This window comes from Streptomyces sp. NPDC086023 (assembly GCF_044540325.1).
GTDB lineage: Bacteria > Actinomycetota > Actinomycetes > Streptomycetales > Streptomycetaceae > Streptomyces.
The window spans coordinates 280,144-336,474 of record NZ_JBITRX010000004.1; the positions used below are offsets into that span (position 1 = coordinate 280,144).

Genomic DNA, 56,331 nt, shown 5'->3' on the forward strand with positions numbered 1-56,331 from the left:
CGAGCGGATCCGGCACGACGCCGTCGAGGAACTGGTGTCCGCGGGCTGAGCGGTCCCGGGCGGCCCAGGCTCGGGACGCGCCGGCCCGCCGGACCCGGGTCCGCCCGGTGAGGCCGCGTCAGCCCAGGTCGGGCGCGTGCATGGCGCGCACGCCCTCGATGTTGCCGTCGAGGTAGTGCCGCAGGGACAGCGGTACGAGGTGGACGGCGGCGATCCCCACCCGGCTGAAGGGCACGCGCACGATCTCGTACTCGCCCTGCGGCTCGTCGACCTCGGGCCCGTGCCGCTTCGAGACGTCCATGGACTCCAGGCGGCAGACGAAGAAGTGCTGCACCTTGACCCCGGTCACCCCGCCCTCGGCGATGTGCTCCACGGTGTCCACGAAGCAGGGCACGACGTCGGTGATCTTCGCGCCGAGTTCCTCGTGCACCTCCCGGTGCAGGGCGTCGACGACCGTGGCGTCGGTGGGCTCGACTCCCCCGCCGGGGGTGACCCAGTAGGGATCGACCCCGGGCTTGCTGCGCTTGATCAGGATCAGGTCTTCACCGTCGAGCAGGATGGCGCGGGCGGTGCGTTTGACCACGGGACGTTCGGTCATGGGAGAAGAGTGGCCCAGTACACCCCGTCTGAAACTCACCAAGCCCCGGCTTCCGTCAGCAGCCGCTCGTGGGCACGGGCGAGGTGCGGCAGCCCCAGCGTCCCCGCCCGCACGACCAGGAAGTACGTCCGCAGCGGCGGTACGGGCGGCTCGATCAGTGCCACCACCCGCCCCAGCGCCAGCGCCTCCTCGCACAGGTAGCGCGGCAGCACGGCCAGCCCGGCCCCCGCCGTCACGCACGCCAGCACCGCCCGGAGGTCGGGGACCACCACGGCGGCGGGCGCGCCCGGTACGGCGTCGAAGACGGCCGCCCAGTACCGGGTGACCAGCGGCAGAGATTCGTGCACCTCGACGAGCGGCAGCCCGGCCAGGGCCCCGGAGCCCTTCTCGCGCAGGGCGACCGGGTCGGCGTACGCGGCCCAGGCGGGGGCGCCGACCAGCACGTGCTCCTCGTCGCACAGGGCGTGCACCGTGAACAGCGGGCCGCGGGGCCGGGCGGTGGTGACGACCAGGTCGTGGTGCCCGGCAGCCAGTCCCTCCAGGATCTCGTCGGTGTCCGCAAGTAACGAGGTCCGCAGCGTCTGGCCCGCCTCGACCAGCGGCGCAAGTGCGGGGATCACGCGCTGGGAGACGAACTCGGGAGGTCCGGCCAGGTGCAGGGAGCGCAGGCCGGGGCCGGTGGCGTCGGCATCCGTGCCGGTGATCGCCAGCAGCGCGTCCAGATGGGGGCCGGCCCTGTGCGCCAGCTCGTCCCCGACCGCCGTCGGCGTGACGCCGCGGGCCCGGCGCAGGAACAGGGGCCGGCCCAGCTGCCGCTCCAGGGTGCGGATCTGGGAGGTCACCGCGGGCTGGGACAGGCCGAGCAGGGCGGCGGCCCTGGTGAACGACCCGGCGCGGTGAACGGCGACGAAGGTGCGCAGCAGGGAGAGGTCCATGGCTGCCCCTCTCCGGTAGACGTCGCCCCACGGGCTCCCGGCGGACTCCCCACTATAAATATGTCGATAGGTCGCTGTCGTTAACGTGATTGGACTCTGACGCAGAGTCAACTAGCCTTGTCCGCGTGGTTCTTAGCGCCCTGACCGCGCGGGACCCCGGACGCTCCGAGCCATGAGGGGGGAGGCTCGGAGCGTCCTGCTGCGCTCTGCGTCTCCGCAGGTCAGCGGGCGCCGGCCGCGTCCAGGGCCCTGAGTACGTCCGCGACCAGGTCCTCGGTGTCCTCGACGCCCGCCGAGAAGCGGATGAACCCCTCCGGCACGGCGTCCCCGCCCCAGCGGCCGCGCCGCTCGGCGGTGGACCGCACGCCCCCGAAGCTGGTGGCGTCCTCGACCAGCCGCAGGGCCGTCAGGAACCGCTCGGCGGCGGCGCGGTCGGGAAGCGTGAAGGAGACCACGCCGCCGTAGCCCCACATCTGCCGGGCGGCCACCTTGTGCGAGGGGTCGGAGGGCAGCCCGGGATAGCGGAGACCACTCACCCCGTCCCGTCCGTCCAGAGCCTCGGAGACGGCGAGGGCATTGGCCCACTGACGCTGGAGGCGCAGCTGGATCGTGGCGATCGAGCGGTGCGCCAGCCAGGCCTCCATGGGCCCGGGGATCGCGCCGACCACCTTGCGCCAGCGCCGCACCCGCGCCGCCAGCTCCGGGTCGCGGCAGGTGACGTAGCCGAGCAGCAGGTCGCCGTGGCCGGTCAGCCCCTTGGTCCCGCTGGCCACGGAGAAGTCCGCGCCCAGCTCCAGGGGCCGCTGCCCCAAGGGCGTGGCCAGGGTGTTGTCGACCGCGACCAGGCAGCCCCGCTCGTGTGCCGCCTCGGCCAGCCGCCGTACGTCGCAGACGTCGAGTCCCGGGTTCGACGGGGTCTCGATCCACAGCAGTGCCGCGCCGTCCAGGGCGTCGAGCTGCGCTTCCCCGGCGGTGGGGGCGGTGCGCACGCGCACGCCGTACGCCTCCAGCTGTTCGCGCAGCAGTGGCAGGGCCTGGTATCCGTCGGAGGGCAGCACGACGGTGTCGCCGGACCGGGCGCCGGAGAGCAGGACGGCCGAGACGGCCGCCATGCCCGAGGCGAAGACCACGGTGTCGGCGTCGTCGTGGCCGGGGGCCTCCAGTTCGCCGATGGCCCGCTCCAGCAGGGTCCACGTGGGATTGGTGTCGCGGCCGTACGTGTACGGACCCGCCACCTCGCCCGGCAGGTGGAAGTGTGCGGCGAAGGCCGGGCCGGGGAGCACCGGCTCGTTCCTGACCGGCTCGGGGATCCCGGCGCGGACGGCGCGGGTGCCGTCGCCGTACGTGTTCCGGGTGCTCACGCGGCGGTCCTTCCCATGGTGTCGCCGATCAGTCGTTGTCGGGCAGCAGCGTGTTCAGCGCCCACGAGACGACGCTGATGATCAGGCCGCCGACGACGGCGGCCCAGAAGCCCTCGACGTGGAAGTCGAGGTTGAGCTTGTCCGCCAGCCACGAGGTCAGCAGCAGCATCAGGGCGTTCACGACCAGGGTGAACAGGCCCAGGGTGAGGATGAACAGCGGCAGGGAGAGGAGCTTCACCACCGGCTTGACCAGGAGGTTGACCAGTCCGAAGACCAGCGCGACCAGCAGCAGGGACAGCGCCTTCCCGCCCGTGCTGTCGCCGGTCAGCGTGATGTCGGGAACCAACCAGATGGCCACGCCCAGCGCGCCCGCGTTCGCGATCGTCTTGACTAGGAAATTCGTCATGTGTCTGATCGTGGCAGAGATGATCCGTGACGGACATCAGCAGAACAGCGGATCCGGGAAACACTAGGGGCGCAAGGCGATGAAGGCATTCCGGCTGGACGAACTCGAGGCGGAGCGCGCGGCCAACGAGGGCGCGTACCTCCAGTTCCTGAGGGAGCGGAACATGTCGGTCGGGCTGTACGCGCTCGACGCGGGTCAGAACGATCCGCAGCAGCCGCACCGCCAGGACGAGGTGTACTTCGTGGTGAGCGGCCGTGCGTCGATCACGGTGGGGGACGAGACGACGATGGTGGCCCGGGGCAGCGTCGTGTACGTGCCGGCCGGGGTGCCGCACAAGTTCCACCACATCTCCGAGGACCTCAAGGTGCTGGTGGTGTTCTCGCCGCCGGAGGCCTGATCGGGGTTCGGGGCCTCGTCCCCCTAGGGGTTGGATCAGGGGACTCCAAGGGCTCGCGAGCCCCCGTTGCCTTCGCCACGCTCCTAGCATCGAAGCCAGGAACGAACCCGAAGGGAAGAGGTAGAGGAAATGGACGGCATCCGGGAGATATTCGCAGGCATGCCCTGGTGGGTGAAGTGGGTCGCTGTCCCGCTCCTCGCACTGCTGGTCTTCGGCGGGGTCATCACCTCCTTCCTCACCGCGCTCATCGGCATCGTGTTCAAGGTCCTCGTCTTCGTCGCCCTCGTCGGCGGTCTGATCTTCGTGGTTCGCAAGTTCACGGGCACGAAGAGCACGGCCACGCGCGGCGACTGGTAAGCGGCGCCCCGCCGGGACGGGCGTTAGCCCGCCTGAGGGAACGTGACTCCCCAAACCGCCCACAGGCCAGGAATCGGCGGATACAGTGGCAATCTGTGCCGTCCCTTGGCGCCGTGCGGCCGGTTCCCCCGCTGACCAGCGGTTTTGTGTAAAGAGCCACCGAGCACGACCCCCAGGAGTGCGGTCGCTGCGGGGGCGGCCCCCGCAGCGGCGGGCCCCCACAGCCCGCCGCCACGCCTGGGGGTGAGCTTTGTCTTCGGTTCACAACGCCGCTGTTCCGACCCTGATCGGTTCGGTTCAGAGGGCGCTGAGACTGCTCGAAGCCGTGGGGTCCCATGGCGAGGGGGCCCCGGCCAAGCAGCTTGCCCGCGAAGCCGGACTCCCGCTCCCCACCGCGTACCACCTGCTCCGGACCCTCACCCACGAGGGCTATCTCCGCCGCGAGAGCGGCGTGTTCGTGCTGGGCGACGCAGCCGGTCGGCTGGCCGGTGGCGGACTGCAGCAGAAACGTCGCAGCATGATCCTCGACTCCCTCGCGCACTTCCGCGACGTCATCGGCGCACCCATCTACTTCGCGGTCTTCCGCGAGGGCGAGATCGAGGTCGTGGGCGTCTCCGACACCCCCGGCATGCCTGCCGTGGAGGAGTGGGCCGAGTTCCGTGCCACCGGCCACGCGCACGCCATCGGGCAGTGCCTGCTGGGCCAGCTCGACGAGGAGACCCGACGCGAGTACCTCGACCGGCATCCCGTCGAGGCCGTCACCCCGTACACGGTCCGCGACATGCGCGCCCTGGAGCAGCGCATCACCGCCCAGCAGCGGATGCAGCCGGTGATCGAGCGTCAGGAGTACGCCCTGGGCACGGTCTGCGCGGCCATCCCGATCACGGCCGGTGATGCTGCTGCAACCATGGCCATTTCCCTTCCTCTCCACCAGCAAGACCGATTGCTCTATGTGGTTGATCGGCTACGGAGTGAAGTAGGCGCGCTGTTGAGCTCGCTCTCGTTCTCTATCAGTATCTGAAAACTCACTCCTTGTGATCCGATGGCGCTTCCACCACCCTTGTCAAGAGGGCCCTGGGGGATCATTCCTGGCCACTTCCACAACAGCGGGGTAGGCAATGCGCGAGTCGGTACAGGCAGAAGTCATGATGAGCTTCCTCGTTTCCGAGGAGCTCTCGTTCCGGATCCCGGTGGAGCTCCGGTACGACGCTCGTGACCCCTACGCAGTTCGCCTGACCTTCCACCTTCCCGGCGACGCGCCCGTGACCTGGGCGTTCGGCCGGGAGTTGCTTCTCGACGGCATCAACAAGCCGTGCGGTGACGGCGATGTGCACATCGCCCCCACCGATCCGGAGGAGCTGTCCGATGTCCACATCCGGCTCCAGGTCGGCAGCGACAGGGCCCTGTTCCGGGCCAGCGCGGCCCCCCTGGTCGCGTTCCTCGACCGGACCGACCGGCTGGTGCCGCTCGGTCAGGAGCGCAACCTCGGCGACTTCGAGGAGAACCTCGACGACGCCCTCGACAAGATCCTTGCCGACACGCGTACGCAGCAGAACGAGCAGAACGCGGGCTGAACCACGGCCGGCGGGAACCGGCCCGTACGCGTGCGTCCCGAGCGGTACGCGTACGACGAGCGGCTCTCAGCGTGCCGACGCGCTGAGCCGCCCGGTCCCCACCCCGTGATCGTCCCGTCCGTGACGACGGTCACTCAGCGCTTACGGCGGCGACCCCGTCCGCCGGTTCGTCCCGGTCCCCCGGCCGGAGCGGCGGACGGGGATACCGGCCGGTCGGCCGAGACCACCAGGGCAGCCAGCGCCGTCGTCACCGGCACCGACGCCACGAGCCCGATCGAGCCCACCAGGGTCCGTACGATCTCCTCGGCCACCAGCTCGCTGTTGGCCACGGAGCCCACACTGCTCTGTGCGATCGAGAACAGCAGCAGCAGGGGCAGGGCCGCGCCGGCGTAGGCGAGCACCAGCGTGTTGACCACCGAGGCGATGTGGTCGCGGCCGATCCGGATGGCCGCGCGGTACAAGGCCCGCGGCCCCATCGTGGGGTCCGCCGCGTGCAGTTCCCAGACGGCCGACGTCTGCGTGACGGTGACGTCGTCGAGCACACCCAGGGATCCGATGATCACACCTGCCAGCAGCAGGCCGCTCATGTCGATCTCCGGGTAGAGGCCGTGGATCAGACCCGTGTTGTCGTCCGTGTTCCCGCTCAGGAACGCCGATCCGATGAATCCGGACCCGAGCACGCCGATCAGCAGCAGCGAGACCAGGGTCCCGAGCACCGCGACCGAGGTGCGTGCCGTGACGCCGTGGCACATGTAGAGCGCGATCAGCATGATGGCGCTCGCCCCCACCACTGCGACGACCAGCGGGTTCGACCCCTGGAGGATCGCCGGCAGGATGAAGAGCACCAGTACGGCGAAGCTGACGGCGAGCGCGATCAGCGCGAACACCCCGCGCATGCGCCCCACCAGCACCACGGCCAGCGCGAAGATGCCGGCGAGCAGCGCCAGAGGCAGCTCACGGTTGACGTCGACCACCGAGTACTGGAGGTCGCGGGGGGCGTCCGGCGCGTACGCGACCACGACTTCCTGACCCTCGCTCAACTGCCGGGGCGCGCCCGGCTGGACGATCTCCAGGAACGTACGCCCCTTGTCGGGACCGGTGGTGACCTCGATGGTCGCCTTCGCGCACTGCCCGGTCTGCCGCTGCTGCGCCTCGCGCCCCTCGGGCGTGGAGGTGTCCCCCGTGGGCGGCACCTGGGCGACGTTGACCTCCTTGCAGTCCACCCGCTGGAGCGTGGCGACCCGCCCCTCCTGCGTCTGGCGGTCGAAGCCGACGCCGGTGCGCTCGTGCGCGGGGGCGCCACCGGGCCACAGCACGACCAGGCCCACCACCACCGCGGCGGCGAACGGGATCAGCACGGCGGCGATGACCTTGCGCAGGTGCTTCGAGACGGGGGCGGCCGGACCGTGCCCGTGCGAGTGCCCGCCGTGCGAGTGCCCGCCGCCGTCTCCGCCGTGACCGCCGCCGTGCCCGCCGCTCCCTGCGTGCCCGTGCCCGTGCCCGTGCCCGCCGGCGTCGTACGCTCCGTGCCCGAAGTCGTGCTCGCCCGGCCCGCCGTAACCCTCTGCGGGGCCAGGGTGGCCGGTGTGGTCATGGGGGTCGACGGGAGGCTGCGGCGGTGTGGTCACCGGCCGATCATCGCAAGAGTTGAGGGGGCCCACTGTTCAGCGCGCCACAGATGACGCTAGCGTGGGGGCACCTTTGCACAACGCGGGAGCTCGGAGCACCGGGCTGAGAGGGCGCTGATCACCGTACGCGCGTCGAAGACGACGAGTACGGGAGGAGGCTGCGTCGACCGCCGAACCTGTTACCGGGTAATGCCGGCGTAGGGAGATAGGTCTCATGACCATTCAGGATGCACGCACGCCTGCCACCAGCCAGGACGGCCAGAGCGAGCGCCAGCCGGGCTGGCACAAGGGCTACGTCGCGGGCTCCCGCCCCGACATCCGCGTGCCGGTTCGCCAGGTCCACCTCACCAACGGCAAGGACGTGACGCTCTACGACACGTCCGGCCCGTACACCGACCCGCAGATCGAGACCGACGTCCGCCGCGGCCTGCCGCCGCTGCGCGAGAACTGGATCATCGGCCGCGGCGACACCGAGGAGTACGCGGGCCGTCCCGTGCGCCCCGAGGACGACGGCATCAAGCACACCTCGCCCCGCGGCGGCCTCAAGAACCTCGACGCCGTCTTCCCCGGCCGCCCGCGCCTGCCGCGCCGCGGCCGCGACGGCCAGGCCGTCACGCAGCTCGCGTACGCCCGCCGCGGTGAGGTCACCCCGGAGATGGAGTACGTCGCGATCCGCGAGAACGTCTCCCCCGAGGTCGTCCGCGAGGAGATCGCCGCCGGCCGCGCGGTGCTCCCGGCGAACGTCAACCACCCGGAGATCGAGCCGATGATCATCGGCAAGAAGTTCCTGGTGAAGGTCAACGCCAACATCGGCAACTCCGCCGTGACCTCCTCCATCGAGGAGGAGGTGGAGAAGATGACCTGGGCCACCCGCTGGGGCGCCGACACGGTCATGGACCTCTCCACCGGCCGCAACATCCACACCACCCGCGAGTGGGTGCTGCGCAACTCCCCCGTCCCGATCGGCACCGTGCCCCTCTACCAGGCCCTGGAGAAGGTCGACGGCAAGGCCGAGGAGCTGACCTGGGAGATCTACAAGGACACGGTCATCGAGCAGGCCGAGCAGGGCGTCGACTACATGACCGTCCACGCCGGCGTGCTGCTGCCGTACGTGCCGCTCACCGCGCGCCGCAAGACCGGCATCGTCTCGCGCGGCGGCTCGATCATGGCCGCCTGGTGCCTCGCGCACCACAAGGAGAACTTCCTCTACACGAACTTCGAGGAGCTCTGCGAGATCCTGGCGGCGTACGACGTCACGTACTCGCTCGGCGACGGCCTGCGCCCCGGCTCGATCGCGGACGCCAACGACGCCGCGCAGTTCGCCGAGCTGAAGACGCTGGGCGAGCTGAACACGATCGCCAAGCGCCACAACGTACAGACCATGATCGAGGGCCCGGGCCACGTCCCGATGCACAAGATCAAGGAGAACATCGACCTCCAGCAGGAGATCTGCGAGGAGGCGCCGTTCTACACGCTCGGCCCGCTGACCACGGACGTCGCGCCCGCCTACGACCACATCACCTCGGGCATCGGCGCCGCGATGATCGCCTGGTGGGGCACCGCGATGCTCTGCTACGTCACACCCAAGGAGCACCTGGGCCTGCCGAACCGGGACGACGTCAAGACCGGTGTGATCACCTACAAGATCGCCGCGCACGCCGCCGACCTGGCCAAGGGCCACCCGGGTGCCCAGGAGTGGGACGACGCGCTGTCCGACGCGCGCTTCGAGTTCCGCTGGGAGGACCAGTTCAACCTGGCCCTCGACCCGGACACAGCCCGCGAGTTCCACGACGAGACGCTTCCGGCCGAGCCGGCCAAGACCGCGCACTTCTGCTCGATGTGCGGTCCGAAGTTCTGCTCCATGAAGATCTCGCAGGACATCCGGCGTGAGCACGGCGGGGACCTGAAGGCCGAGGAGATCCAGGCCGGCATGGCGGAGAAGTCCGCCGAGTTCGCCGCCGCGGGCAACCGCGTCTACCTGCCGCTGGCCGACTGACCCACCGGCCGCCGCAGCCGCACGGACGGACCCGCGACCCTATGGGGGGAGTCGCGGGCCCGTCCGGCGTCCCGTTTCCGGATGGGACCGGGCGTACGCCGCTCAGGCGACGGTCTGGTACGCCGAGCCGAGCTTCGCGCGGGCGAAGTCGCGGTTCGCGGTGACCCGTTCGCGCTGATCCTCCGGCAGCAGACCCTCACCGAGGAGCCGTTCGCAGCACTCCAGACACTCCTGGTACTCGCCGGTCCAGTAGGCGGCGACGGCCAGCTCGTCGAGCGCGCGCCAGTCGTGCCACGCGAACTCCACGAACAGGATGTCATCCGGCCGTTGGACGGCCACGGCACGGCGGGCGAACATGTGGGCCAGCGGCCAGCGCCCCTCAAGACGGCACAGCCGGGCGAGGTCGCCGATGGCCTCGGCGCGGGTGGGGCGGCTCTCGTACGCGCGCAGGTAGCGGTCCATGACCTCGGCTGCCGGCCGCTCCAGCTCGGTGGCGAGCCGGGCGGCGTACACCTGGGCGAGGTACGTCTCCTCGACCCAGCCGCCCATCGTCACGCGGTGGTCGTAGGCGGCCAGGGACTTCTCCTTCTCGCCGGCGTCGCGCCAGCTCTGGGCCAGGTAGAAGGCGTACCGCGCGTTGTAGGGTTCCTTGGCGAGCCCCTCCTCCAGGATCTTCGCGTCCCGGAGGTACTTCTCCCGCTCGCCGCCCTCCCGCTGCCGGGCGCCACCGCCGACGATGAGCAGGCTGATCCCTTCGAGCACGTCCTTGCTGTGCGGCCCGCCGCAGTCGAGGTACTCGTGGAGCACCCCGACGTAGCGCCAGGGCAGCCGGGTCGCGACGAGCGTGTGCCGCCAGTGGATGACGGGGCCGTGGTGCACCGCCAGCTGGTACGCGTCGTGGGTCAGCTCGGGCATGCGGAAGCCCGGCTCGATGCGCATCTCGTCGTCGGCGTCCATGAACAGCAGGTAGTCGGCCCGGTCCCGGGCGAGCTCGATGGCCTCCGTGCGGCTGCCGTCGAAGCCCCGCCACGGGCGCTCGTGCAGCTGGCCCGGGAGGTCGGCGAAGTACTCGCGGATCACGTCCTGGGTGCCGTCCGTGGAGCCCGTGTCGACGATCACCCAGGTGTCGATCAGGGGGCGCACCGACTCCAGACACTTCCGGATGGTCGGTGCCTCGTTCTTGACGATCATGTTCAGGCAGACTGTGCTCAAGGGTCCCGTCCACGGTGTGCGGGCCGCCGTACGGGCGGCCGGGCCGGCGTCGGACCGTGACCGTAGTGACCCTCGTGACGCCGTTGTCCACGGCTCGCCGATGGTGCTACTGCGTCTGCGGGCGGGAACACACCCTCGGGTGGGCGTCTGATAGCCCGAAGTGTTGACGTACGCATCCGGCCGCTCAAGTGGTAGTGCCCAATGTCCGTTTTCTCCGGAGGAAGCTCGAACCCGCGACCGGGACGTCACCCGTTCCGGCGGCAGATCCTTTCCGAAGGAGCGTTTTTGATGAGTCGTGAGCGCAGGACCACGCAGCTGGGTCCCGTTCCCTGTACCCGGGGCTGGCAGGTGGGCGGTGCCCTGGCCTCCCTGTCGATCGTGCTGGTGGGCCTCGCAACCCCCGCCGTCGCCGCGGCCAACGCGATCACCCCGCAGGTGAGCGCGGTCGCGCCGGCGGGCGGCAGCGGTGACTGCAAGGAGGAGCGTCCGCACGAGCGGCCGCGCCACGGCGCGCCGCTGGCCCGCCACCTGCTGGACAAGTACCTGCACGGGCAGGACCAGGAGGACCACGACGAGTACGTGCGTGGCGGCGGCGACGACAAGTGCAAGGGCGCCACGGGCGCCACCGGTCCCACCGGTGCCACCGGACCGAAGGGCGACACCGGCCCGGCGGGTCCGCCCGGAGCCACGGGTGCGACGGGCGCCACCGGCCCCGGCGGCGGGGCGACCGGCCCGACGGGTCCGGCCGGTCCGCCCGGAGCGACGGGCTCGCAGGGTCCGGCCGGTCCGGCGGGCGCCACGGGTGCGACCGGTGCCACCGGCCCGCAGGGTGCCACGGGCGCCACCGGCCCCGGCGGCGGTGCGACCGGCGCGACGGGTCCGGCCGGTCCGACGGGTGCCACGGGCGCGACGGGTCCTGCGGGTGCCACCGGCGCCACGGGTGCGACCGGCGCCGCGCTGTGCCAGGACATGGACGCCTACAAGCCCAGTAATGCCGCTGAGGTCAAGGCCGTCCTGACCGGCGACCCGGCTCGGGCGTACGCGGGTATCCGCAACCTGCAGCAGCCCATGCAGGCCGGTCCCACGGACTTCATCTGGTACGACCTCACCGACACCGGGGATTCGTTCCCTGACGGTGCGTGCTCCATCTCCATCGCCTCCCAGACCAACGCCAGCGATGGGGTCTCGATCGAGGTGCTGACCGAGGACGGCGCGGTGTACGAGACCACGTGCGAGGTCAACACCCTGGGCCCCAACAACGACGGGCTCCCCGCCAACACCCAGATCCTCGACTGTGACGAGCAGTGGACGCTCCTGACCCCGGGTCACCCGGCCCCGGGTGACACCGGCCCGACCCCGGCTCTGAACCGGGTCCACTCCGATCTGCGGGCCCTCCAGCCCCAGCTCGCCAAGGGCCTCAACAAGGGCAGCGAGAAGCTGTCCAGGTAGCGGTTCTGTCTCTCCGGCCCTCGGCTGGGGAGAACCTCTGCGCCGCGTCCGGTTCGCCGGGCGCGGCACAGCCGTGTTTCACGTGAAACATCCGGACGCTAGTCCGGCCGGCGGTCCGGGCCGCCGAAGTCCGGGCTCGTGAAGTCGGGACTGGTGTAGCTCGGGCGGGGGGTGGGGTCTTCGCCGGCCGGAGAGGTGAAGTCCGGCCGGGTGTAGCCGAGGCTCGGCATCCGGCCCGACGGGCGGTACGAGGACGGTGCCGCCGGATCCCTTGGGTCGGCCAGAGCGTCCCGCAGGAACGGCAGCACACCCCGCTCCAGTAGCGCGTTGAGCCAGGCCTCCCGGGCCCGCGCGAGCTCTTCCGGCACGGCGAGCGTGTCCTCGGCCACGACCTCGGTGGAACTGTTCCGCACCGCCGTCACCAGCAGTCCGATCGCAGCGACCAGGATCGCGACCACGGTCAGCCCGCCGAACAGCCAACCGGCCGTCAGCATCGTCTGAGCGAAGGCCGGTTCAGGGTCCAGGAGCTTCAGGAAGTACCCGACCAGCAGGAATATCAGCATGGCCGTGACGGACAGCACGGGTGCCAGTACCGCCACCACCGCGCTGGCCCCTGCCCCGCCGGTGCCGTCGTCGGTGACCCGCGGTTCCTGGCGCGCCGGGTCGCGCAGGTCTTCCCGTACCTTCACGAAGTGCTCGTACTCGGGAGCCGCCGCGGTGGTCAGGATGCCGGTCGCGTTGAGTGCCATCGTGCGCAGCTGTTCGGCGTTCAGCCGTTCGCCGACGGAGGCCAGGTCGGGCCGCTCGGACGCGGTGCGGAGCACCTCGTCCAGCAGGCGGAGGAACTCGGGCCGGTCCTCGGTCAGCAGGTGCGGAGCGCTGGTCATGTGCATCCCCCGATGCTCCGTCGGCGCCGGTTTGCCCGCGTAGACAGGGGGTCCGGCGGAAACGGAGGAGAGCCTGCTACGGATAGAGCGATGGTAGAGCGCCCACGTGGTGCCGTGACAGGGGCTTTCGGTAAATACCCCGGACGGTGAACGGTCAGTCGCGCAGCGGAAGTTCGACCACCAGCAGCTTTCCGGCCATGGTCACCCCGCCGTCCATCGCGATGGCGAGCCCGTCGGCGTACACGTGCGGCCCTTCGACGGTCGGGCCGTCCGAGTCCTCGCCGTCCTCCGAGCCGACCTCGCCGAGGAGGTACGGGATGGGGCTGTGCCCGTGCACGATGCGCGAGCCGCCGTAGGTGGCGAGCAGCCTGCGCACCTCGCCGGGGCCGGACTCCTCGTCCCGGAAGCTGAAGCGCTTGGTGAACTTGCGGAACAGGTCCCAGCACTCGTTGGCGTCGTTGCGGTTGAGGGCCTGCTTGACGGTGTCGTTGACCGCCTCGACGGAGTCGCCGTAGTCGAGGTACGCGATCGTGTCCGAGTGGAGCAGCAGGTGGTCGTCGACGACCGCGGCCGCGTCGAGCCGGGACATCCACTGGAGGTGGACGTCCTCCAGGCGCTCCATGTCGGTGCGCTGGCCGCCGTTGAGCAGCCAGGCGGCCTGGAAAGTGGCGGTGCCGGCGCCGGAGCTGACCGGGGTGTCGCCGAACCGCTTGGCGCCGATGAGCAGCAGCTCGTGGTTGCCCATGAGGGCCTTGCAGTAGCCGCCGGCCGCGGCGGCCTCGGCCGAGAGGCGCATGACCAGGTCGATCACGCCGATGCCGTCGGGGCCGCGGTCGGTGAAGTCGCCGAGGAACCAGAGCCGGGCGTTGCCCGCGGCCCAGTGGCCGTCGGAGTCGGTCAGGCCCTTGGCGCGGAGTTCGGCGACCAGGTCGTCGAGGTAGCCGTGTACGTCGCCGACCACCCACAGGGGGCCGGGGCCGCCCGAACGCTCCTCGGGGACGTACTGGATCTGCACGGTGTCGCCGGGGCCGCCCGTGGGGCGTGCGCCCTGCCCGATGACCGGGAGGTCGCGCTGGGTCGGGGTGTAGCCGTCCGGGTCCTCGGCGGGGGCCGCCGAGGGGGCCGGGTAGGCGTGGGGCTCGGGCGCCGCGGACCGCTGCACCGGCGCGGCTGCGGGGTGGTGCGCGGCGGGCTGTGCCGGATGGCCGGGGGTGCCGGCGTACGGATGGAACTCGGGGGTGTACTCGGCCGCCGGAACGCGGAAATCCCGGAGCGTCTCCGTCCGCATCGCGGGTCCCTGACCTGCCCCCTGAGCCATCGACCCCTCCACCACCTCGCGCTGCCGTGCACCTGCGGACCCTCCTGGCCGGAGGGTCCGTGATGTCGTGCGCCCATCATAGGAATGCAGCTCGCTCTGTGTGACGCACCAGGGGTGGTGAATCCTGGACGGACACGAACCGGGCTGGTTGTTTCTCCCGATTTGGGTGGTCTGGACGGGTGATCTTGTGGATCCGGGCCGCGTCTTCAGTCCCGTGCCGGGGATCGGGGCGGGCTGACCGTGGTACGGGGAGGCCTGCGCTGGGACGAAGTACGGACGATGAGTTCGGTCGGTATCACCTGCTCGACCGGCCGGCCGCCGTCGACCCCCTCGATCGCGTCGATTAGCAACTGCACGACGGCGGTGCCGATGCGGCGCGGTTTGAGGGAGAGCGTGGTGATGGGCGGTTCGGTGTTCGCGTACACCGTGGACTCGCTGCAGCACACGAGCAGCAGGTCGTCCGGGACGCGCAGCCCGTAGCGGCGGGCGGCGGCGAGCAGGTCGGTGCCGTTGGGGTCGAAGAGGCCGTACACGGCGTCCGGGCGGTCCGGGCGGGCGAGCAGCCGGTCGGCGGCGACCGCGCCCGCGCACGGGTCGTGTGCGGGGTAGGACTCGTACACCGGATCCTGGCCGACCCGGGCGCACCAGTTGAGGTACGCGGTCGTCGAGAGCCGGGTGTACGTGTCCGTGGTCGTCCCGGTGAGCAGCCCGATCCGACGGGCGCCCGCGGCGGCGAGGTGGTCCAGGAGGTCGAGTACGGCGGCCTCGTGGTCGTTGTCCACCCAGGCGGTGACCGGGAGGGAACCCGCCGGACGGCCGTCCGAGACCACCGGCAGGCCCTGGCGGACCAGCTCGGTGACCACGGGGTCGTGGTCGGAGGGGTCGATCACCACGGTCCCGTCCAGCGCCACGTTCGACCAGACGTCGTGGCGGGAGGTCGCCGGGAGGATGACGAGGGCGTACCCGCGGGCGAGTGCTGCGGAGGTGGCGGCTCTCGCCATCTCCGCGAAGTACGCGAATTCCGTGAAGGTGAAAGGTTCATCCCCGTACGTCGTCACGGTCAGGCCGATGAGGCCCGATTTCCCGGTACGGAGGGTTCGGGCCGCGGCGGAGGGGCGGTACCCCAGCCGGTCTGCGACCTCGCGGACGTGGCGGCGGGTGGCGTCCGGCAGCCGGCCCTTGCCATTGAGCGCGTCCGAGACAGTTGTGATCGAGACGCCGGCCGCGGCGGCCACGTCTCTGATGCCTGCCCGTCCTTGCCGGGCGGCCCGCCGGGGGGTCTCCGTCCGGCTCACCTGATGCTTCCCTGCTGCTGTCATGGCGAGCCGATAGTAGGGCTCGGTGGGGTGGGTGGTCCGGGTGCATATGCAGTCGTTGACAGGCACGTTTCTGCATGGTTCGCCACCCCCAATGACCTTGGAAATAGAGGTAGTTGCTGGTTGGAGGTCCGGGCTGGCGCTTGTCGGCGGGTACGGGCATGCCAAAGTGTCGATGTTTCGAAGTGGTCTCAACTCACCTTCACGAGGGATGCGCGCCACGGCGCAAGCCACCGGCGCACGCATATATGCAAGCGCTCCCCTCGTTCCCTCTGCCAGCCATTCTCCGAACGGCGGAATCCTCATAAGGTGAGCAGTATTGAACTTGCACGGGAAGGTCGAGGAGGACCTGCGGTGAGCGAGAAGAGCCCGAAGCTGCGCGCCGAGCTGGACGGCATCCCCACGTACAAGCCGGGGAAGCCCGCCGCTGCCGGGGGCCCGGTCGCGTACAAGCTGTCCTCCAACGAGAACCCGTATCCGCCGCTCCCGGGCGTGCTGGAGAGCGCGGTCGCGGCGGCGAACAGCTTCAACCGGTACCCGGACATGGCCTGCACCGGCCTGATGACCGAGCTCTCCGAGCGCTTCGGCGTGCCGGTCGAGCACATCGCCACCGGCACCGGCTCGGTGGGCGTGGCCCAGTCCCTGATCCAGTCCACGGCGGGCCCGGGCGACGAGGTGATCTACGCCTGGCGCTCCTTTGAGGCTTATCCGATCATCGTGCAGATCTCCGGCGCGAAGTCGGTGCAGGTGCCGCTGACCGAGGGCGACGTGCACGACCTGGACGCGATGGCGGACGCCATCACCGACCGGACGCGGCTGATCTTCGTCTGTAATCCGAACAACCCCACCGGCACGGTGGTGCGCCGGGCCGAACTGGAGCGCTTCCTGGACCGGGTGCCGTCGGACGTCCTGGTCGTGATCGACGAGGCGTACCGCGAGTTCATCCGGGACGCGGAGGTGCCGGACGGCATCGAGCTGTACCGCGACCGGCCGAACGTCGCCGTGCTGCGCACGTTCTCCAAGGCGTACGGCCTGGCCGGCCTGCGCGTCGGCTTCGCCGTGGCCCACGAGCCGGTGGCCGCGGCGCTGCGCAAGACGGCGGTGCCGTTCGGCGTCAGCCAGCTGGCGCAGGACGCCGCGGTGGCCTCGCTGCGGGCCGAGGACGAGCTGCTCGGCCGGGTGGGTTCGCTGGTGTGCGAGCGCAAGCGGGTCTACGAGGCGCTGGTCGACCAGGGCTGGACCGTGCCCGAGACGCAGGCCAACTTCGTGTGGATGCGGCTGGGGGAGCGGACCGCGGCGTTCGCGGCGGCCTGCGAGAAGGCCGGTGTGGTGGTCCGGCCGTTCCCCGGTGAGGGCCTGCGGGTCACGATCGGTGAGACCGAGGCGAACGACCTCTTCCTGCACGCGGCGGAGGCGTTCCGCAAGGAGCTGTAGTTCCCAGGGCCGGGTGCCCGGACGTCATCGTGCCGGGAGCCACGGTCGTTCAGTGGGGTCCGCGGGGGCCGGCGGTCACGCCGGCTCCACGCGGACGGGGTCGCCGTCGCGAACGGTGGCCAGGAGGCGGGGGTCGCCGTCGAACGAGCCGAGCACGTTGCACGGGCTCGCCAGGCGGCTCTCGCCCCCGCGCGAGATGGGCGTGGGGCCGTAGGGGAGTGCGAGCGCGTCGCCCTCGGTCCAGAACGCGACCGTGCCCGGCTCGACGACCTGCCGGGCGTCGTCCTCCAGGGCCACGGACACGCCGGTGTCGAAGTAGACCTCCTCGCCCCAGGTGTTCGCGGAGGCGTGGATGGGGAGGGCCGCGAACAGCGCCTTGCTGGTCGGGGTCTCGTCGAGGGTGGCGGTGAGCTGGCCTGCGGGCCAGGAGATTCGTATCTGCATGGCCGAATTCAACAATATGTTGAATTCCTTGGCCAGAGGTGTACCCCCCGGATGAAAGATCGCGGAACCGGTACGACATAATGCTTGTGAATGTGAACGCGTTCACAAGCGTGTCCTGATTCCTCCCCTATTGGGAGAGATCGGGCAGGCAAACTGCCGATGTGACCACGGCGACCGTAAGGAGAAGACGACGTGGAACTAGCTTTGGCGCCGGAGACGCTGGCGCGCTGGCAGTTCGGCATCACCACCGTCTACCACTTCCTCTTCGTTCCCCTGACGATCTCCCTCGCCGCCCTCACCGCGGGACTGCAGACGGCTTGGGTCCGTACGGAGAACGAGAAGTACCTCAGGGCCACGAAGTTCTGGGGCAAGCTCTTCCTGATCAACATCGCGATGGGTGTCGTCACCGGCATCGTGCAGGAATTCCAGTTCGGCATGAACTGGTCGGACTACTCGCGGTTCGTCGGTGACGTCTTCGGTGCCCCGCTGGCGTTCGAGGCGCTGATCGCCTTCTTCTTCGAGTCCACGTTCATCGGGCTGTGGATCTTCGGCTGGGACAAGCTGCCCAAGAAGATCCATCTCGCCTGCATCTGGATGGTCTCCATCGGCACCATCCTGTCCGCGTACTTCATCCTCGCGGCCAATTCCTGGATGCAGCACCCGGTCGGCTACAGGATCAACAAGGCGAACGGGCGGGCCGAGCTCACCGACTTCTGGGCGGTGCTCAGCCAGAACACCACGCTCACCCAGGTCTTCCACACGCTCTCGGCGGCCTTCCTGACCGGCGGTGCGTTCATGGTCGGCATCGCGGCCTTCCACCTGATGCGCAGGAAGCACATCCCCGTGATGCGCACCTCGTTGCGGCTCGGCCTCGTCACCATCGTGATCGCCGGCATGCTGACCGCGCTCAGCGGCGACCTGCTTGGCAAGGTCATGTTCAAGCAGCAGCCGATGAAGATGGCCGCCGCCGAGGCGCTCTGGGACGGCGAGGCCCCCGCCCCGTTCTCCGTCTTCGCCTACGGCGACGTGGACGAGGGGCACAACAAGGTGGCCATAGAGATCCCCGGCCTGCTGTCCTTCCTCGCCAACGACGACTTCGACTCCTTCGTCCCCGGCATCAACGACGTCAACAAGGCCGAGCAGGAGAAGTACGGGCCCGGCGACTACCGGCCCAACATCCCGGTGGCCTACTGGGGCTTCCGCTGGATGATCGGCTTCGGTATGGCGTCCCTCGCGCTCGGTGCCGTGGGCCTCTGGCTGACCCGCCGGAAGTTCATGCTGCCGGCAGCCCACCGGACCGGCGACGACGAGGTGCCGAACCTGGTGCTCTTCAAGAAGCCGCTGGGTGCCCGCCTGACCAAGTGGTACTGGCTGCTGGCGGTGTGGATGCTCGGCTTCCCGCTGATCGCCAACTCCTGGGGCTGGATCTTCACCGAGATGGGCCGCCAGCCGTGGGTCGTCTACGGCGTCCTGCGGACCCGGGACGCGGTCTCGCCCGGTGTCTCCCAGGGCGAGGTGCTCACTTCGATGATCGTCTTCACCCTGCTCTACGCCGTGCTCGCGGTGATCGAGGTCAAGCTGCTGGTGAAGTACGTCAAGGCCGGACCGCCCGAGCTGACGGAGTCCGATCTCAACCCGCCCACCAAGATCGGCGGCGACGACAAAGACGCCGACCGGCCGATGGCCTTCTCGTACTGAGGCCGAGGGGATCGCGCCATGGAACTCCACGACGTCTGGTTCGTACTCATCGCCGTCCTGTGGACCGGCTACTTCTTCCTGGAGGGCTTCGACTTCGGCGTCGGCGTCCTGACCAAGCTGCTGGCCCGGGACCGGGCCGAGAAGCGGGTCCTGATCAACACGATCGGGCCGGTCTGGGACGGCAACGAGGTCTGGCTGCTCACGGCGGGCGGCGCGACCTTCGCCGCCTTCCCCGAGTGGTACGCCACCCTGTTCTCCGGCTTCTACCTGCCGCTGCTCATCATCCTGGTCTGCCTCATCGTGCGGGGCGTCGCCTTCGAGTACCGGGCCAAGCGGCCCGAGGAGAAGTGGCAGACCAACTGGGAGCACGCGATCTTCTGGACCTCGCTGGTCCCGGCCTTCCTGTGGGGTGTGGCCTTCGGCAACATCGTGCGGGGCGTCAAGATCGATGCCGACATGGAGTACGTCGGCACCTTCTGGGACCTGCTGAACGTCTACTCGATCCTCGGCGGCCTGGTCACGCTCACCCTGTTCACCTTCCACGGCGCGGTCTTCACCTCGCTCAAGACGGTCGGTGACATCCGGGACCGCTCGCGGAAGCTCGCGCTGCGGCTGGGTCTGGTGACGGCGGTGCTCGCGCTGGTCTTCCTGATCTGGACCCAGGTCTCGAAGGGCGACGCCAAGAGCCTGGGCGCGATGATCGTGGCCGTGCTCGCCCTGGTCGGTGCCGTCGGAGCCATCGTCGCGGGCCGGGAGGGCTGGTCGTTCGCGCTGTCGGGCATCACGATCGCGGCCGCCGTCGCGATGCTCTTCCTGACGCTCTTCCCGAACGTCATGCCGTCCTCGCTGAACGACGCGTGGAGCCTCACGGTCACCAACGCCTCGTCCAGCGCCTACACCCTGAAGATCATGACCTGGTGCGCGGCCGTGGCCACGCCGGTGGTCCTGCTCTACCAGGGATGGACGTACTGGGTGTTCCGCAAGCGGATCGGCACCCAGCACATCGCCGACCCGCTCCACTAGGTACCGCCAGGTCCCGCTGGGGCCCGCGCCTGTCCGCCCCGTGCCGGGGGCGTCTCGTCCGACGCCCCCGGCCTCCCGCCGAGGGGGATGTTTCACGTGAAACCGATCGACCCGCGTCTGCTCCGGTACGCCCGGTCCACCCGCCACTTCCTCGTGGCGACGGTGGTGCTCGGCCTGGTGGGGGCGGCGCTGGTCGTCGGCCAGGCGATGCTGATCGCCGAGGTCGTGGTGGGCGCCTTCCAGCACGGACTGGGCGCCGCCGACCTGCGGAACCCGCTGCTGCTGCTCGCGGCCGTGGCCCTCGGCCGCGCCCTGGTGTCCTGGCTGACCGAACTGGCCGCGCACCGGGCCAGCGCCGCGGTGAAGTCGGAGCTGCGGGGCCGGCTGCTGGACCGGGCCGCCGACCTGGGCCCCTCCTGGCTCAGCGGACAGCGCACCGGCTCGCTGGTGGCACTGGCCACCCGGGGCGTGGATGCCCTCGACGACTACTTCGCGCGGTACCTGCCCCAGCTGGGGCTGGCCGTGGTGGTGCCGGTGGCCGTACTGGCCCGGATCGTCACCGAGGACTGGGTGTCCGCCGCGATCATCGTGGTCACCCTGCCCCTGATCCCGGTCTTCATGGTGCTCATCGGCTGGGCCACGCAGGCCCGGATGGACCGTCAGTGGCAGCTGCTCTCCCGGCTGTCGGGCCACTTCCTCGACGTGGTCGCCGGCCTGCCGACGCTGAAGGTGTTCGGGCGGGCCAAGGCACAGGCCGAGTCCATCCGGGCGATCACCGCCGACTACCGGCGGGCGACGCTGCGGACCCTGCGGATCGCCTTCCTGTCCTCCTTCGCGCTGGAGTTGCTGGCCACCCTGTCGGTTGCGCTGGTGGCCGTGACGATCGGCATGCGGCTGGTACACGGCGAGCTGGACCTGTACACGGGCCTGGTCATCCTGATCCTGGCGCCCGAGGCGTACCTGCCCCTGCGTCAGGTGGGCGCGCAGTACCACGCGGCCGCTGAGGGGCTGGCGGCCGCGGAGGAGATCTTCGAGGTGCTGGAGACCCCGGTGCCGGGGGCGGGCGGGACCGTGGCCGTGCCGGCGGATGCCGGCCTGCGGGTCGAGGGCGTGTCCGTGCGGTACCCGGGGCGGGAGGCCGACGCCCTCGCCGCCGTCTCGCTGACCGTGGCCGCGGGGGAGACCGTCGCGCTCACCGGCCCGAGCGGCGTGGGCAAGTCGACGCTGCTGCAGGTGCTGCTGGGGTTCGTGCGGCCCACGACCGGCCGGGTGCTGGTCGGAGGGACGGACCTGGCGGCGCTGGCGCCCGAGGAGTGGCGGGCCCGGATCGCGTGGGTGCCACAGCGGCCGTACCTGTTCGCCGGCACGATCGCCGAGAACGTCAGGCTGGCCCGGCCCGGGGCCTCCGACGCGGAGGTGGAGCGGGCCCTGGACGACGCCGGGGCCCGGGAGTTCGTGGCCGCGCTGCCCCGGGGGGCCGAGACAGTCCTGGGCGAGGGCGGGGTGGGGCTGTCCGCCGGCCAGCGCCAGCGGCTGGCCCTCGCGCGGGCGTTCCTCGCGGACCGGCCGGTGCTGCTGCTGGACGAGCCGACCGCCGCGCTCGACGGGGAGACCGAGGCGGGCGTGGTCGAGGCGGTACGACGGCTCGCCGCCGGGCGCACGGTGCTGCTGGTCGTGCACCGGCCCGCGCTGCTGTCGGTTGCCGACCGGGTGGTGCGGCTGGGGTCCGGCGGGCAGGTGGCGGGGGCCGCGGTGCACGTGCCGGGCGCGGGGGTGCGGACGGGCGCGGCGCGGGGGGCGGAGGACCGTACCGGCGCGAGCGAGGAGCGGGACGCCGGGGAGCGTACGGCGCCGGGCGCGGCGGGTGCGGTGGGCGGCACCGGGGACCGCAAGGCCCCGGGCCCGGCGGTCGACGGGGCGGTACCGGGATCCGGGCTGCCGGTGCTGGCCCGGGTGCGCACCGAGGCGCGCCGCCGGTGGGGCCGCCTCGCGGGCGCCCTCGGACTGGGCAGCCTCGCCACCGCCTCGGCGGTGGGCCTGATGGCGGTCTCCGGCTGGCTGATCTCGCGGGCCTCGGAACAGCCGCCCGTGCTCTACCTGATGATGGCGGTCACCGCGACCCGCGCCTTCGGCATCGGACGGGCCGTCTTCCGGTACGCCGAGCGGCTCGTCTCGCACGACGCCGTGCTGCGCATGCTGGCCGACCTGCGGGTCTCCGTGTACCGCCGGCTCGAACGCATCGCCCCCGCGGGACTGCGACGCACTCGGCGCGGCGATCTGCTCTCGCGGCTGGTCGCCGATGTCGACGCGCTCCAGGACTACTGGCTCCGCTGGCTGCTGCCGCTCGGCACCGCCGTCCTCGTGGGCGCCGCGTCCGTCGGGTTCACCGCCTGGCTGCTGCCGGCCGCCGGCGCGGTGCTCGCCGCCGGGCTGCTGGTCGCCGGGGCCGGCGTACCCCTGCTCAGCGGTGCGGTCGCGCGCCGCGCCGAGCGCCGCCTCGCGCCCGCCCGGGGCGAGCTGGCCACCCAGGTGGCCGATCTGCTCTCCGGTACCGCGGAGCTGACCGTCGCCGGAGCCCTGGCCGGCCGCAAGCAGCAGGTCCGCGCCGCCGACTCCCTCCTCACCCGCATTGCCCGCCGCGGCGCCTCCGCCACCGGCCTGGGCTCCGGGCTCACCGCCCTGGCCTGTGGACTCACGGTGGTGTTCGCGGCGCTGGCCGGGGTCCGCGCGGTGGCCGACGGCCGGCTGTCCGGGGTGGCCCTGGCCGTCGTGGTCCTGACTCCGCTGGCCGCCTTCGAAGCGGTGGCCCCGCTGCCGCTCGCCGTGCAGTACCGCCAGCGGGTCCGGCGCAGCGCGGAGCGGGTGTACGAGGTGCTCGACGCGCCCGCGCCCGTACGGGCCGCCGACCCCGCCGAGCCGCCGGCCTCGCCCTTCCCGCTGCGGCTCCGGGGCCTGCGCGCCCGGTACCCGGGACAGGAGGGCGACGCCCTCGCCGGGATCGACCTCACCGTCGAAGCGGGCCGGCGGATCGCCGTGGTGGGTGCTTCGGGCTCCGGCAAGACCACGCTGGCGCAGGTGCTGCTGCGCTTCCTCGACGCGGAGGAGGGCTCGTACACGCTCGGCGGCACCGATGCCCGGGCCCTCGACGAGGACGCCGTGCGCCGGTTCGTCGGCCTGTGCGCGCAGGACGCCCACATCTTCGACAGCTCGGTACGGGAGAACCTGCGGCTGGCCAGGACCGGTGCCACCGACGCCGAACTGCGCGAGGCGCTGGCCGCGGCCCGGCTCCCCCTGGACCTGGACACGCCGGTAGGTGAACACGGCGAACGGATCTCCGGCGGCCAGCGCCAGCGGCTGGCCCTGGCCCGCGCCCTGCTCGCCGACTTCCCGGTGCTGGTGCTCGACGAGCCCGCGGAACACCTCGACCTGGAGACCGCCGACGCCCTGACGGCTGATCTGCTGACCGCGACCGAGGGCCGCACCACGCTGCTGATCACCCACCGGCTCGCGGGTCTCGACGCGGTGGACGAGGTCGTCGTCCTGGACCGCGGCAGGATCGTCCAGCGCGGCGGGTACGCGGCGCTGGCGGAGGCCGAGGGCCCGCTGCGGCGGATGCTGGAGCGGGAGTGGGCGGCCGACCGGCTCTCCGGCCGGGAGAGCCGGGGCAGCAGGACCGCCATGGCCGACTTTCCCCAGTAAAAGGGACTAACTAGGCTCAAGGTCATGTCAGTGCAGGAGTCGCAGGAATCCCCGGACCCGCTCGATGCCGCCACCCAGGCGACACGGAGCCTCCAGGGACTGTCCACGGAGCTCACCGCCCGCGTCCCCCAGCTGCTGGAGGCGATGCGCTCGGTCGGCACCGGTCTCGAGCTGCACTCCACCCTCGACCGCATCTGCGAGACGGCCGCCGAACTGGCCGATGCGCAGTACGCCGCCATCGGGGTGGTGGACGTCGAGGGCCGCGGGCTCTCGGACTTCGTCACGTACGGCATCGACGAGGAGACGTCCCGGCGCATCGGCCACCGGCCCGACGGCAAGCGGGGCCTGCTGGGCGCGCTGATCAGGGACCCGCAGCCGGTCCGGCTCGCCGACCTGACCAGCGACCCGCGCTCCGCGGGCTTCCCGCCGCACCATCCGCGGATGCGCAGCTTCCTCGGCGTACCGATCCGCGTGCAGGGCGAGATCTTCGGCAACCTCTACCTCGCGGAGAAGCGCGGCGGTGCCGAGTTCAACGACTACGACCTGCACATGGTCCGGGTGCTGGCGACCGAGGCGGGCATCGCGATCGGCAACGCGCGGCTCTACGAGGCGGCCACCCAGCGGGAGCGCTGGATCGACGGCTCCGTCGCCGTCACGACCGCGCTGCTCTCCGGCGGCGACGCGGACGACGCGCTGGCGGTGGTGGCCGAGCAGGCGAGGCACCTGGCGGACTCTGCGGCCGGGATAGTGATGCTGCCGGCGGAGGACGGCGGTATGGAGATCGTCGCGGTCTCCTCCGACAACCCGGCCACCTCGCTGGGCGTGGTCGTCCCCGCCGAGAGCGCGGTGGTCGACAGCCTGATGGCGGGCGACCCGGTCTTCGTGGACGACGTCTCCGCCGATCCGCGCATGATCAGCCGCCTGACCAGCCAGTACGGCCCCTGCATGATGCTGCCGCTGCAGAGCGGGGGCCGGGTGCTGGGCGCCCTGGTGACTCCCAGGGGGCGGGGCAAGCGGCCGTTCACCGAGGCCGAGCGGACCCTGGCCACCCAGTTCGCCTCGCAGGCGGCGCTCGCGCTGATGATGGCCGAGGCGCAGCGGGACCGGGAGCGGCTGGCGGTCTACGAGGACCGCGACCGGATCGCCCGCGACCTGCACGACCTGGTGATCCAGCGGCTCTTCGCCACCGGGATGATGCTCGAAGGCGCGCAGCGCAGGTCGATCGTGCCCGAGGTGCGCGAGGGCGTCGGCAAGGCCGTCGACGAGCTCGACGTGACCATCCAGGAGATCCGTACGGCGATCTTCGCGCTCCAGCAGGGGCCGGCGGAGGCGCCCTCGGGGCTGCGTACCCGGGTGCTGCGGGAGATCAACATGGCCGCGGTGCCGCTGGGCTTCAAGCCGTCCCACCGCTTCCTGGGCGCGGTCGACGCCCTGGTGGGGGAGCTGGTGGGCAAGAACCTGATCGCCGCGCTGCGGGAGGCGCTGTCGAACGCCTTCCGCCATGCCGAGGCCGGCCGGATCGAGGTGCTCGTCGACGCCACCGCCAAGCTGGCGGACGGGCGGCCGGCGGTACGGCTGGAGGTGGCCGACGACGGGGTGGGCATCCCGGAGGGCGGGCGCCGGAGCGGGCTGCGGAACCTGCGGCGCCGTGCCGAATCCCTGGGCGGGGCCAGCTGGTACGGGCCGGGCCTCGGCGAGGACGGGGGCGGGACGCGGCTGGTGTGGGAGGCGCCCCTGTAGGGCGGAGCGGCCGGCGCCGGGCCGGGTACGGCCTGCGGGGCCGGTGCCGCCGTGGTGGGCGGGCCGAGGGTCCCGTCAGCCCTCGCGCTCCGCCAGCATGCGCTCGATGACGACGGCCACGCCGTCCTCGGTGTTGGCGACGGTCCGGCCGGAGGCGGCCGCGATGACGTCCGCGTGGGCGTTGCCCATGGCGTAGGAGGTGCCGGCCCAGGTGAGCATCTCGATGTCGTTCGGCATGTCGCCGAACGCCACCACCTCGTCGGCGGAGATGCCGCGCTCGGCACAGCACATGGCCAGGGTGCTCGCCTTGGAGACCCCGGGCCCGCTGATCTCCAGCAGGGCGGTGGGGCTGGACCGCGTGATCGAGGCGTGCTGACCGGCGGCCTCGCGCGCCAGGTCCAGGAAGGCGTCCGGGGCGAGTTCGGCGTGGTGCGCCAGCAGCTTGAGCACCGGAGCCGTGCTGTGCTCCTCGTGCAGCAGCTTCTCCGCGACGGCGACCGTGGCGCCGGGGTCGAGGAAGAAGGGCGGGTACGCCGGCTCGTAGTTGATGCCCGTGGTCAGCTCGACCGCGAACGACGTGCCGGGCACGGCGGCGCGCAGCGCGCGGACCACGTCCAGGGCGACGGGCCGGTCGAGGGGCCGTACCTCGATGATCTTCCGTCCGGCGTGCAGGTCGACCACGGCGGCGCCGTTGGCGCAGATGGCGAGGCCGTGGCCGTGGACGTGGGCGCTGACCACGTCCATCCAGCGGGCCGGGCGGCCGGTGACGAAGAAGACCTCGATGCCGGCGGCCTCGGCCGCGGCCAGCGCGGCGACCGTGCGGTCGGAGACCGTCTTGTCGTCCCGCAGCAGGGTGCCGTCGAGGTCGGTGGCGATCAGCCGAGGGGCCCGGGGGTGCTTGGGAGCTGCGGTCACCCGTCCATCTTCGCCCATGACGGCGCGTGTCCGTGCGACAGGTCGCACACCTGAGCCCCTCGCGGGACCGCCCGCGCCGTGGTGCCGCCGGGACACCGGTTTTCGGTGGGCCCCGGGGACGGTCGTAGGCTCGTGGGCATGAGCCTGCGTCTGAGCACCGTGATCCTGCCCGTCCACCGCTGGCACGAGGGGGGCCGTGAGCGCTGGCAGCGCGCCGAGGAGCTGGGATTCCACGCCGCGTACACCTACGACCACCTGTCCTGGCGGAGCTTCCGCGACGGGCCCTGGTTCGGGGCGCTGCCCACCCTCACCGCCGCCGCGACCGCCACGGAGCGGCTGCGCCTGGGCACCCTCGTCACCTCGCCGAACTTCCGGCACCCGGTGACCCTCGCCAAGGAACTGATCTCCCTCGACGACGTCTCCGGCGGCCGGGTCACCCTGGGCATCGGCGCGGGCGGCAACGGCTTCGACGCCACCGTGCTGGGCCAGGAGCCCTGGACCCCGCGGGAGCGCGCCGACCGGTTCGGGGAGTTCCTCCCCCTGCTGGACCGGCTGCTGTCCGAGGACGCCGTCAGCCACACCGGCACGCACTACTCCGCCGACGAGGCCCGCAACGTCCCGGGCTGCGTCCAGCGCCCCCGGCTGCCCTTCGCGGTGGCCGCGACCGGGCCGCGCGGCCTCAAGCTGGCGGCGCGGTACGGCCAGGCGTGGGTGACCACCGGGGACCCGAAGCTGTACGAGGACGGCACGCCTGAACAGTCGGTGGAGGCCCTGCGCGGCCAGGTCGAGAAGCTCGGCAAGGCCTGCGCGGACATCGGCCGCGACGTCGCAGAGCTGGACAAGGTGCTGCTCACCGGCTTCACCCCGGACCGCAACAGCCTGCTGGGCTCGGTGGAGTCCTTCGTGGACTTCGCCGGCCGCCACCGGGAGCTCGGCTTCACCGAGATCGTCGTCCACTGGCCGATCCCCGACTCGGACTTCGCCGCCGACCAGGCCGTCTTCGAGGAGATCGCCACCGAGGCGCTCGGCCGGCTGGCCTGAGGGCCCGGCCCGCGAGAGCGGGCGGACGAGGGGACCCGGGACGTCCGGGTCCCCTCGGCAGGCTCAGCGGAGGAGTGCCGCGCGGACCTGCTCCGCGTCACGGACCAGGCGTTCCGCCTCTTCGCCCGGCACCTCCGCGAACTCCTCGGCGAACGCGGCCAGCCGCGCGGCGCCCGCCTCGCCCCGGCCCCGCCCGTGGTCCAGCCAACCGGCGGCCGTGAGGCAGCGGAACCGGTCGTCCAGCGCGTCGGGCCCGAGCACCGCGTACTCCGCGGCCGCCCGCTCCCACAGCAGGACCGCCTCGTCCCCCAGCTCCGTGCGCCGGCCGTCCGCCAGTGGTGCTGGCGGCTCGTCCTCGCCGTACAGCGGGTCGGCGGCCTCGACGCGCTGCCGCAGCACCTCGGCCGTCTGCTGCCAGGTCTGGCCGCGTTCGTAGCGCAGCTGCGGGTGGTCGGGGCGCTCGGCGGTGTCGAGCACCGCGAGCGCCTGCTCCATCAGGGCCCGGGCGCCCTCGGCCGCGGCGTCGTCCACCGTGCCGTTCAGGCCGAGCCAGGCCAGCGAGCGCAGGCAGCGGACCTGGCCGACGGGGTTGTCCCCCAGCCGGTCCCACAGCTCCACGGCCCGCTCGTACGCGGCCGTCGCCTCCTCGTCCAGGCCCGCGGAGGACAGCGCGTCCGCGGCCGACTGGGCGAAGTGGGCCTGGGCGTGCTGGTTCTCCCAGCCCTTGGCGGTCTCCGCGGCCAGCAGGTACTGCTCGGCGGCCCCGCGGAAGTCCCCGGTTCCGCGCAGCAGCCGGGCCAGGGTGCTGCGGGCTTCGACGCCCTCGTGCTCGCCCTCCTCCAGCAGGTCGGGCAGCGCCGAGTGGAGCACCTCGACGGCCTCGGGTATCCGGTCCGCCTCGGCGTACGCCCGGGCCAGCAGCTGCCGGGCCCGGGCGCCGTCCGTTGCGCCGAGCCCGGCCCGGTCCAGCCGGTGCACGGCCTCCAGGGCGTGCCCGGCGGCCTCCTCGGCCCGGCCCTCCGCGCGCAGCAGGACGTCGGCCAGGGTGAGGCGTACGGCGGCCAGCTCCTCGGCGTCGGTCAGCTCGGCGGCATGCGCGAGGGCGGTCCGGGCCACGGCTTCGGCCTGGTCCTGCTCCCCCAGGTGGGCCAGCACGTCGGCCTGGAGCGAGAGGGGCTGCACGGCGTCCCAGGGCCGTCCGGCGCCGACCTGCCGGGCGGCGGCGGACGCCAGCAGCGCGAGCGCCCGCTCCAGTTCGCCGGCCCGTATCGCGATCCTGGCGAGGGCGGTCTCGGCCTCGCCGACCAGGTCCGCCACGTCGTGCGGCGCTCCCCCGCCCGCCCGGCCGTACCGTGCGACGTACTCCTCCAGGCCGGCGACCAGTTCGGCGTCCGGTCCGGCGGCGGGGTCCGCATCCGGTCCGGCCGCCGCCTCGTCGGGCGCGTGCGGGCGCAGGTGCGCCTCGATGCGGATCCGGTGGAGTTCCGCGGCGGCGATCCGGCGCTCCCGCAGCGGCTCGGCCGGGTCCAGCGATCCGGCCAGCCGCTCCGCCTCGGCCAGCAGTGCCCGTATCTCCTCGGGAGCGGCGCCCCGCGTGGTGGCGATGCCCGCGACGGCCAGGCTGGTGAACGCCGCCCGCGAGGCCTCGCCCGCCGAAGTGTGGACCTCGGTGGCCCGCATCATCAGGGCCGCGGCCCCGGGGTCCCCGGTGCGGGCTGCGGTCAGGGCGCGCCGCTCCAGCAGGTCCCCGGGCAGGGCGGTGTCGCCGGGAAGGTTCTCGCCGGCCTCGGCCCGTGCCACGACCTGCTTCCACAGGGCGTTCACCGACGGGTGGCCCGACCGCCGTGCGGCCCGCGCCCGCTCCACCAGCTCGGCGAACGGCTCCGCGGGTGCGGCCGGGGCCGCCGGACGGTTCTGCGCGGCCGGGGTGACGCGGGCCGCCGCGGTGGGGGCGAGCGGGACCACCCGTACGCCCAGGGGCAGGTCGTCGACCAGCGGTTCCCGCGTGATGCGGGTGCGGAACTCGTCGGAGACGTGGGTGTTGGAGTTGCGGACGTCGAAGCGGGCGGCGATCTCCGAGGCCTCCGCGTGCAGCAGCACGTACAGCTCGTCGACGGTGCGCATCGCGCCCTGGTGGGCGACCACCGGCCGGTCGCCGTGGCCGAGGTCGGCCAGCCGCCGCAGCAGGACGAGGACTCCGCCGGCGAAGCCCAGACGCGCGGCGGGTGCGGCGAGCCGGTCCAGGTGGGCGGTGTGCTCGGCCAGGATCTCCAGACCGCGCGACTCGTTGCCGGTCAGGGCGCAGAACTCGATGTGCTCGGCGATCGAGCGGAGCAGGCTCTCGTTGCCCCGTGCCATGCGGTAGCCGCGCAGGTGGCAGGAGCGCGCCTCGTCGTGGCGGCCCAGGCGCAGCAGCGGCAGCAGGGCATGGGCGAGGGTCCGCTCGGGCTCCTCCATGCAGGTGTCGTGGCCGTCGAGTACGGGCGTCCAGACCTCGACCGCCTTCTCGTCCTGCTTCTGGTCCACCCAGAACTGCCCCTGGGTGTTGATCTCGCAGGCGTGGCAGTCGCTCATCCGGTCGCGGGGGGCGGCCGCCCAGGCCGTGATGGCCCGCTCGGCGCGGGCGTGGTCGCCGGTGGCGTCCGCGAGGTGGAACTCGGCCTGGCGCACGGCCCGCTCGCCGAACCCGGCAAGGCGGTAGCGCCGTTCCATGTCGTCCAGCCAGCGGGTCGCCGTCTCCACCGGGATGTCGGGGGAGCTGACGATCAGTCCTGCCACCCACTTGAACTGCCAGTGGAGGCTGTGGGTCTGGCCCGCGTCGAAGGCGCCGGGGTCGCGGTCGTACTCCTGGAGCAGCCGCGCGAACGGCACGACCATCCTGGCCCGCTCGGCGCTGTACTCGTACGCCTCGATCAGTACGTCCAGGCTCTGCCGGAACAGCTGCCGGTCGCCGGTCGCCTCGGCGGCGGCGCTCAGCGTCTCGGCGTGGGCGTTGCGCGCGGCGCCGTAGGGGGAGTTGCGGTTCTCCACCAGGCCCCGGCGGATCTCCTCGGGGGTCAGCTGGGTCACATCTGCTCCTCTCCGGGGGCGGTGGGATGGGTGGCCCATTCCAGGAGCCCGAGGAAGGCCCTGTTGAGCAGGGTGGTGTCGGCCGGGCGCAGTGGCCGCTGGGACATCAGCAGGGCCTGGCCGTAGAGCGATTCGACGGCGGTGCCGGTGAGCGCCTCGTCGGGCAGGGCCGCGATCCGGCGGATCAGGGGGTTGTTGTGGTTGAGGACGAGGCGGGCGCGGGGTTCCGTGCCGCGCAGGGCGCCGAGGATGTCGTTCCACAGGGAGTCGGCGCTCTCCTGGGCGGTGGCGCGGTCGCGTTCGTGCCGGGTCTGCCGGTCGTCCAGGTAGAGCGCGGGCACGGTGACCGGCTGGAAGGCGCGCAGCGCGACGTCGCAGCCGTGCGCGTCGAGCCGGGTGCGGGCGGTGGCGAGGAAGGGCGCCAGGGCCAGTTCCTCGGTGGTGGAGACGGGATCGAGGCGCTCGGTGACCGCGCCCGCGTCGAGTTCGGAGACCTTGATGCCGGGGCGGACGGCGGGCAGCAGGGCCAGCAGGTCGGCGTCGTAGGTGTAGCCCGCGTTGATCACGCCCAGGCCGTGGGCGGCCGCGATGGGCGCGATCTGCCGGAACTCCTCGACGGTCCGGGTGAAGTGGATCTCGGAGTGCGCTGCGGCGAACTCCTCCAGGCTCTGGTGGCCCTCGCTGGTCTCGAACGGCAGCCAGGGCAACATCAGGCCGAGCAGCTCGGCATCGTGCCGGGCCAGGGACTTCACGCCGAGGTGGTGGACGTCGAGGAAGGCGGCCAGGCGCTGGGGCTCCCCGGCCGCCAGTTCGGCGAGCCACTGCCGTACCCGGGCGCCCAGGGCGTCGCGTACCGCGCCGAGGGTCTCGTCGTCGTACAGGTTCTCGCGCGAGGCGGTGGGGCGCAGGGAGTCGGTGTCGAGGACGACCCGGACGAAGAAGGCCCACTCGGGCAGGAGGTTGTCCGCCTGGTCGGTCAGCAGCATCCCCTTGAGGTGGACGCGGTGGCCGGCCCGGTGGGCGGGGCTGGTCGGCTCCGGGAGGACGTATGCGACTCCGCGCACGCCGGCGACGGGCAGGTCCAGGTCGATGCTGTCGAGCGGGGTGAACCCGAAGAGCCGGGCGCAGTGGCCGGCCAGGGCCAACCGGCGCGCGGCGGGCGTGGGGAACTCGCGGTCCCACACGGCGGGCCGGTCGGTGACCGGCCGGGGGCTGCCCACGCCGTCCTCGAAGGTGATGTCGTACGGCAGCAGCGACCCGAAGTCCCGGGCCAGCCGCTCGACCCGCTCGGGCTCGATCCACTCCTCGGCGCCGGGGCGGGCCTCCAGGAACACGGTGGTGCCGGGCTCCGGGCGGGCCTCGTCGGGCAGCGTACGGACGGTGTACGAGCCGTCGTCCCCGGCCACCCACTCTACGGGGCGTGCTCCGGGTTCCCGGGCGGACCGGGTGACCACGCGGATCCGGCGGGCGACGACGAAGCAGGCCAGGAGGCCGATGCCGAACTGGCCGAGGAACTCCCGGCGGGCGGTCTCCAGGCCGTGCTCACCACCGCGCTTGGAGCTGCGGCCGATGGTGGCGAGGAGCGAGTGGGCCTCGTCCTCCGTCAGGCCGATGCCGCTGTCCTCGATGGAGACGCGGCCGGCCTCTGCGGAGAGCCTGATCCGGACCGGGGCGCCGGGATCGGCCGCCTGTCGGGCCGTCACCGCGTCCACCGCGTTCTGGAGCAGCTCGCGGACGTACACCCGGGGGCTGGAATAGAGGTGGTGGGAGAGCAGGTCGACCAGGCCGCGCAGGTCGACCTGGAAGTTGTTGACGGGCGGAGGGGTGTCCCGGTGCGGGACGGCGGAAGTCATGGTGTGTCACCTCGCGTGCGCGCGTGCGGCAGTCGGCGATCGCGGGGTCCCCCCCTCACGGATCGCGAAGTGAGAGACAGCGTAGGGGGCCGTACCGACAAACACCTCCGGGTATTGCCGGGGGCGGCCGGGGCCGGGCGGGCGGGGCCGGACGAGCCGCGCATGGACGGCGTGTGAACGGCTTGCGGATGGCCGGGGGTTGGGGAGGTGACAGCGCGCGAACTTCCCCCCATGGCCCTTGGGCCGGATGCGGGGCAGTCAATAGCTTCGTTTCACGTGAAACGGTCCGCATCCAGGAGAACCCCATGACCGATGTGCCACTCCGCGCCCGTCCCGCGCGGCGTCTGCTCCAGCCCGTGATCGACCGCATCGACCGGCGGATCGATCGGCGGCTGCGCGCGGCCGACCGGCAGATCGACACCCTGCGGCAGGAGCTCCGCCGTACCCAGGAGCGGTTGGCCACACAGCACGCCCGGCCGTTCACCTACGACCTGCTCTACGGCAAGGACGGCCGGCTCAACGACCGGATGCCGAGCCGCGAGGTCTTCAAGAAGCTGTCGGACGAGATCGCGGCCGTCGCGGGCCGCCCGGGGGCGTGGACCGAGACGGCGCAGGCCTTCCGGACGCTGGTGGAACTGGAGTCCCGGGGGGTGGGGCGGATCGCCGGCTCCACGGTGAACATCCTCGGGAAGCTCACCGCCACGCCGCTGCTGGGCCCGCCGAACGGCGAGATCCTGGAGATCGGCACGCTGTACGGGCTCTTCGCCGGCGGCATGGCCCGGCAGCTCCTGCGCCGGGGGCTCGGCTACCAGCTGACGATCGTGGACCCGATCGCACCCGTACAGCTCCAGCCCGGCGTGGAGATCAGCCGGGATCCCTCGGGCACGCCGATCAGTGAGGACATCGTGCGGGCCAACCTGCTGCTGGCCGGCGTGCACCCGGACCGGCTGCGGCTCCACCGCGGGTTCTCGCAGGACCCCGCGGTGCGCGAGGCGCTCTCCGACCGGCGGTACGGGGTCATCGTGATCGACGGGGACCACTCCGAAGAGGGCGTGGCGCGGGACCTGGAGTGGGCCGAGGAGATCGCGGCGACGGGGGCGGTGGTGGTGCTGGACGACTACGGCGACGCGCGGTGGCCCGGGGTCCAGGCGGCCACCGACGCCCACCTGGCCGGGCACACCCGGCTGAAGCTGGTGGGCACGGTCGCCACCAGCGCCTTCCTGCGGGCGGGCTGACCGGACCGTACGGCCGCCGAGCGGAGCCCGGTGCCTTCCGCCGGGAGGGCCGGACTCACGGGAAGCGGATGAACTCCGGCGGCACGGCGTCCACCAGCCACACGCCGTTCTCGCTGATCCGGAAGACGTGACCGGCGCCGCGCATCGCCGCCGCGTCCACGCTCAGCACCACCGGGCGGCCCCGGCGCGCACCCACGCGCGTCGCGGTCTCCCGGTCGGCGGAGAGGTGGACGTGGTGGCGCCGCATGGGACGCAGCCCCTCGGCCCGGATCGCCGTGATCACGGCGGGGACGGTGCCGTGGTAGAGGTACGCGGGCGGCTCGGCCTCGGGCAGGCCGAGGTCGACGGTCACCGTGTGGCCCTGGTTGGCGCGGATGCGGCTGCCCTCGACGGCGAAGCGGCGCTTGTCGTTGGTGGCCACGACGTGGTCGAGCTCGGCCCTGCTGAAGGCGAAACCGTGTGCCGCCGCGGCCGCGAGCAGGTCGTCGATCTCCACCCACCCCTGGGTGTCGAGCACCAGTCCGATGCGTTCTGGCTGATGTCTCAGGTGCTTCGAGACGTATTTGGACACCTTCACGGTGCGGCGTTCGTCCATGAGCCCAGCGTGCCCCCAGGGCAGGGGCCTCGGCATGCCCTTTTCCGGTTCTGCCGCGGGCCGGGCCCCGGCTGGACGCGGGGTGGACCCTCTCTATCGCACTTCCAAGATACGGAATATATTTTCCACTGGCACCCCGCACGTGAGGACGTCCGTCGCCGGGTCCACCACCACTTCGTCGTCGATGACCGTCGACCCATTCGCCTTAGGGGGACACCACCATGCCCGCTCCCGCCTCGCTGCCACGCAGGGCCGCTGCCGAGTTCACCGGCACCGCCGCGCTGCTGGTGATCGTCGTCGGCTCCGGCATCCAGGCCGCCGCGCTCAGCCGGGACACGGGCGTGGCGCTGCTCGCCAACGCCTCCGCCTCCGCCATCGGCCTGGGGCTGATCATCACCCTGTTCGGGCCCCTCTCGGGCGCCCACCTCAACCCGGTCGTCACGCTCGTCTCCTGGTGGACCCGGCGCTCCGGTGGCGAGGGGCTCACCGGCCCGGCGGCAGCCGTGTACGTGGCCGCCCAGACCGTCGGTGCCGTCGTCGGCGCGGTGCTGGCCGAGGTGATGTTCGGCAGGACGCCGGGGGCGTTCGCCGTGCAGGCCAAGGACGGTGCACACCTGCTGGTCGGGGAGGTCGTGGCCACCGCCGGGCTGGTGCTGGTGATCCAGGGGCTCGGGCGGATCGGGCGGCCGCGGCTGGTCCCGGCCGCGGTGGCCGGGTACATCGCCGCGGCGATCTGGTTCACCTCGTCCGGCTCGTTCGCCAACCCGGCCGGCACGGTAGGGCGGGCCTTCTCCGACTCCTTCACGGGGATCGCCCCCGCCTCCGTGCCCGGCTTCGTGGCCGCGCAGCTGGTCGGCGGCGGGCTCGGTCTGGCGCTTTCGCTCGTTCTGTACGGGCGGGAGAAGGTGCGCAACGCCGAGGTGACGCCCATCAACACCGCGTATCGGGCTGCGAGTTGACACAATCCACAGTTGCAGCCGGTTATCCACAGCCCATTTGCCGGGGTATGTCGGCGATTGCGTGATCGTCTGTGGGCAGCCCTGTGGGTAAGTCAGTCACCCTTCCGTGAGGCCAGCTCGTTCATCGTCCGGGCCTGCAGCTCCCGCTCGGTGGCGGCCCGTACGAAGGCCGCCACGTGGGCCGGCCCCACCAGCTCCTGCACCGCGCGCACCGTCTCGGCCGGCAGCGCCACCGGAGTCGGCCCCGACGGGGCCACCGGCTGACCCGCGGCCCCCAGGTGCCGCTGGAGGTGACGGGTGGCGAACAGCCGCATGGCGCGGGCCAGCTCGGCGTCGACCGTCTGCTGGGCCAGCGGACGCAGCCGCCGGACGAGCGTGGCCGCCTCGGCGGCGTCCGCGTCGGTCGGCGGGTGCGAGCCGAGGTACCGGGCGAAGACGTGCTCGGTCGTGAAGTCCAGGAACCGCGAGGCGATCGACTCCACCTGCCCCCGCAGCTCGCGCAGGTGCCCGGTGATCGCGTCCAGTGGCACGCCCGCGGCGTGCAGCTCGGCCGCCACCGCCAGCTCCTGCGGACTGGGCACCAGGAACTCGTCCGAGGTGCCCGGCACCCGCTCCAGCACACCGAGTTCGACCGCCTCGTCGACGGCCCGGTCGTCGGGCTTGCCCCCGAAGCGGTCGTTCAGCTCCTCCCGGGTGATCCGGGCGGCCTCCTCGTCGGTCCAGGGCCCGTGCACCTCGGCCACCAGACCGAGGACGCCGCCCAGGCCCCGCCCCGCGTCCCAGGCCTCCAGCAGCTCCTTGATGGAGGCCAGGGTGTAGCCGCGGTCGAGCAGGTCGGCGATCTGGCGCAGCCGGGCCAGGTGCGTGTCCCGGTACACGTTGGACCGGCCGCGCCGCTCCGGCTTCGGCAGCAGCCCGCGGTCCTGGTACGCCCTGATGGTGCGCACCGTGGCTCCGCTGTGGTGCGCCAGATCCTCGATCCGGTACTCCGCCACCGCCTGCTCGGACACTCAGCACTCCCTACGACATCGCCGCCCGCCGGCACCGCCCGCCGCGGCCCGGGCGGCCGGTGGGGCCGCCAGGTGCTCGGCCGCCCTGTGCGGCGAGCCCTCCTGCGAGGGATGGTACGACCGGCGGAATCAGCAGGGTATGGCCGTGCCGGGCTCTCTCCGGGTGGCGTACGCCGTCACAGCCTGGGCTCCAGCCGGGCGATCGCCCGCAGGGTCCGGGGAGTGAACCGGGACATCCACAGTGCGCCGCGCGATTCGGGGGTCACGGGCACCACCGCCTGGTTCTTCACCACGGCCTGGAGGATCGCGTCGGCCACCTTCTCCGGCGGGAAGTTGCGCAGGCCGTAGAGGCGTGAGGACTTCTGCTGCCGGCGCTTCTGCTCGGCCTCGTCGACCCCGGCGAAGCGGGTGGTGGCGGTGATGTTGGTGTTCACGATGCCGGGGCAGATCGCGGAGACGCCGATGGACTTGCCGGCCAGCTCCGCCCGCAGGCACTCGCTGAGCATCAGCACCGCCGCCTTCGAGGTGCTGTAGGCGGGGAGCGTCCGGGACGGCAGGTAGGCGGCGGCAGAGGCGGTGTTGACGATGTGGCCGCCCTGGCCGCGCTCGGCCATCTGCCTGCCGAAGATCCGGCAGCCGTGGATGACGCCCCAGAGGTTGACGTCGAGGACCTTCTTCCAGTCTTCCGCGGTGGTGTCCAGGAACGACCCGGACAGCCCGATGCCCGCGTTGTTCACCAGCACGTCGACGATGCCGTACTCCGCCGCGACCTTGGCGGCGAGCTGCTCCATGGCCTGCTCGTCACTGACGTCCACGGTCTCGCCCCAGGCCTCCGGGGAGCCGAGCAGCCGGGCCATCTCGGCGGTGCGCGCCGCGCCCTCGCCGTCCCGGTCCACGGCCACGACCCGCGCGCCGGCCTCGGCGAACGCGAAGGCGGTGGCCCGCCCGATGCCGCTCGCGGCGCCGGTCACCAGCACGAGCTGGCCGCCGAACCGGTCGGCGTACCGGCCGGTGGCCGCCGCCGCGGCCGTCGTACCCGCCGCACCGACCGCCGCCCGGTCCTCCTGTGCCTCGACGAACTCGCCGATCCAGGCCGCCAGCTGGTCGGGCCGGGTGCGCGGCACCCAGTGCTTGGCCGGCAGGGTGCGGCGCAGCACGTTCGGTGCCCAGAGCTCCAGGTCGTCGTAGAGCCGCTCCGAGAGGAAGGCGTCCCCGGTGGGCGTGATCAGCTGGACCGGCGTGTGGGCGTACGCGTCGGCGCGCGGCCGGCGCAGCCTGGCGCGGACGTTGTCGCGGTAGAGCCAGGCGCCGTGCGCCGCGTCCGAGGGCAGCGAGGCCGTCGGGTACTCCCCCGCCGGCACCTTTTCGACGCGGGCCAGGATCCCCGGCCAGCGCTTGCCGAGCGGGCCGCGCCAGGCCAGCTCCGGCAGCACCGGGGTGTGCAGCATGTAGACGTACCAGGACTTGGCGCCCTGCCCCAGCAGCTGGGCCGCCCGGCGCGGGGTGGGCCGCGCCATCCGCTTCTTGATCCAGTGCCCGAAGTGGTCCAGGGAGGGCCCGGACATCGAGGTGAAGGAGGCGATCCGGCCCTCGGTGCGCTTGACCGTGGCGAACTCCCAGGCCTGCACCGAGCCCCAGTCGTGGCCCACCAGGTGCACCGGGCGGTCCGGGCTCACCGCGTCGGCCACGGCGAGGAAGTCGTCCGTCAGCTTCTCCAGCGTGAACCCGCCGCGCAGCGGCACCGGAGCCGTGGACCGCCCGTGCCCCCGCACGTCGTACAGCACCACGTGGAAGCGCTCGGCCAGCCGCGCCGCGACCTCCGACCACACCTCCTTGCTGTCCGGGTAGCCGTGCACCAGCACGACCGTCGGCCGGTCCGCGTCCCCGAGCTCCGCGACGCAGAGCTCGACGCCCCCGGTGTGTATCCGGCGCTCCCGCGCCCCGCCCAGAACGGCCATGCTCACGCTGCCTTCTCCTCTGCCCAGCGCCGCACGTGCGGCAGGTCGTCGTCCAGCCAGTAGGCGCTCTCCTCGGGATCCCGGGAGTCGGTGACGACCAGGATCTCCTCGAACTTCGCGCCGGTGCCCCGGAAGCCCAGGTGGGGTTCGACCGCCCACAGCCCCGGCTGCGGGGGATGGTCCGAGAACTTGTACGGGCTCCACAACGGCGACCAGCCTTCACGGTGTCCGTGCAGGGCGTCGCTCGCGAGCCCCTTGAGCGACTGCGTGCCGAACCCGAAGGCGGTCGGCGACCAGCGCCGCTCCTTCACGCGGTCCACCTTGTGCGCGATCACGCCGAAGGGATAGGCGCGGTGGCGGTTGGCGTACCCCTGGCGGGTCATCAGCCGCTCCACGTCCTCGTAGATCTCGCGCAGCGAGCGGCGTTCGCGGACCTGGGCCAGGATCAGCTCGCGGTGCGCCCGCAGGTCGGCCATGAGCCGGTCCTGCACGGGGTTGAGCCCGAGGGAGCCCGAGTAGCCGATGTCCGCGGTGTAGCCCTTGTAAACGGGGGCCATGTCGAGGATGAAGGGCATCCCCGGCTCCAGCCGACGGTTGGTCGGGAAGAACTGGAGCGGGATCCTGAAGTTCGCGAACGCCGTCCGGTCGCCGAACCACGCGAACGGCAGGTGGAACCAGTCGGTCACCCCGCGCTCGCGCAGCCAGTCCCGCTGCATCCGCGCCGCTTCTCGCTCGCTGACGCCGGGCTTCAGCCGGGCGGCGACCGCCTCCGCGCACTCGTACGCGAGCCGCTGCACTTCCCTGAACCCTCGGAACTCCTGGAACCCGTCCCCTGCCATGCCAGCCCCGTCCCGGTAGCCGTACGTGCCCGTAAGTTGACACTGATGAATGTGACAATGCCTGGAGGTCACGTCAAGAGCCGTGCACAGACCTGTGGAAAACCTTTCGGCGGCCTTCCGGGGTAGCTCTCGGGTCCTGCCTCCCCTACGGGCATGTACGACCCAAGGCGGAGAACGGTAACCCGCTACAGAGTGACGATCCGCGTGGCCTGCGCCACTACCGTCGAATCGTGACTGTCATCGCGACCGAAAGCCTGAGCAAGCGGTACACGGAAGTGACCGCCCTTGACCGGCTCTCCCTGGACATCGGCCCCGGCGTAACCGGCCTGGTCGGCGCCAACGGAGCCGGCAAGTCCACGCTCATCAAGATCCTGCTGGGGCTCTCCCCGGCCACCGAGGGCCGTGCCTCCGTGCTCGGGCTGGACGTCGCCACCAGTGGCGGCGCCATCCGAGAGCGCGTCGGCTACATGCCGGAGCACGACTGCCTGCCGCCCGACGTCTCGGCCACCGAGTTCGTCGTCCACATGGCGCGCATGTCCGGGCTGCCTCCGACGGCCGCGCGCGAGCGCACGGCCGACACGCTGCGCCACGTCGGCCTGTACGAGGAGCGGTACCGCCCCATCGGCGGCTACTCCACCGGCATGAAGCAGCGCGTCAAGCTCGCGCAGGCCCTGGTCCACGACCCGCAGCTGGTGCTCCTCGACGAGCCCACCAACGGCCTGGACCCGGTCGGCCGCGACGAGATGCTCGGCCTCATCCGCCGGGTCTACACCGACTTCGGCATCTCGGTGCTGGTCACCTCCCACCTCCTCGGCGAGCTGGAGCGCACCTGCGACCACGTGGTCGTCGTGGACGGCGGCAAGCTGCTCCGCTCCAGCTCCACCAGCGACTTCACGCAGACGACGACCACCCTCGCGGTCGAGGTCACCGACTCCGACGTCCACCCGGACGGCACCCGCGCCCTGCGCGAGGCCCTCGTCGCCGCGGGCGTCACGCTCCACGTGAGCACGGAGCAGGGCCTGCCCGGCGCCGGGCACGTCCTCCTCGTCGAGGCCACCGGTGAGCAGACGTACGACACGGTGCGCGACACCGTCGCCGGCCTCGGCCTCGGCCTGGTCCGCATGGAGCAGCGCCGCCACCACATCGCGGAGGTCTTCAAGGACCAGAAGGGAGCCGGGAGCCATGGTGCCTGAGACCTCCACCCAGATCCACAACATCGGCTACCGCTCCTACGACGGGCCCCGCCTCGGCCGCGCCTACGCCCGCCGCTCGCTGTACTCGCAGTCCCTGCGCGGCGCGTACGGCCTGGGCCGCTCGGCCAAGTCCAAGGTGCTGCCGATGCTCCTCTTCGGGATCATGTGCGCGCCGGCCGCGATCATCGTGGCGGTGGCCATCGCCGTACCGGGCTCGACCGACCTGCCCGTCAAGTACACGGGCTACGCCCTGTACCTCCAGATGGTGATCGGCCTCTACGTCGCGTCGCAGGCCCCCCAGTCGGTCTCCCGCGACCTGCGCTTCAAGACCGTGCCGCTGTACTTCTCGCGGCCCATCGAGCGCGTCGACTACGTCCTCGCCAAGTTCGCGGCGATGGCCTCGGCGCTGTTCGTCCTCACGGCGACGCCGCTGCTGATCATGTACGTCGGCGCCCTGCTGGCCAAATTCGACTTCGCGGACCAGACCAAGGGGTTCGCCCAGGGACTGGTCTCGGTGCTCCTGCTCTCCCTCCTCTTCTCGGGCATCGGCCTGGTGATGGCGGCCCTCACGCCGCGCCGCGGCTTCGGTGTCGCCGCCGTCATCGCGGTGTTCGTCATCCCCTTCGGCGCAGTCTCGACCGTGCAGGTCATCGCCCACGAGACCGGCGCCCCGGGCCCCATCGAGTGGCTCGGCCTGTTCTCGCCGATCACCCTGATCAGCGGCTTCCAGTCGGCGTTCCTGGGTGCCGACTCCGCCTTCCCGGGCGAGGTGGTCCCCTCCACGGGTGCCGGCTTCGTCTACCTGCTTGTCATCCTCGGCGTCATCGCGGGCTCGTACGGCGTCCTGATGGCCCGCTACCGGAAGGCCGGACTGTGACAACCATCGACATCGACCACGCGTCGCGCTGGTTCGGCAACGTCGTCGCCGTCAACGACGTCACGATGAGCATCCGCCCCGGCGTGACCGGCCTGCTGGGCCCCAACGGCGCCGGCAAGTCCACCCTGATCAACATGATGGGCGGCTTCCTGGCGCCCTCCACGGGCACCGTCACCCTCGACGGAGCCCCGATCTGGGGCAACGAGCAGATCTACAAGCACGTCGGCGTGGTGCCCGAGCGGGAGGCCATGTACGACTTCCTGACCGGCCGTGAGTTCGTCGTCGCCAACGCCGAGCTGCACGGGCTCGACGCCCGGGCCGCCCAGCGCGCCCTGGCCACGGTCGAAATGGAGTACGCGCAGGACCGCAAGATCGCCACGTATTCCAAGGGCATGCGCCAGCGGGTCAAGATGGCCTCCGCCCTGGTCCACGACCCGTCGGTGCTGCTGCTCGACGAGCCGTTCAACGGCATGGACCCGCGCCAGCGGATGCAGCTGATGGACCTGCTGCGGCGGATGGGCGACGAGGGCCGCACGGTCCTGTTCTCCTCCCACATCCTGGAGGAGGTCGAGCAGCTCGCCTCCCACATCGAGGTCGTCGTCGCCGGCCGGCACGCCGCCTCCGGCGACTTCCGCAAGATCCGCCGCCTGATGACGGACCGCCCCCACCGCTACCTCGTCCGCTCCTCCGACGACCGCGCGCTGGCGGCGGCCCTGATCGCCGACCCGTCCACGGCCGGGATCGAGGTCGACCACGCCGAGGGCGCCCTGCGCATCCAGGCCGTCGACTTCGGCCGGTTCACCGAGCTGCTGCCGCGGGTCGCCCGCGAGCGCGGCATCCGGCTGCTGACGGTCTCGCCCTCCGACGAGTCCCTCGAGTCGGTCTTCTCCTACCTCGTAGCGGCCTGAAGGAGCTGGCATCGATGTACAACCCCACGGTCGCCCGGCTCACCTACCGGGCCCTGCTCGGCCGCCGCCGGGCCCTGATCCTCTTCGCTCTGCCCGCCCTGCTCCTGGTCATCGCGGTCGCCGTCCGGCTCCTCAACGGCGCCGACGACACCACCGCGGCGGGCCTCCTCGGAGGCTTCGCGCTGGCCACGATGGTGCCGCTGATCGGCGTGATCGCAGGCACCGGGGCCATCGGCCCCGAGATCGACGACGGCTCGATCGTCTACCTGCTCGCCAAGCCGGTGAAGCGCCCGACGATCATCATGACCAAGCTGACCGTCGCCATCGCCGTGACCATGGTCTTCTCGGCGGTCCCCACCCTGCTCGCCGGCCTGATCCTCAACGGCAACGGCCAGCAGATCGCGGTGGCCTTCACCGTCGCGACCCTGGTCGCCTCGATCGCGTACAGCGCGCTCTTCCTGCTCCTCGGCACGGTCAGCCGCCACGCAGTGGTCTTCGGCCTGGTGTACGCCCTGGTCTGGGAGTCCCTGTTCGGCTCCCTGGTACCGGGCGCCAAGACCCTCAGCGTCCAGCAGTGGTCGCTGGCCCTGGCCGAGAAGATCACCGGCCCGGGTGTGGTCGACTCCGCCGTCGCCCTGCCCACCGCCGCGGTCCTGCTCGCCGCCGTCACGGTCGTCGCGACCTGGTTCGCCGGCCAGAAGCTGCGCCGCCTCACTCTCGCCGGGGAGGAGTGAGCGGCGGCGCGGCCGGGTGAGTCCCCCTCACCCGGCCGCGCGGCCACGGGGAGGTGACCCTCCCCGTGTGCGTACCGGGCGGAGCACAGGGTCCGGAGTGATGATCGGATCATGACGTCTCACTCCGGACCCGAACCGTCCCGGCCCGTGCGGTCCTGGATCCGGTCCTCGCCCGGTACGCACGTATGGCTCGCGGTCATCGCGTTCACCAGCCTCGTCGTGGTGATCGTGCCGGACCGGACCGAGCACTTCCTGCTGCACCGTCACAGCAGCAACATCCACGAACTGGTCAAGCACCCCGTCGAGGCCCTGGTCGGCAGCGCCTTCTGGATCGAGAACCCCGCCTCGCTGCTGCTGTACGCGGTGCTCTTCGAGATCTTCCACGCGAACGTGGAGCGCTGGCTCGGCACCCTGCGCTGGCTCGTGATCGTGACCACCGCCCACGTCGTCGCCACCCTGGTCAGCCAGGACGTGGTGCTGATGGCCATCCAGGACGACCGCGCACCGCGCAGCATGGCCCACGTGGTCGACATCGGGGTGAGCTACGGACTCGCCGCCGCGGTCGGCGTCCTGACGTACCGGCTGCCCGGCCCCTGGCGCTGGTTCTACCTCGTCGGGGCGGTCGCCTTCTTCGCCGTACCGCTGCTGACCGGCGGCACCTTCACCGACCTCGGCCACGCCATCTCGCTGGCGATCGGCCTGCTGTCCTGGCCGCTCACACGCAGCCCGGCCCACCCGCACCCGGACATCCTCGCGCGCGAGGACGAGCCCGCCCCCTGACGGGCCCAGGGGGGGGCAGGCGGGGCCCGGAAAATCGCTGGTACGTACGGGCCGCCGACGGCAGAGTGAAACCCGCGGGGGAACGACCCGGGTCCGGGGCAGCCGCTTCGAGCGCGCCGCAAGGCGCGGGCGGCCCCGGACGCCGGTGAGCGCGTCCGGTCCGGGTCAGGCGGCGCCGAGCAGGCGCTCCAGCACCACCGCGATGCCGTCTTCCTCGTTCGAGGTCGTCACCTCGTCGGCGACGGCCTTGAGCTCGTGGTGCGCGTTGGCCATGGCGACGCCGTGCGCGGCCCAGCCGAACATCGGGACGTCGTTCGGCATGTCCCCGAAGGCGATCGTCTGGTCCTTCCTCACACCCAGCCGACGGGCGGCCAGCGAGAGCCCGGTGGCCTTGGTCAGCCCCAGCGGGAGGATCTCCACCACACCGGGACCGGCCATCACGATGTCGACCAGCGAGCCCACGACCTGCCGCGCGGCCGTGGCCAGCGCGTCGTCGTCCATGCCGGGATGCTGGATGTAGAGCTTGTTGAGCGGCGCCGTCCACAGCTGGGCCGGGTCGTCCAGGAACACGTGCGGGAGGGGACCCTCCTGCACGCGGTAGCCCGGACCCACCAGCACCTCGCCGTCGATCCCGTCCCGGCTGGCCGCGAGCGCCACCGGGCCCAGCTCCGCCTCTATCTTGGCGAGCGCCAGCCCGGCGAGCTGCCGGTCGAGCGTCACCGAGGTGAGCAGCTTGTGCGCCCCGGCGTCGTACACCTGCGCGCCCTGGCCGCACACCGCGAGCCCCTGGTAGCCCAGGTCGTCGAGGATGTGGCGGGTCCAGGGGACCGAGCGCCCGGTCACGACGATGTGCGCCGCGCCCGCCGCGGTGGCCGCGGCGAGCGCCTCGCGCGTCCGCTCGGAGATCGACTCGTCGGCCCGCAGCAGCGTGCCGTCGAGGTCCGTCGCGATCAGCCGGTACGGGAAACTCACTTGGAGACCGGCTCCAGGAACTCGCGGCCGCCGAGGTACGGGCGGAGGAGCTCGGGCACCCGCACCGAGCCGTCGGCCTGCTGGTGGTTCTCCAGCAGTGCGACGATCGTGCGCGGAACGGCGCACAGCGTGCCGTTCAGCGTCGCCAGCGGCTGGATCTTCTTGCCGTCACGGACGCGCACCGACAGTCGGCGGGCCTGGAAGCCGTCGCAGTTCGAGGCGGAGGTCAGCTCGCGGTACTTGCCCTGGGTCGGGATCCACGCCTCGCAGTCGAACTTGCGCGAGGCGGAGGCACCGAGGTCGCCGGTGGCGACGTCGATGACCTGGAAGGGCAGCTCCAGGGAGTTCAGCCACTGCTTCTCCCAGGCGAGCAGCCGTGCGTGCTCGGCCTCGGCCTCCTCCGGCGCGACGTACGAGAACATCTCGACCTTGTCGAACTGGTGGACGCGGAAGATGCCGCGGGTGTCCTTGCCGTACGTGCCGGCCTCGCGGCGGAAGCACGGGGAGAAGCCGGCGTACCGCAGCGGCAGCTTCTCGGCGTCGATGATCTCGTCCATGTGGTACGCGGCGAGCGGGACCTCGGAGGTGCCGACCAGGTAGTAGTCGTCCTTCTCCAGGTGGTACACGTTCTCCGCGGCCTGGCCGAGGAAGCCGGTGCCCTCCATGGCGCGCGGGCGGACCAGCGCCGGGGTGAGCATCGGGATGAAGCCGGCCTCGGTCGCCTGGGCGATCGCGGCGTTGACCAGGGCGAGCTCCAGGAGCGCGCCGACGCCGGTCAGGTAGTAGAAGCGGGAGCCGGAGACCTTGGCGCCGCGCTCGACGTCGATGGCGCCGAGCGCCTCGCCCAGCTCCAGGTGGTCCTTGGGCTCGAAGCCCTCGGCGGCGAAGTCGCGGATCGTGCCGTGGGTCTCGAGGACGGTGAAGTCCTCCTCACCGCCGACGGGCACGTCGGGGTGCACGACGTTGCCGAGCTGGAGGAGCAGTCGCTTGGCGGCCTCGTCGGCCTCGTTCTGCTCGGCCTCGGCGGCCTTGACGTCGGTCTTCAGCTGCTCTGCGCGCTTCAGGAGCTCGGCCCGCTCCTCCGGTGAGGCCTTGGGGATGAGCTTGCCCAGCGACTTCTGCTCGTTGCGCAGTTCGTCGAAGCGAACGCCGGAGGACCTGCGGCGCTCGTCGGCGGAGAGCAGTGCGTCGACGAGCTCGACGTCCTCTCCACGGGCGCGCTGCGAGGCGCGGACACGGTCAGGGTCTTCACGGAGCAGCCGGAGGTCAATCACCCCACCAGGCTACCGGCCTGGGCTTCCGTGCCGGACACCGATATCACGCTGCGTGTCGCTATGTCCTAATTGCCGTGAATGGAAAACCGGGGCCGCGTGGCCGGAATCGACCCCTCCGCCGAAGTCGATAAAAGGGTGCCCTTTCCTCGAAAAGGGGCGGGGCGGGGTGCGGGGGCGGCGGCCCCCGGCCGCCGGACCCCTTGGCGGGAGCGGGCGCCGAGGTCTGGTTGTCCACAGGAATTCACAGGAAGGGTGCGTTATCCACAGGCTGTGGGGGCGGGCTGTGGATGCGAATTGCGATCTTTCTCCAGCCCTTCGCGAGCCGATGGAATCTCGACTCAAACCCCCATCACACACTCATTCGGGTGGGAATGGCTCGCTCCAAAGAGTTGATCAATGGTGTGAGGGTGACGGCGTTCATCTCCCGGGGGTCAGGACGTCACCTGACCTCGGCGACCGATTTGTCGACGATGCCGCGCTCGGATGTCGACTTGTCCCCAGGTCGAGAAGCTTCCCTGTGGATAACTCTGTGGACAATCCTGTGGGTGGGGACGGAGTCGCCGGACCGGTCAGGCGCGGCCGTCGAGGCAGCGAGTCAGCCAGTCCGAGGCGGCCGTGAAGTCACCGTCCGAAGTCCCGGGCCGCGGCGCGCGCACGTCGGCCGCCGAGACGCCCGCCCGCGGGTACGACCCCAGGAAGCGGACGTTCGGACAGATCCGCTTGAGCCCCATCAGCGCCTCGCCCACCCGGCGGTCCGAGATGTGGCCCTCGGCGTCCACCGCGAAGCAGTAGTTGCCGATGCCCTCGCCCGTCGGCCGGGACTGGATCAGCATCAGGTTCACCCCGCGCACCGCGAACTCCTGGAGCAGTTCCAGCAGGGCGCCCGGGTGGTCGTCGCCGAGCCAGATGACCACGGAGGTCTTGTCGGCACCGGTCGGCGCCGAGGGCCGGGCCGGCCGCCCCACCAGGACGAACCGGGTCTCGGCGTTTTCGGCGTCGTGGATCTCGGTGACCAGCGGCTCCAGGCCGTACGTCGCCGCCGCGAACTCGCCGGCGAAGGCCGCGTCGTACCGGCCCTCCTGCACCAGGCGCGCGCCGTCCGCGTTGGAGGCGGCCGACTCCCAGACTGCGTCCGGCAGGTTGGCCCGCAGCCAGTTGCGGACCTGCGGCTGCGCCACCGGGTGCCCGGTGACCGTCTTGATCTCGGACAGCTTCGTGCCCGGCCGGACGAGCAGCGCGAACGCGATCCGCAGCCGCACCTCGCGGTAGATCATCAGCGGCTCGCCGGCCGCCAGCTCGTCGAGGGTGGCCGTCACCCCGCCCTCGACCGAGTTCTCGATCGGGACGAGCGCCGCGGCCGCCTCCCCGTTGCGCACCGCGTCGAGCGCGGCGGGCACCGACACCATGGGGACGAGCTCCCGGGTGGCGGCTTCGGGCAGCGTGCGGAGGGCGGCTTCCGTGAAGGTGCCCTCGGGACCGAGATACGTGAAGCGGGTGGCCGACATGCGATCAGCCTAGTGCTCCCCGTGACCGGCGGCCGGAGCCGTTCACGCTTCGAGAAGCCGCTGGCCCACGTACTCGCCGGGCTTCGGGCCACCCGGTACCGCGTACAGCCCGCTGGCCTCGTGCCGGACGAACGCCGACAGGGCGTCCCCCCGGTCCAGCTTCCGCTGCACCGGGACGAAGCCGCGCAGCGGATCGGCCTGCCAGCAGATGAACAGCAGGCCCGCGTCCGGCGCACCGTCCGTCCCGATCCCGTCGTGGTACGAGAAGGGCCGGCGCAGCATCGCCGCGCCACCGTTCTGCTCGGGTGCCGAGATCCGTGCGTGGGCGTTCGACGGGATCACCGGCTTCCCGTCCGCTCCGATCCGGTCCAGTTCCATCTCGGTGGTCTCCGTGCCGCCGGTCAGCGGCGCGCCGTCGGCCTTCTTCCGGCCGATGACCTGCTCCTGCTTCGCCAGGGACAGCTTCTCCCAGTCGTCGAGCAGCATCCGGATCCGCCGGACCACCGCGTACGAGCCGCCGGCCATCCACGCGTGCTCGGCCGGCCCCGGACCGGCGGCCGGCACGAAGATCCGGCGGTCGAAGTCCGGCTCGGAGGGCTTCGGGTTGCCCGTGCCGTCGATCTGCCCCATCAGGTTGCGGGCCGTCATCGGCTTGCCCGTGGCACCGGGGGAGCGGTTGAAGCCGTTCATCTGCCACCGGACCGAGGCCGCGTCTCCGGCGTCCTTCTGGACCGCGCGCAGCGCGTGGAAGGCCACCAGACCGTCGTTCGCGCCGATCTGCACCCAGAGGTCGCCGTTGCTGCGCCGCGGGTCGAGCTGGTCGGAGGAGAACTCCGGCAGCGGGTCGAGCGCCGCCGGCCGCCGCGCGGCCAGGCCCGTGCGGTCGAAGAAGGTGCGGCCGAAGCCGAAGGTGACCGACAGCGAGCACGGACCGGCGTCCAGCGCGATCCCCGTGTCCCCGGAACCGGCCGGGGACCCGGCCATCAACAGCCGTGCCGTCTCCGACCAGCGGCGCAGCAGCGCAGCCGCCTCCTTCCGGCCCGCCCCCGGCTTCAGGTCGAAGGCCAGTACGTGCCCCTTCGCCTGCATCGGGGTGGTGATCCCCGCCTGGTGGTCCCCGTGGAAGGGCACCCCGGTCGCGCCCAGCGCGGCCAGCGCCCCGCCCGCGCCGCCTCCGCTCCCGTCGTCCGCGAGGGCTGAGGCGCCGAGCGCCCCGCCCGCCGCGCCCAGCGCGAGCCCGGCGGCTCCCGCGGCACCGACGGTGCCGAGCAGCCGCCGCCTGGAGATCTCGATGTCGGTCACGCTGTCGGTCACGCTGTTCAGCCGATCTTCACTGTCTTCTGCACGGTCACTTGGTCGATGTCGGAGGTGCGCACGGTCACGTCGATGCGCCACGTCCCGGCGAGCGGGAGCTGGACCCCGGAAGCGGTCCAGTGTCCGGTGCTCGCGTGGTCGGGGACCAGGGGCAGCGGGCCGATGTCCTTGGCGGGCAGCGTGAACGCCACCTTCACCTCGGGCGCGTCCAGCGGCTTGCCGTTCGTCCGGGCCAGCCACAGGTGCAGGGTGTTGGCGCCGGTGCGGCCCGGGTCGAGCTCCAGCCGCGCCGACCCCTGGCCGTCCTCGCCGCCCGTGTCGAACGGGAGGGTGACCTTGATGGGCCGGTTGGGCACGGCGGTGGAGTTGGCGGCCGTGCTCCGGCCGGCCTCCTGCTCTGCGGCCCGGCCGGGCTCGGTGCTGGTCAGCACGGTGGTGACGGCCAGCAGGACCACGGCCACCCCGGCCTCGGTCAGGACCGAGCGCCGCAGCCCCGCCCGGCCGGGGTCCGCGTCGCGGACCTTCTTCTCCCGGGCGGTGGCCAGGGCCGCCCGCTGACGGGCGAGCTGCGCGGCACGCTTCGGGTCCTCGGGCACGGTCACTGGCTCGGGCTCGGGCTCCGGCTCCGGCACGGTCACCGGCTCCGGCTCAGACCGGGAGGGGGTCACCGTCGCCGCCTCGGGTCGTGTTTCACGTGAAACATCCCCCTCGTCCGCGACCGCGCCCCGCTCGCCCCCGCCCAGCCGCGCCGTCCACTTCCGGGACAGGTAGGCCACGCCCACCAGGACGGCGACCAGCCCGACCTTCACCAGGAGGAGCTGCCCGTACGTCGTTCCGGTCAGGGCCGACCAGCTGCCGAGCTGCCGCCAGGACTGGTAGACGCCCGTCGCGGCCAGCGCGGCCACGCTGACGAACGCCACCCGGGAGAACCGCAGCACGGCGGCCCGCTCGATGCCCGGCACCCGGGACAGGGCCACCAGCAGCGCGACCAGACCGCCCAGCCAGGCGGCCACGGCCAGCAGGTGGACGATGTCCACCGGCATCGCGATGCCGGGCTGGACGCCGGTCGAGGCGTGCTCGGACAGCGCCCAGGTGGCCGCGATCCCGGCGGCCACCACCGCGCCACCGACGCCCAGACCGAAGGTGAGGTCGCCGGTCTCCTTGCGGAGCTGCTCCGCGGTCTCGGCGTCCGCCGCCCCCTCCTGGGCCGCCTGCCGGCGCGCGTACGCCCCGAAGAGCACGGCCAGGAAGAGCGCAGCGGCGCCGAGCAGCAGGAGCCGCGACACCAGCGAGGCACCTGTCTTGGTCTCCAGCACCGCCTTCAGCCCGGACAGGTCGAAGGCGTCGGCGAACTTCCCCGAGCCCGTGTACGGATGACGCAGCGCCAGCATCGCGAGCGTCGCCGCGGTCAGCGTCACCCACCCGTGCAGCACCACCCGCTGGACCGGCCGCACCCCCGCCCCGCCGCGCCAGCACAGCAGCACGAAGGCCGCGCCGCCGACCAGCAGCACGAAGCCCGCGTAGGCGGCGTAGCGCGCGACGCCGTAGGCGAAGCCCACCGGGCCGCCGCCCGCCTCCTGCTCCGGCAGGGTCACCGTGGTCGTCGAGGGCGCACCCACCGAGAAGGTGAACGCACCGGAGATCGGGTGGCTGTCGGCGGACACCGCCTGCCAGGCCACCGTGTACGTGCCGTTGGGCAGGCCGGCGTGCAGCTGGACCCCGTACCTGACGGTGGTGCCGTCGCACAGGTCCCGCTGTTCACCGGTGTCGACCCGCTTGCCGCTGGGGTCCATGACCCGGATCGAGTCCTCGCCCATGGCCACCTGCTCCGAGAAGGAGAGCGTGACCTGGGCGGGGGCCGTGGCGACCACCGACCCGTCCTTGGGATCGCTCGCGGTCAGCGCGGCGTGTGCCACGGCCGGGGCGGCGGTGGCGAGCAGCGAGCCCATCAGGGCCGCGACGACCGGCAGGAGCCGGAGCAGCTGCCGTGGGCGCAGTGGCTGCCGGTGCGCCGGCTGCCCGGGCGGCCGGGGCCTGAGCGACCGGGGCCTGAGCGACCGGGCGGGGGCGGGGGCGGTGGCCGTCATGGCGTGTCAGTCCCTCGGTCCGTCAGTGGTGCTTCGGGTTGTAGGTCCGTTCCTTCACGTCCAGCTCGACCTTGACCGGGTCCGCCTTCTCGAAGTGCAGCTCGACCGCGACCCTGTCACCGACCTTCGGCTTGCTCTTGAGGCCCATGAACATCATGTGGCTGCCGCCGCGCTCCAGCCGGAGCTCGCCGTTGGCCGGCACGTCCATCGACCGGACCTGCTGCATCTTCTGGTTCTTGGTCTCGTGGATCTGCACGTCGTCTGAGAGCGCGCTGGTCACCGAGGTGAGCTTGTCGGCGGTGTCCGAGCCGTTCTCGACGACCAGGAAGCCGCCCGCCATGTCGCCGTTGACCGGCTCCGGCATGAACGCCCCGCTGACGCTCAGGGCCGGCTTGCCCTCCGAGCCCCCGGCCGGGGAGTCCTCGGAAGCACAGCCGGCTATCGCGAAGGACGCGGTCAGGGCGGTGGCGGCGAGGAGGGCGGTGCGGAGGGTGGTGCGGTGGTTCACGGGTTCTCTCCCTTGATGAGCTTCGGCAGGTCCTGGGTGTAGTCCTCGGCGGTGGTGTCCTCGCCGTACAGGACGTACCCCTCGTCGGACTTCGGGGAGAACGCGATGACCTGGGCCCCGTGCATGGAGACGACGCTGCCGTCCTTCTCCTTCTTCGGGGGGTCGATGCCGATGCCGATGCTGCGGGCGCCGGCCTGGATCCTGTCGAAGTCGCCGGTCAGGCCGATGAAGGTCGGGTCCTGGGCCTTGAGCCACTTGCCCAGCGAGTCGGGGGTGTCCCGCTCCGGGTCCGTGGTGACGAAGACGACCTGGAGCTTGTCCTGGTCGGCCTTCGGTAGGGACTTCCTGGCGATGGCGATGTTGCTCATCGTCAGCGGGCAGACGTCCGGGCAGTTGGTGTAGCCGAAGTAGATCAGCGTCGGCTTGCCCTTGGTCTGCTCGCGCAGGCTGTACTGCTTGCCGTGCGTGTCCGTGAGGACCAGGTCGGGCTTCTCGAAGGGCCGGTCGAGGACGGTGGCGGCCTTGGTCTTCGCCGAGGCGCTCACCACCGCGACGGGAGAGCCCTTGTCGGAGTCGCTGCCGCAGGCGGACAGCGTGAGCGCGGCCGCCACCGCGAGAGCGGCGGCCGTCACACGTGTGGTGTGCATGGGGGAGTCGTCCCTGTGGATCGGGGTTGGAAGTGCTTGCGGTGGGGCGGCCCGTACGGGCGTACGGGCCGCCGCACCGGGATCAGGAGGTGCGGCGGCGCGACAGCACGCCGAACGCCACGCCCGCGGCGCCGACGAGGATGCCGGCGATGCCCAGGGCGCGGGCGGTGGTGTCGGAGGAGCCGGAAGCGCTGGCGTGGTCGTCGCCGTGGGCGCCGTCCTTCTCGGCCTTCGCGTCGGTCTGCTTGGCGTCGTCCTTGCCGCCGGACGCGCCGCCGTGGTGGCCCTCGCCGGTGGGCTCGGTCAGCTTGAGGACCGGTGCCGGGTTCTGCGGCTCGTCCGCGCCGTCCTGGGGCTCCTCGATCCAGCGGACGACCTCGTTGTTGTCGTACGTCTGGATCGCCTTGAAGACCATCCGGTCGGCGTCCTCGGGCAGCTGGCCCACAGAGAGCGGGAACTGCTGGAAGCGGCCCGGGGCGATCTTGCCGCCGGTCCAGGTGACCTTGGTGACGGCCTCGGTGATCTGCTTGCCGTGGATGGTCAGAGGCTTGGCCAGCTTGCTCTTGGTGACCTCGACCTGCCAGCCCGGCACGTCCTGCGGCATCACGGACGCGAGCGGGTGGTCGGCGGGGAAGGTGACCTCGAGCCTGTTCGTCGAGGCGTTGTCGCGCTCGTTCGGGACCTTGAAGTTGATCGTTGCGTAGCCGCCCTTCTCGGCCTGCCCGGGCTGCACGCTGACGTGTGCGAAGGCGGTTCCGGAGAGCAGCAGGACGGAACCGGCGGCGAGGGCGGCGACGAAGGAGACGCGAGAGGTCTTCATGGCAGAAAGCTCCACTGGCAGTGGGAACGGTGGACTCCGCGCGGGTGCGCGCGGACGCCGCGGCACCACCGCTCCCGGTGGATCGTCCGGGGGAGCCGGGTACCGCGTCAGGCTGCGAGTGCGTACGCCGCGGGCGGCCCGCGCCTGATCACCGTGTGCTGGAGCGCCTCCCGCCCCACCGGGACCCGCCGCTCCTCCTCGTCGCGCGGCAGCTCCGCCGTACGGACGTCCGCGCCGGGCAGGCCCCGGCGCAGCGCGCGTACGAAGGCCAGCGCCGCCCGCAGGGACCGCACCGACCCCGCCTCGGCCGACAGCCGGACCAGACGCAGCAGGGCCGCGTCCCCGCGCCCGAGCAGCCAGCCGGCGGCGAGCGCGGCCAGCAGGTGCCCGAGCAGCATCGGAAGCGAGAACAGCCCGGTGTCCGGGGCCAGTGCCGGCGCCACGGCCTCCGCCGCCCCGGGGGCGTGGGCGTGGACGTGCCCGCCGGCCGTCGCGGGGTCGATGCCCGCGACGAGCAGGACCTGCCGGGCCTCGGCCGGGCTCAGCGGGACGGTGTTGCCCCCGCAGACCAGCCGCGCGGCGAGGGCCGCGAGCGACTCGTCGGGGGAGGGCACCGGCTTCGGGACGGCCCTGTGCTGGCCGAGGCCGAAGAGCGCGTGGAGTGCCAGCTGTCCGCCGGCCAGCGCGCCGGCGATCCCGGGCAGTGAGCGCCGCCGTCCCGCCAGCGGGGCCGCGCAGGCGAACACCGCGAGGAACCCCGCGCAGAGCGCCCACAGCGGGACGGCCGCGCAGGAGGCCAGCGCGTGTCCCGCGCCGGACAGCACGACACAGACCGCGGTGAACACCGCGGCCCTCAGGAGCCGGAGACCGGTTCCGGTGCGCGTCGTGCGGGGGTGAGGCATGGCCGGGCCATCATCGCACTGCGCCCCGGCCCTCCATACGGCAGGTCCGGAAGGTCCCGTTGGTACGTGCTCGTCGCTTCCCCCTCCCGGCCCACATACACCGCCGTGAAGGGGACGCGCATCGGCCGAACGGGCGCTCCGGCGTCGCTCAGGGGCTTATCGCGTGCCGTGTGCGGCAATAGGTAACGGTATGTCGAGCCGCGGCCGGGAGGCTGGAGCATGAGCATCTGGTGGTCATTGCACCTGCGCCGCGAAGCCGCCAGCGTTCCCCTGGCCAGACGGCTGCTCCTCGGGACCATGGAGACCGCCGGAGTGGACCCCGACATCTCGTACGACCTGTCCGTGGCCCTCACCGAGGCCTGTGCCAACGCGGTCGAGCACGGCGGCCTCGTCGGTGCCGCGCCGGACACCGGGGCGTACCGCGTCACCGCGTACCTCGACGGCGACACCTGCCGCATCGAAGTCACCGACTCGGGCCCCGGCTTCCCCGAGCACGTGGGCACGGCCCGCAGGTCCGCGCTCGCCGAGAGCGGGCGGGGCCTGTGCCTGATCGAGCAGCTGGCGGACCACGTGCGGTTCCGGAACCGGCCGGGCCAGGGCGCGGTGGTCAGCTTCGACAAGATCCTCAAGTGGCGGGAAGGCGCACTGCTGAAGGCCTCCTGAGCCGCCAACGACGGTGGGCGAGGACCGCGTACGGTCCTCGCCCACCGTCGTGTCCGGGTGCCGGCGGAGCGGACCGACCGCTCCCGGCCGGCCCGGGAGGTCAGCCCTTCAGACGGGCCATCCACGCCTCGACCTCGTCGGCCTGGCGCGGCAGGCCGGCCGACAGGTTCCGGTTGCCGTCCTCGGTGACCAGGATGTCGTCCTCGATCCGGACGCCGATGCCGCGGTACTCCTCCGGCACGGTCAGGTCGTCGGCCTGGAAGTACAGGCCCGGCTCGACGGTCAGGCACATGCCCGGCTCCAGCGTGCCGTCGACGTACGCCTCGGTGCGCGCGGCGGCGCAGTCGTGGACGTCCATGCCGAGCATGTGGCCGGTGCCGTGCAGGGTCCAGCGGCGCTGGAGGCCCAGCTCCAGGACGCGCTCGACCGGGCCCTCCAGCAGGCCCCACTCGACCAGCTTCTCGGCGAGGACGTGCTGCGAGGCGTCGTGGAAGTCGCGGAACTTGGCGCCCGGCTTCACGGCCGCGATGCCGGCCTCCTGGGACTCGTACACCGCGTCGTAGATCTTGCGCTGGATCTCGCTGTACGTGCCGTTGATCGGCAGGGTGCGGGTGACGTCGGCGGTGTAGAGGCTGTGCGTCTCCACACCGGCGTCGAGCAGCAGCAGGTCGCCGGAGCGGACCGCGCCGTCGTTGCGGACCCAGTGCAGCGTGCAGGCGTGGGCTCCGGCGGCGCAGATGGAGCCGTAGCCGACGTCGTTGCCCTCGACGCGGGCGCGCAGGAAGAAGGTGCCCTCGATGTAGCGCTCACTGGTGGCCTCGGCCTTGTCGAGGACCTTCACGACGTCCTCGAAGCCGCGGACGGTGGAGTCGACGGCCTTCTGCAGCTCGCCGATCTCGAACTCGTCCTTCACCGCGCGGGCCTCGGAGAGGTAGACGCGCAGCTCCTCGTCGCGCTCGGCGGTGACCTTGTCGGTCAGCGCCTCCTCGATCACGGCGTCGTGGCCGCGGACGTTGCGGACCGGGCCGGTGGCCTCGCGCAGCTCGTCGGCGACGTTGCGCACGTCCTTCACCGGGATGCCCAGCAGCTGCTCGGCCTCGGTCAGGGAGTGGCGGCGGCCGACCCACAGCTCGCCCTGGCCGGACAGCCAGAACTCGCCGTTCTCGCGGTCCGAGCGCGGCAGCAGGTAGATCGTCGCGGTGTGACCGTCGGTGGTGGGCTCCAGGACGAGCACGCCGTTCTCGGTCTGGTCACCGGTCAGGTACGCGTACTCGGTCGAGGCGCGGAACGGGTACTCCGTGTCGTTGGAGCGCGTCTTCAGCCGCCCCGCGGGGACGACCAGGCGCTCGCCCGGGAAGCGCGCGGACAGGGCGGCGCGGCGGGCGGCGGTGTGCTGCGCCTGCGCGATCGGCTCCAGGCCGTGCAGCTCGGTGTCGGCCCAGCCGGTGCGCATGCTCTCGGCCAGCTCGTCGGAGACGCCCGGGTACAGACCGTTCTTCCGCTGCTTGTGCTTCTTCGGCTGCTCTTCTTCCAGGGTTTCCGGGGTCTCCGGGGTCTGGGTCGTGAGCTGTTCCGCCACGGGTCCGCCTCCTCTTGGTACGACACTGAACCCCGTCCATCGTACGGTCGTGCGGAAGGGGTCCCAGGGCCCTTGGACCCATTACCAAGATCGCCGGGCGGCGGGGCGGGCCGGGTCAGTCGAAACGGGCCGCCAGCAGCACGATGTCCTCCGCCGAATCGGCCTCGTCGCGGCCCTCGGGCAGCACGGTGCGCAGCACGTGGTCGCAGATCCCCGCCGGGTCGTCCCGGACGGTCCGCGGGACGCTTGCGGCGGCCGCGTGGAGCCGGGCGAAGGCCCGGTCCATGGAGTCGCCGGTGCGGTGCAGCAGCCCGTCGGTGTACAGCAGCACCGTTTCTCCGGGGCCGGGTTCGATCTCCACGCTGGGGGCCTCCCAGCAGGACAGCATCCCGAGCGGGGCCGAGAGCGAGGTCTCGACGTACTCCGTGCGGCGCTCGCCGATCAGCAGCGGCGGGGTGTGGCCGGCGCCGGCCAGCACGATCTTGCGGCGTGCCGGCTCGCAGTACGCGAACAGGGCGGTGGCGGACCGCGCGGGTTCGGTGAGCCGCAGCAGCAGTTCCAGGTCGGAGAGCACGGCGACCGGGTCCTCGCCCTCCATCACGGCGTACGCGCGGAGGGAGGC

The 56,331-nt window shown here is 72.0% G+C and carries 49 protein-coding genes and 1 riboswitch (2 of these 50 cut by a window edge); of the genes, 21 read left to right on the forward strand and 28 right to left on the reverse strand.

The window, feature by feature from the left end; genetic code table 11:
* On the forward strand, positions 1–49 hold the end of the coding sequence (locus ACIF6F_RS10700; RefSeq protein ID WP_399944147.1) for a globin domain-containing protein. It extends 1,244 nt beyond the left edge of the window; only the last 49 of its 1,293 coding nucleotides appear in the window; its start codon lies beyond the left edge, outside the window; its stop codon occupies positions 47–49.
* Between the two features lie 69 nt (positions 50–118).
* Here the strand turns inward: ACIF6F_RS10700 and ACIF6F_RS10705 are convergent, their stop codons facing one another.
* The 4 genes from ACIF6F_RS10705 to ACIF6F_RS10720 form a co-directional block, all read right to left on the reverse strand.
* The gene (locus tag ACIF6F_RS10705; protein ID WP_399944150.1) at positions 119–598 is read right to left on the reverse strand and encodes an NUDIX domain-containing protein; all 480 of its coding nucleotides are present in this window, start codon (positions 596–598) and stop codon (positions 119–121) included.
* A 35-nt stretch (positions 599–633) separates the two neighbouring features.
* Complete coding sequence (locus ACIF6F_RS10710) at positions 634–1,533, reverse strand: LysR family transcriptional regulator (RefSeq protein WP_399944153.1); 900 nt, start codon at positions 1,531–1,533, stop codon at positions 634–636.
* A gap of 221 nt (positions 1,534–1,754) precedes the next feature.
* A complete protein-coding gene (locus ACIF6F_RS10715; protein ID WP_399944155.1) occupies positions 1,755–2,894 on the reverse strand; it encodes a cystathionine gamma-lyase in 1,140 nt (379 codons plus the stop codon).
* 28 nt (positions 2,895–2,922) lie between these two features.
* The gene (locus ACIF6F_RS10720; protein ID WP_399944157.1) at positions 2,923–3,300 is read right to left on the reverse strand and encodes a phage holin family protein; all 378 of its coding nucleotides are present in this window, start codon (positions 3,298–3,300) and stop codon (positions 2,923–2,925) included.
* A 79-nt stretch (positions 3,301–3,379) separates the two neighbouring features.
* Here ACIF6F_RS10720 and ACIF6F_RS10725 point away from each other — a divergent pair, with 79 nt between their 5' ends.
* The 4 genes from ACIF6F_RS10725 (at position 3,380) to ACIF6F_RS10740 (ending at position 5,628) form a co-directional block, all read left to right on the forward strand.
* Positions 3,380–3,697: a cupin domain-containing protein gene (locus ACIF6F_RS10725; protein ID WP_399944160.1), complete on the forward strand. Its 318-nt coding sequence runs from the start codon at positions 3,380–3,382 to the stop codon at positions 3,695–3,697.
* 129 nt (positions 3,698–3,826) lie between these two features.
* Complete coding sequence (locus tag ACIF6F_RS10730; protein ID WP_399944163.1) at positions 3,827–4,054, forward strand: DUF5326 family protein; 228 nt, start codon at positions 3,827–3,829, stop codon at positions 4,052–4,054.
* A 250-nt stretch (positions 4,055–4,304) separates the two neighbouring features.
* Positions 4,305–5,075, forward strand: coding sequence for an IclR family transcriptional regulator (locus ACIF6F_RS10735; protein ID WP_399944165.1), 771 nt, complete (start codon positions 4,305–4,307; stop codon positions 5,073–5,075).
* 97 nt (positions 5,076–5,172) lie between these two features.
* A complete protein-coding gene (locus ACIF6F_RS10740; protein ID WP_399944167.1) occupies positions 5,173–5,628 on the forward strand; it encodes an SsgA family sporulation/cell division regulator in 456 nt (151 codons plus the stop codon).
* 134 nt (positions 5,629–5,762) lie between these two features.
* Here the strand turns inward: ACIF6F_RS10740 and ACIF6F_RS10745 are convergent, their stop codons facing one another.
* Complete coding sequence (locus ACIF6F_RS10745; protein WP_399944169.1) at positions 5,763–7,289, reverse strand: YibE/F family protein; 1,527 nt, start codon at positions 7,287–7,289, stop codon at positions 5,763–5,765.
* Between the two features lie 39 nt (positions 7,290–7,328).
* Positions 7,329–7,477: riboswitch (TPP riboswitch) on the forward strand.
* On the opposite strand from ACIF6F_RS10745, the gene thiC reads away from it, so the two are divergent.
* Positions 7,471–9,252 carry a phosphomethylpyrimidine synthase ThiC gene (thiC, locus tag ACIF6F_RS10750; RefSeq protein WP_399944171.1) on the forward strand — a complete coding sequence of 594 codons (1,782 nt, stop codon included), beginning with the start codon at positions 7,471–7,473 and terminating at the stop codon, positions 9,250–9,252. (Overlaps the previous riboswitch by 7 nt.)
* A gap of 102 nt (positions 9,253–9,354) precedes the next feature.
* Here thiC and ACIF6F_RS10755 read toward each other — a convergent pair whose 3' ends face one another.
* Complete coding sequence (locus ACIF6F_RS10755) at positions 9,355–10,464, reverse strand: glycosyltransferase (RefSeq protein ID WP_399944174.1); 1,110 nt, start codon at positions 10,462–10,464, stop codon at positions 9,355–9,357.
* Between the two features lie 288 nt (positions 10,465–10,752).
* Between ACIF6F_RS10755 and ACIF6F_RS10760 the strand changes: the two genes are divergently transcribed.
* The gene (locus ACIF6F_RS10760; protein ID WP_399944177.1) at positions 10,753–11,913 is read left to right on the forward strand and encodes a hypothetical protein; all 1,161 of its coding nucleotides are present in this window, start codon (positions 10,753–10,755) and stop codon (positions 11,911–11,913) included.
* A gap of 98 nt (positions 11,914–12,011) precedes the next feature.
* On the opposite strand, the gene ACIF6F_RS10765 is transcribed toward ACIF6F_RS10760, so the two are convergent.
* The 3 genes from ACIF6F_RS10765 to ACIF6F_RS10775 form a co-directional block, all read right to left on the reverse strand.
* Complete coding sequence (locus ACIF6F_RS10765) at positions 12,012–12,806, reverse strand: hypothetical protein (RefSeq protein WP_399944180.1); 795 nt, start codon at positions 12,804–12,806, stop codon at positions 12,012–12,014.
* 148 nt (positions 12,807–12,954) lie between these two features.
* Positions 12,955–14,118, reverse strand: a complete 1,164-nt coding sequence (locus ACIF6F_RS10770; RefSeq protein ID WP_399944183.1) for a metallophosphoesterase — start codon at positions 14,116–14,118, stop codon at positions 12,955–12,957.
* Positions 14,119–14,324: 206 nt separating this feature from the next.
* The gene (locus ACIF6F_RS10775; RefSeq protein ID WP_399944186.1) at positions 14,325–15,437 is read right to left on the reverse strand and encodes a LacI family DNA-binding transcriptional regulator; all 1,113 of its coding nucleotides are present in this window, start codon (positions 15,435–15,437) and stop codon (positions 14,325–14,327) included.
* A 351-nt stretch (positions 15,438–15,788) separates the two neighbouring features.
* Between ACIF6F_RS10775 and hisC the strand changes: the two genes are divergently transcribed.
* Positions 15,789–16,868 carry a histidinol-phosphate transaminase gene (hisC, locus tag ACIF6F_RS10780; protein ID WP_399944189.1) on the forward strand — a complete coding sequence of 360 codons (1,080 nt, stop codon included), beginning with the start codon at positions 15,789–15,791 and terminating at the stop codon, positions 16,866–16,868.
* 75 nt (positions 16,869–16,943) lie between these two features.
* Here the strand turns inward: hisC and ACIF6F_RS10785 are convergent, their stop codons facing one another.
* Positions 16,944–17,312 (reverse strand): cyclophilin-like fold protein, encoded by a 369-nt coding sequence (locus tag ACIF6F_RS10785; protein WP_399944192.1) that lies wholly within the window; start codon positions 17,310–17,312, stop codon positions 16,944–16,946.
* A gap of 192 nt (positions 17,313–17,504) precedes the next feature.
* Between ACIF6F_RS10785 and ACIF6F_RS10790 the strand changes: the two genes are divergently transcribed.
* The 4 genes from ACIF6F_RS10790 (at position 17,505) to ACIF6F_RS10805 (ending at position 25,472) form a co-directional block, all read left to right on the forward strand.
* A complete protein-coding gene (locus tag ACIF6F_RS10790; RefSeq protein ID WP_399944194.1) occupies positions 17,505–19,010 on the forward strand; it encodes a cytochrome ubiquinol oxidase subunit I in 1,506 nt (501 codons plus the stop codon).
* An 18-nt stretch (positions 19,011–19,028) separates the two neighbouring features.
* Positions 19,029–20,033: a cytochrome d ubiquinol oxidase subunit II gene (gene cydB / locus ACIF6F_RS10795; protein ID WP_399944197.1), complete on the forward strand. Its 1,005-nt coding sequence runs from the start codon at positions 19,029–19,031 to the stop codon at positions 20,031–20,033.
* Between the two features lie 96 nt (positions 20,034–20,129).
* Positions 20,130–23,732 (forward strand): thiol reductant ABC exporter subunit CydD, encoded by a 3,603-nt coding sequence (gene cydD / locus ACIF6F_RS10800; protein WP_399944200.1) that lies wholly within the window; start codon positions 20,130–20,132, stop codon positions 23,730–23,732.
* 24 nt (positions 23,733–23,756) lie between these two features.
* A complete protein-coding gene (locus ACIF6F_RS10805; RefSeq protein ID WP_399944203.1) occupies positions 23,757–25,472 on the forward strand; it encodes a GAF domain-containing sensor histidine kinase in 1,716 nt (571 codons plus the stop codon).
* Positions 25,473–25,547: 75 nt separating this feature from the next.
* On the opposite strand, the gene ACIF6F_RS10810 is transcribed toward ACIF6F_RS10805, so the two are convergent.
* Positions 25,548–26,405, reverse strand: a complete 858-nt coding sequence (locus tag ACIF6F_RS10810; RefSeq protein WP_399944206.1) for a Cof-type HAD-IIB family hydrolase — start codon at positions 26,403–26,405, stop codon at positions 25,548–25,550.
* A 120-nt stretch (positions 26,406–26,525) separates the two neighbouring features.
* Here ACIF6F_RS10810 and ACIF6F_RS10815 point away from each other — a divergent pair, with 120 nt between their 5' ends.
* Positions 26,526–27,428, forward strand: coding sequence for an LLM class flavin-dependent oxidoreductase (locus ACIF6F_RS10815; protein WP_399944209.1), 903 nt, complete (start codon positions 26,526–26,528; stop codon positions 27,426–27,428).
* Positions 27,429–27,491: 63 nt separating this feature from the next.
* Here ACIF6F_RS10815 and ACIF6F_RS10820 read toward each other — a convergent pair whose 3' ends face one another.
* Both ACIF6F_RS10820 and ACIF6F_RS10825 read right to left on the reverse strand, forming a co-directional pair.
* The gene (locus ACIF6F_RS10820; RefSeq protein WP_399944212.1) at positions 27,492–30,497 is read right to left on the reverse strand and encodes a tetratricopeptide repeat protein; all 3,006 of its coding nucleotides are present in this window, start codon (positions 30,495–30,497) and stop codon (positions 27,492–27,494) included.
* Positions 30,494–32,350 (reverse strand): HSP90 family protein, encoded by a 1,857-nt coding sequence (locus ACIF6F_RS10825; protein WP_399944215.1) that lies wholly within the window; start codon positions 32,348–32,350, stop codon positions 30,494–30,496. Before ACIF6F_RS10825 ends, ACIF6F_RS10820 begins: the two co-directional genes overlap by 4 nt.
* A 305-nt stretch (positions 32,351–32,655) precedes the next feature.
* Here ACIF6F_RS10825 and ACIF6F_RS10830 point away from each other — a divergent pair, with 305 nt between their 5' ends.
* A complete protein-coding gene (locus ACIF6F_RS10830) occupies positions 32,656–33,585 on the forward strand; it encodes a class I SAM-dependent methyltransferase (protein WP_399944218.1) in 930 nt (309 codons plus the stop codon).
* Between the two features lie 55 nt (positions 33,586–33,640).
* Here the strand turns inward: ACIF6F_RS10830 and ACIF6F_RS10835 are convergent, their stop codons facing one another.
* Complete coding sequence (locus tag ACIF6F_RS10835; protein WP_399944221.1) at positions 33,641–34,180, reverse strand: RNA 2'-phosphotransferase; 540 nt, start codon at positions 34,178–34,180, stop codon at positions 33,641–33,643.
* Between the two features lie 221 nt (positions 34,181–34,401).
* Here ACIF6F_RS10835 and ACIF6F_RS10840 point away from each other — a divergent pair, with 221 nt between their 5' ends.
* Positions 34,402–35,139, forward strand: coding sequence for an aquaporin (locus ACIF6F_RS10840; RefSeq protein ID WP_399944223.1), 738 nt, complete (start codon positions 34,402–34,404; stop codon positions 35,137–35,139).
* 92 nt (positions 35,140–35,231) lie between these two features.
* On the opposite strand, the gene ACIF6F_RS10845 is transcribed toward ACIF6F_RS10840, so the two are convergent.
* From ACIF6F_RS10845 to ACIF6F_RS10855, 3 genes are all read right to left on the reverse strand, one after another.
* Complete coding sequence (locus tag ACIF6F_RS10845; protein WP_399944226.1) at positions 35,232–36,149, reverse strand: MerR family transcriptional regulator; 918 nt, start codon at positions 36,147–36,149, stop codon at positions 35,232–35,234.
* Positions 36,150–36,325: 176 nt separating this feature from the next.
* A complete protein-coding gene (locus ACIF6F_RS10850) occupies positions 36,326–38,107 on the reverse strand; it encodes an SDR family oxidoreductase (protein ID WP_399944593.1) in 1,782 nt (593 codons plus the stop codon).
* A gap of 2 nt (positions 38,108–38,109) precedes the next feature.
* Positions 38,110–38,946, reverse strand: a complete 837-nt coding sequence (locus tag ACIF6F_RS10855) for a M24 family metallopeptidase (protein ID WP_399944229.1) — start codon at positions 38,944–38,946, stop codon at positions 38,110–38,112.
* 230 nt (positions 38,947–39,176) lie between these two features.
* Here ACIF6F_RS10855 and ACIF6F_RS10860 point away from each other — a divergent pair, with 230 nt between their 5' ends.
* From ACIF6F_RS10860 to ACIF6F_RS10880, 5 genes are all read left to right on the forward strand, one after another.
* Positions 39,177–40,139, forward strand: coding sequence for an ABC transporter ATP-binding protein (locus tag ACIF6F_RS10860; RefSeq protein ID WP_399944232.1), 963 nt, complete (start codon positions 39,177–39,179; stop codon positions 40,137–40,139).
* A complete protein-coding gene (locus ACIF6F_RS10865; protein ID WP_399944235.1) occupies positions 40,129–41,016 on the forward strand; it encodes an ABC transporter permease in 888 nt (295 codons plus the stop codon). The genes ACIF6F_RS10860 and ACIF6F_RS10865 overlap by 11 nt, the downstream gene beginning before the upstream one ends.
* Entirely contained in the window at positions 41,013–41,924 is a 912-nt protein-coding gene (locus tag ACIF6F_RS10870) for an ABC transporter ATP-binding protein (protein ID WP_399944238.1), read from the forward strand. The genes ACIF6F_RS10865 and ACIF6F_RS10870 overlap by 4 nt, the downstream gene beginning before the upstream one ends.
* 14 nt (positions 41,925–41,938) lie before the next feature.
* On the forward strand, positions 41,939–42,658 hold the full coding sequence (locus ACIF6F_RS10875) for an ABC transporter permease (RefSeq protein ID WP_399944240.1): 720 nt from the start codon (positions 41,939–41,941) through the stop codon (positions 42,656–42,658).
* Between the two features lie 111 nt (positions 42,659–42,769).
* Positions 42,770–43,438 carry a rhomboid-like protein gene (locus ACIF6F_RS10880; protein ID WP_399944242.1) on the forward strand — a complete coding sequence of 223 codons (669 nt, stop codon included), beginning with the start codon at positions 42,770–42,772 and terminating at the stop codon, positions 43,436–43,438.
* 165 nt (positions 43,439–43,603) lie between these two features.
* Here ACIF6F_RS10880 and ACIF6F_RS10885 read toward each other — a convergent pair whose 3' ends face one another.
* The 9 genes from ACIF6F_RS10885 to ACIF6F_RS10925 form a co-directional block, all read right to left on the reverse strand.
* The gene (locus ACIF6F_RS10885) at positions 43,604–44,410 is read right to left on the reverse strand and encodes an HAD family hydrolase (protein ID WP_399944245.1); all 807 of its coding nucleotides are present in this window, start codon (positions 44,408–44,410) and stop codon (positions 43,604–43,606) included.
* Entirely contained in the window at positions 44,407–45,684 is a 1,278-nt protein-coding gene (serS, locus tag ACIF6F_RS10890; protein WP_399944248.1) for a serine--tRNA ligase, read from the reverse strand. The genes ACIF6F_RS10885 and serS overlap by 4 nt, the downstream gene beginning before the upstream one ends.
* 569 nt (positions 45,685–46,253) lie before the next feature.
* Positions 46,254–47,189 (reverse strand): prephenate dehydratase, encoded by a 936-nt coding sequence (gene pheA / locus ACIF6F_RS10895; protein WP_399944251.1) that lies wholly within the window; start codon positions 47,187–47,189, stop codon positions 46,254–46,256.
* A 42-nt stretch (positions 47,190–47,231) separates the two neighbouring features.
* Positions 47,232–48,503 (reverse strand): iron uptake transporter deferrochelatase/peroxidase subunit, encoded by a 1,272-nt coding sequence (gene efeB, locus ACIF6F_RS10900; protein WP_399944254.1) that lies wholly within the window; start codon positions 48,501–48,503, stop codon positions 47,232–47,234.
* A 5-nt stretch (positions 48,504–48,508) separates the two neighbouring features.
* A complete protein-coding gene (locus ACIF6F_RS10905; RefSeq protein ID WP_399944256.1) occupies positions 48,509–50,590 on the reverse strand; it encodes a copper resistance CopC/CopD family protein in 2,082 nt (693 codons plus the stop codon).
* Positions 50,591–50,612: 22 nt separating this feature from the next.
* The gene (locus tag ACIF6F_RS10910; protein WP_399944259.1) at positions 50,613–51,098 is read right to left on the reverse strand and encodes a copper chaperone PCu(A)C; all 486 of its coding nucleotides are present in this window, start codon (positions 51,096–51,098) and stop codon (positions 50,613–50,615) included.
* Positions 51,095–51,745 (reverse strand): SCO family protein, encoded by a 651-nt coding sequence (locus tag ACIF6F_RS10915; protein WP_399944262.1) that lies wholly within the window; start codon positions 51,743–51,745, stop codon positions 51,095–51,097. Before ACIF6F_RS10915 ends, ACIF6F_RS10910 begins: the two co-directional genes overlap by 4 nt.
* Positions 51,746–51,827: 82 nt before the next feature.
* On the reverse strand, positions 51,828–52,565 hold the full coding sequence (locus ACIF6F_RS10920; protein WP_399944264.1) for a YcnI family protein: 738 nt from the start codon (positions 52,563–52,565) through the stop codon (positions 51,828–51,830).
* A 107-nt stretch (positions 52,566–52,672) separates the two neighbouring features.
* On the reverse strand, positions 52,673–53,467 hold the full coding sequence (locus ACIF6F_RS10925) for a hypothetical protein (protein ID WP_399944267.1): 795 nt from the start codon (positions 53,465–53,467) through the stop codon (positions 52,673–52,675).
* Between the two features lie 219 nt (positions 53,468–53,686).
* Between ACIF6F_RS10925 and ACIF6F_RS10930 the strand changes: the two genes are divergently transcribed.
* Positions 53,687–54,130, forward strand: a complete 444-nt coding sequence (locus tag ACIF6F_RS10930; protein ID WP_399944270.1) for an ATP-binding protein — start codon at positions 53,687–53,689, stop codon at positions 54,128–54,130.
* Between the two features lie 100 nt (positions 54,131–54,230).
* Here the strand turns inward: ACIF6F_RS10930 and ACIF6F_RS10935 are convergent, their stop codons facing one another.
* Both ACIF6F_RS10935 and ACIF6F_RS10940 read right to left on the reverse strand, forming a co-directional pair.
* Entirely contained in the window at positions 54,231–55,709 is a 1,479-nt protein-coding gene (locus ACIF6F_RS10935; protein ID WP_399944273.1) for an aminopeptidase P family protein, read from the reverse strand.
* A gap of 115 nt (positions 55,710–55,824) precedes the next feature.
* On the reverse strand, positions 55,825–56,331 hold the end of the coding sequence (locus ACIF6F_RS10940) for a PP2C family protein-serine/threonine phosphatase (protein ID WP_399944276.1). 909 nt of this gene lie beyond the right edge of the window; the window shows 507 of its 1,416 coding nt (coding positions 910–1,416); its start codon lies off the right edge, out of view — the gene reads right to left on this strand; it ends in the stop codon at positions 55,825–55,827.

Bases quoted from the DNA above. Each gene is read 5' to 3' on its own strand.
- ACIF6F_RS10915 (WP_399944262.1), bottom strand. From the start codon at position 51,745: ATGCACACCACACGTGTGACGGCCGCCGCTCTCGCGGTGGCGGCCGCG.
- thiC (WP_399944171.1), top strand. From the start codon at position 7,471: ATGACCATTCAGGATGCACGCACGCCTGCCACCAGCCAGGACGGCCAG.
- ACIF6F_RS10840 (WP_399944223.1), top strand. From the start codon at position 34,402: ATGCCCGCTCCCGCCTCGCTGCCACGCAGGGCCGCTGCCGAGTTCACC.
- ACIF6F_RS10760 (WP_399944177.1), top strand. From the start codon at position 10,753: ATGAGTCGTGAGCGCAGGACCACGCAGCTGGGTCCCGTTCCCTGTACC.
- ACIF6F_RS10810 (WP_399944206.1), bottom strand. From the start codon at position 26,405: ATGGGCGAAGATGGACGGGTGACCGCAGCTCCCAAGCACCCCCGGGCC.
- ACIF6F_RS10740 (WP_399944167.1), top strand. From the start codon at position 5,173: ATGCGCGAGTCGGTACAGGCAGAAGTCATGATGAGCTTCCTCGTTTCC.
- ACIF6F_RS10930 (WP_399944270.1), top strand. From the start codon at position 53,687: ATGAGCATCTGGTGGTCATTGCACCTGCGCCGCGAAGCCGCCAGCGTT.
- ACIF6F_RS10765 (WP_399944180.1), bottom strand. From the start codon at position 12,806: ATGCACATGACCAGCGCTCCGCACCTGCTGACCGAGGACCGGCCCGAG.
- ACIF6F_RS10825 (WP_399944215.1), bottom strand. From the start codon at position 32,350: ATGACTTCCGCCGTCCCGCACCGGGACACCCCTCCGCCCGTCAACAAC.
- cydB (WP_399944197.1), top strand. From the start codon at position 19,029: ATGGAACTCCACGACGTCTGGTTCGTACTCATCGCCGTCCTGTGGACC.
- ACIF6F_RS10730 (WP_399944163.1), top strand. From the start codon at position 3,827: ATGGACGGCATCCGGGAGATATTCGCAGGCATGCCCTGGTGGGTGAAG.
- ACIF6F_RS10905 (WP_399944256.1), bottom strand. From the start codon at position 50,590: ATGACGGCCACCGCCCCCGCCCCCGCCCGGTCGCTCAGGCCCCGGTCG.
- ACIF6F_RS10720 (WP_399944157.1), bottom strand. From the start codon at position 3,300: ATGACGAATTTCCTAGTCAAGACGATCGCGAACGCGGGCGCGCTGGGC.
- ACIF6F_RS10875 (WP_399944240.1), top strand. From the start codon at position 41,939: ATGTACAACCCCACGGTCGCCCGGCTCACCTACCGGGCCCTGCTCGGC.
- ACIF6F_RS10850 (WP_399944593.1), bottom strand. From the start codon at position 38,107: ATGGCCGTTCTGGGCGGGGCGCGGGAGCGCCGGATACACACCGGGGGC.
- ACIF6F_RS10725 (WP_399944160.1), top strand. From the start codon at position 3,380: ATGAAGGCATTCCGGCTGGACGAACTCGAGGCGGAGCGCGCGGCCAAC.
- ACIF6F_RS10835 (WP_399944221.1), bottom strand. From the start codon at position 34,180: ATGGACGAACGCCGCACCGTGAAGGTGTCCAAATACGTCTCGAAGCAC.
- ACIF6F_RS10855 (WP_399944229.1), bottom strand. From the start codon at position 38,946: ATGGCAGGGGACGGGTTCCAGGAGTTCCGAGGGTTCAGGGAAGTGCAG.
- ACIF6F_RS10785 (WP_399944192.1), bottom strand. From the start codon at position 17,312: ATGCAGATACGAATCTCCTGGCCCGCAGGCCAGCTCACCGCCACCCTC.
- ACIF6F_RS10880 (WP_399944242.1), top strand. From the start codon at position 42,770: ATGACGTCTCACTCCGGACCCGAACCGTCCCGGCCCGTGCGGTCCTGG.
- ACIF6F_RS10830 (WP_399944218.1), top strand. From the start codon at position 32,656: ATGACCGATGTGCCACTCCGCGCCCGTCCCGCGCGGCGTCTGCTCCAG.
- pheA (WP_399944251.1), bottom strand. From the start codon at position 47,189: ATGTCGGCCACCCGCTTCACGTATCTCGGTCCCGAGGGCACCTTCACG.
- ACIF6F_RS10710 (WP_399944153.1), bottom strand. From the start codon at position 1,533: ATGGACCTCTCCCTGCTGCGCACCTTCGTCGCCGTTCACCGCGCCGGG.
- ACIF6F_RS10770 (WP_399944183.1), bottom strand. From the start codon at position 14,118: ATGGCTCAGGGGGCAGGTCAGGGACCCGCGATGCGGACGGAGACGCTC.
- ACIF6F_RS10705 (WP_399944150.1), bottom strand. From the start codon at position 598: ATGACCGAACGTCCCGTGGTCAAACGCACCGCCCGCGCCATCCTGCTC.
- ACIF6F_RS10815 (WP_399944209.1), top strand. From the start codon at position 26,526: ATGAGCCTGCGTCTGAGCACCGTGATCCTGCCCGTCCACCGCTGGCAC.
- ACIF6F_RS10775 (WP_399944186.1), bottom strand. From the start codon at position 15,437: ATGACAGCAGCAGGGAAGCATCAGGTGAGCCGGACGGAGACCCCCCGG.
- ACIF6F_RS10865 (WP_399944235.1), top strand. From the start codon at position 40,129: ATGGTGCCTGAGACCTCCACCCAGATCCACAACATCGGCTACCGCTCC.
- ACIF6F_RS10920 (WP_399944264.1), bottom strand. From the start codon at position 52,565: ATGAAGACCTCTCGCGTCTCCTTCGTCGCCGCCCTCGCCGCCGGTTCC.
- ACIF6F_RS10805 (WP_399944203.1), top strand. From the start codon at position 23,757: ATGTCAGTGCAGGAGTCGCAGGAATCCCCGGACCCGCTCGATGCCGCC.
- ACIF6F_RS10925 (WP_399944267.1), bottom strand. From the start codon at position 53,467: ATGCCTCACCCCCGCACGACGCGCACCGGAACCGGTCTCCGGCTCCTG.